We start from the raw sequence: 55,762 nt of genomic DNA, 5'->3' as shown, positions 1-55,762 counted from the left end.
AAGGAAAACGCAAGGTGCTCGATCTGCTGGCGATTGCCGGCGGCGCCAACGCAGAAGGAAGCGACATGGTCACCCTGGTGCGCACCCGTAACGGCACCACCACCCGCGAAACCATCGACATCGTCGACATGGTGCGCAAGGGCGAACTGAACCGCGACTACGAAGTGGCCGGCGGCGACATCATCTTTGTCGAGCGCGCCCCGCGTGCCTACATCACCGGCGAAGTCAACCGTCCGGGTCCGTTCCGCATCGAGCGTGCGATGACCGTGCAGCAGGCCCTGTCGGCCGGCGGCGGCCTGACCCCGCGCGGCACCCAGCGCGGCCTGCGCGTGACCCGCAAGGATGCGAGCGGCGCGGCGCATACGATCGACGTGAAGAACGACGATCTGGTCCAGACTGACGACGTCATCACCGTAAAAGAATCCTGGTTCTGATGATGTGGAGGGGCCTCGATAAACCTACTGCGCGGGCACATTTCCGGCCTGCGATGCTCCGCTACGGCGGACCGGCCGTACCGGATGTACGGCTGCGCTTCTCGGCCAGAACTGAGCCCTGCTCGCTACGGTTTCTCGAGGCCCCGATACGTAGTAAGTGTGCTGAGTATTAATTGATTCGCAGTTGGCATTTGAAGTTTTTTGGTAACCGCAATCCGGGTTTTTTGTCCCACCCTGTCTTAGAAGGTTCATCATGAACGTACATCAATTCCTGCTGATCTTGCTTGCACGGAAGAAGATCATCCTGACGACCCTGCTGGTGACGGTCGCGCTGGCCCTTGGGGTCAGCCTGATCCAGGCCAAGACCTACAAGGCGACAGCATCCGTTCTGTTGAACTACAAGGGTGTGGATCCGCTGACCGGCCTGACCATGCCGGGCCAGCTGCTGCCGGGCTACATGGCTACCCAGATCGACATCATCAGCAGCAAGAACGTGGCGCTGCGGGTGGTCGATGCGCTGCACCTGGCCAATAGCGCGGCCGTCGTCCAGCAGTTCAACGACGATACCGGCGGCCAGGGTTCGGTGCGCGACTGGCTGGCGGACCTGCTGCTGAAGAAGCTCGAGATCGTGCCTTCGCGCGAGTCTTCGGTGGTCGAGATCAGCTTCAAGGGCGCCGATCCCGCATTCGCGGCGGCGGTCGCCAATGCCTTCGCCGACGAGTACGAGAAGATCTCGGTCCAGCTCAAGACCCAGCCGGCCAAGAAAGCGTCCAACTACTTCAACGAACAGACCAAGCAGCTGCGTGACAACCTCGAAGCCGCCCAGGCCCGTCTGTCGAAATACCAGCAGGAGAAGGGCATCGTCAGCCTCGACAACAACCGCGTCGACGTCGAGCTGTCGCGCCTGAATGAACTGTCCGCCCAGCTGGTCCAGGCCCAGACCGCGGCCATGGAAGGCAATTCGCGCCAGTCCGCCGCCGGTTCCGCACTGAGCTCGCCGGACGTGGCCAACAATGCCCTGATCCAGCAGATGCGCGCCAACCTGGCGATCGCCGAAGGCAAGTTTGCCGACACCTCCCAGCGCTACGGCAAGAACCACCCGAGCTACATGGCCGCCCAGGCCGAGCTGAGCAAGGTGCGCGCCGAGCTGAACGCCGCCCTCGGCACTGTCTCGCGCAGTGTGGGCGCCAACGCCCAGGTGCTGCGCGCCCGCGAATCCGAACTGCGCGAAGCCGTGGCCCAGCAGAAGGCCAAGGTGCTGGAACTGAACCGCGCCCGCGACGAGCTCGGCGTGCTGCTGAAAGACCTCGACAGCGCCCAGCGCGCCTTCGACTCCGCTTCGCAGCGTTTCTCGCAGACCCGCATCGAAGCCCAGTCCGAGCAGTCCGATATCTCGCTGCTGAACCCGGCCGTGCCGCCAACCGAACCGGCTGGCCCGCGCGTGCTGCTGAACACCCTGATCGGCATCCTGGCCGGCACCATCCTGGGCGTCGGCCTGGCCCTGCTGCTGGAACTGCTGAACCGCCCGGTGCGCTCGCCGAGCGACGTCAAGGACATGCTGGGCATTCCGGTGCTCGGCACTATCGAATGGAAGCAGGCGGGCCCCCGCACCGGCGGCATCCGCGCCCTGATGACGCCGCGCCGCCTGCTGCGCCTGAATTGAAGCTCCAGAATTGACCGAGGACCGACCATGAATTCTCCGATGCTATCCGCCGTCCCCGCCGACCACGCCGCCGAAATGAGCATGGGCGCGCTCCTGCTCGATTCCGGCAAGCTGAATCCCGAAGACGCCGAACGCGTGCTGCGCATGCAGAAGGAAACCGGGATCCGCTTCGGCGAGGCTGCCGTGCGCCTGGGCCTGGTGAGCGAGGACGATATCCAGCAGATGCTGGCGCGCCAGTTCTCCTATCCCTATCTGCAGAAAGGGCAGGCCGGCCTGTCGCCGAAGCTGATCGCGGCCTACGAACCGTTCTCGCCGCAGGTGGAATCGCTGCGCGCGATCCGCAGCCAGCTGATGCTGCGCTGGTTCGCGCGTGGACGGCGCGCCCTGGCCATCGTCGGCGTCGATCAGGACGACGGCGCGGCGTTGTTCGCCGCCAACCTGGCGATCGTGTTCTCGCAACTGGGTGAACAGACCCTGCTGGTGGACGCCAACCTGCGCTCGCCGCGCCAGCAGGATGCGTTCGCGATCAAGCCGCGCGCCGGCCTGTCCGACCTGCTGGCCGGCCGCGCCGACCTCGACGTGATCGCCCGCGTGCCGGCCTTCGTCGACCTGTCCGTCATGCCGGCCGGGACTCTGCCGCCGAATCCGCAGGAACTGCTGGCGCGCGAAGGCTTCCGCAACCTCAACACCCAACTGGAAAGCCGCTACGACATCGTGCTGTACGACGTGCCGCCTTTCCAGGCCGGGGTCGACGCGGTGGCGGTGGCGAGCCGCGCCGGCGGCGCGCTGCTGGTCACGCGCAAGAACTACACCCGCATCTCGCACATCGGCCGCACCGCCGAGCAGCTGGTCGACGCCGGCTGCGAGATCCTCGGTTCGGTGGTGATGGAGTTCTGAGATGAACACGCTGGCCATGCGTTCGATGCAGCAGTTTCGCGCCGCAATGCCCGAATGGTGGCCGGTGCTGCTGGGCCTGGCCGTGCTGTTCGTGCCGACCTTCTACGACCTGTTCACCGGCGCCTGGGTCGGCGAAGAGCAGGGGCACGGTCCCATCATCTTCGGCCTGGCCCTGTGGCTGATCTACCGCAAGTGGCCGGAGATGCTGGCCGCCACCACGCCGCCGCGCGCCAGCTGGACCGGCTGGCCCATCCTCGTGGTTGGCCTGCTGTGCCACACCCTGGGCCGGTCGCAGAAGATCCTGATGCTGGAAGTCCTGTCCATCATCCTGGTGATGATGGCGGTGCTGCTGGTCAAGCGCGGCGGACGCGCGCTGGGCGTGCTGTGGTTTCCCTTCTTCTTCATGATCTTCATGGTGCCGCTGCCCAGCGAATTCGTGGCCGCGGTGACGATGCCGATGAAAATGGCTGTGTCCTGGGCTACCGAGCACATCCTGTTTGCCTTCGGCTACCCGATCAGCCGCTCCGGCGTGATCCTGCAGATCGGCCAGTACCAGCTGCTGGTGGCGGACGCCTGCGCCGGCCTGCAGACCCTGCTGACCCTGGAAGCGCTGGGCCTGTTCTACCTGAACCTGATGCGCCACCCCTCGGCCTTCCGTAACATCGGCCTGGCGCTGTTCATCATCCCGATTTCGTTCTCGGCCAATGTGATCCGCGTGATCGTGCTGACCCTGATCACCTATTACTATGGCGACGCGGCGGGGCAGGGCTTCCTGCATGGCTTTGCCGGCATGGTGCTGTTCGTCACGGCGCTGGTGCTGATCCTGTCGATTGACTCGGCCCTGCAGTGGTATATCCGCCGCAAGGAGTCATCCGCCGCCGCACCCATGCGCGCGAAGGAGGCAGCATGAACCGCAGATTCGCCGCCAGCATCGTGCTGGGCCTGGCGATGGCCGGGACCACGGCCCTGACGGCGGCCCTGACGCCCAAGCAGAAGATCGCCGACGCCAAGGCCAATTTCAGCCTCGACACCATGATCCCGACGCGCTTCGCCGGCTGGACCGTCGACGCCAGCGTGGTGCCGCTCGCGCCCGAGCCTTCGCAGAAGGAAATGATCGCGGCGCTGTACGACCAGACCCTGTCGCGCACCTATGTGAACGCCCAGGGCCAGCGGGTGATGCTGTCGATCGCCTACGGCGGCGACCAGAGCAAGCAACTGCAGCTGCACCTGCCCGAAGTCTGCTACGTGGCCCAGGGCTTCGACATGCTCAAGAACCACACCGACCAGCTGGCGACGCGTTTCGGCACGGTGCCGGTCAAGCGCCTGGTGGCGCGCCAGAACACGCGCAACGAGCCGATCACCTACTGGGTCACGATCGGCGACAAGGCCGTGATGTCGGGCGTCGAGCAGAAGATGTCGCGCCTCATGTACGGCCTGTCGGGCCGGATCCCGGACGGCATGCTGGTGCGGGTATCCACCATAGGAACGGACGAGGCCGGCGCATATGCGCTCCAGGACCGCTTCGTCAACGAGATGCTGGGCGCCCTCGACCGGAACGGCAGGGCCCGGCTGCTGGGTGCCGCCACCAATCACGGATAACGGCCTTCGATGCAGAACCTGACCCTCTACCTGTATACCTCGCTGCCCTTCGTCATCGTCGCACTGCTGTGCGTGCTGGCGGTGATCGGGGCCGGCGTCGGGATGGTGCGGCCGCGCTGGCTGGCCTACGGCTACATGCTGATCTTCTTCCTGATGAATTCGACCAGCTACGGCTCGCTGACGACCGTCTCCTCGCCCGGCATCTACACCCGCGGCTCGGGCATGCTGCTGTTCCCGCTGCTGTTCTGGATGATGCTGGCGTTCTGGTGCTGCGCCCGCGTGTCGGCCACCTTCCAGGGCTATCCCGCGCCGCCGTGCAACCTGCGCTCCTGGTTCCTGGCCTGGTTCCTGCTGCTGGCCGGCCACCTGGCGGTCGGCCTGTTCGCCGACGTCAAGCTGCAGGACATCCTGGCCGTGTCGGGCTTCTCCAACATCATCTGGATGGCGCCCCTGGTCTCGCTGCTGCTGCTGTGTTTCCGCACCCGCGAGGACGCGGTCGATCTGTCGCGCTTCATCATGCTGGCCGGTCTGGGCAGGGCGATGTTCGGCCTGCTGCGCTGGGCCGCTTTCGGTGGCGACCCGAACAACGTGTACGCCAACATGAACGCGATCAAGATCAAGCTGACCTTCTTCGACATCAACGACAGCCTGCTGTGCACGGTCGCCTTCGCAATCGCGGCGGTCAACCTGTTCCAGGTCGTGAAGACCCAGCGCTCGACGTTCTGGCGCTTGGTCGAGTGGGCGACGCTGGGCGCGACCGCCATCTGCGTGGTGCTGTCCTACCGCCGCAGCGCCTGGATCGGTTTCGTGCTGGCGTTCCTGATCATCATGATGCGCTTCCCGATGCGCCGCCGCATCCACCTGCTGGCGCTGGGCGCGCCGGTGGTCGGCGCCGGCCTGCTGTATGCGGCGCTCAAGCGCCTCGGCCAGACCAAGGGCGCGGGCCATGGCCTGTCCAGCCTGTTCTTCGACATGCAGTCGCAGCGCTTCGGCGCCGAGAGCGAGCGCGTGATGGAGCTGAAGTTCGCGCTGGCCGATTTCATTTCGCATCCCCTTACCGGCATCGGTACCTGGGGACGCTACACCGGCTACCAGCACATTTCGTGGCAGGCCAATCCGGACGGCGGCCTGTTCCTGCACAGCGGCGTGCTGCACATCGCCCTGAAAGCCGGCCTGCCGGGCCTGATCCTGCTGGGCGGCACCATCTGGGCCTTCTCCAGCTTCGCCCGCCGCGCGCTGCGCACGGCCTCGCCCGAAGTGCTGGGCCTGGCCACCGCCGGCGCCGCGGGCCTGGCTTTCATGCTGCCCGACCTGCTGGTCGGCACGCCTTTCCCGCAGGTGCGCACGACCCAGATGCTGGCGATCTGCCTGGCCCTGCCTTACGTGGCGATGGCCGTGTGCCGCGCGCAGTCGGCCGTGGAGGTGGCGGTGGAAAGGAAGAAGCGCCAGCACGTCAAGCTGGTGCCGACGCAGGTTGCGGTTCGAGGTTAGCCGAGGATGAACCTGAGCCTGCTACGTAACGCTTTCTCCAACCTGCTCGGCGCCATGATTCCGGCCCTGGTCGCCCTGGGGACGGTCCCGCTCGTGGTCAAGGGCCTCGGCGACGCCAGCTACGGCGTGTATTCGCTGGTCACCGCCATCGTCGGCTATTTTGCCGTCATCGACATCAACGTTACCGCCGGTTCCGTCAAGTTCATCGCCGGTTTCAATGCCAGGCGCGACAATATCGAGGACCGCGAGCGCATCAACGAGACCGTGTTCTTCGGGCTGTCCGTCTATACCCTGCTGGGCGTGGCGGGCGCTCTCGGCCTGTTCTTCGGCGCGCATTTCTTCGTGACCCGCGTGTTCACGGTCGCGCCCGGCCTGGTGCCGGAGGCGACCGCGACCCTGAAGCTGGCCGCGCTCGGCTTCTTCCTCGGCCAGCTGCAATCCTATCTGCAGAGCATTCCGCAGGCGCTGATGCGCTACGACATCGCCAGCCGCATCGAGATGTTGTTCGGCACCGGCGTGCCGCTGCTGACGGTGGCGGTGCTGATGCTGGGCTACGGCCTGTTCGAAGTGATCCTGGTGCGGGTGGTGGCCAGCGCCATCAATTGCGTGGTGCTGTGGCGCTGCATTCGCCGCCTGCTGCCCGACCTGGCCTGGCGCACGCCGGGACCGGCGATCCGGCGCGGCCTGCTGGGCTTTTCCGCCTATTCCTTCCTGAGCCGTTTCGCCACGCTCTCGTATGCCTATGCGGACAAGCTCATCATCGGCGCCCTGGTGGGCGTGACCGGCCTGGCCTACTTCACGGTGGCCTCGACCCTGGCCAACCGTGTGCTGGGCCTGACCTTCCGCCTGTCCGGCGTGTTCTTTCCCGCCACCAGCGCCCTGGCCGCGCGCGGCGAGCTGGAATCGCTGCGCACCCTGTACCTGAAGGCCAGCCGCTACGTCGTCTTCCTCAACGCCTCGGTGCTGGTGCTGGTGTCCGCGTTTTCCTACCAGATCCTGTTCTACTGGATGGGCCCGCAGTTCGCGCGCGCGGGGCAGGTGGTGCTCTCGGTAATGGCGCTGTCGCAATTCATCGACTCGCTCACCAGCCTGCCGTCGCTGGTCAATGACGGCATGGGGCATCCGCGTTACTCGGGCATGTTCGCGCTGGCACGGGCGCTGGTCGGCCTGGTGCTGGTCTACCTCGGCGTGGACGGCTGGGGCATCGTCGGCGCCGCCTGGGGCCACCTGATCGCCTCGATCCTGCTGACCAGCGCCTTCCTGGCCGCGGTGCACGGACGCACAGTGCCGGCGCGCCTGGCCGACCTGCTGCGCCAGGCCTACCTGCCGAGCGTGTTCGGGGTCGGGCTGGTGGCGCTCGTCGCCGGCGCCGGCAACCGCCTGTTCGACCGCGGCCCGCTCGACCTGGTGCTGCTGGTGCTGCTGACGATGGCGCTGCTGTTCACCTGGGGCGCCCTGTTCGTGATCGAGAAGGACGACAAGGACATGGCCTGGTCGCGTGTGAAAGGATTCTTATCGATGAGGAAACCGGTGTGAAGATCCTGATGGTTTCCGAAGACTTGCCGGGCACGCAGATCGGCGGCCTGGGCAAGCATGTGGTCACCCTGTCGAACGCCCTGCTGGAGCAGGGGCACGAAGTCGACATCATGGGACGCAGCGACCGTTTTCACGAAGGCAGCGCGAAGGAGATCGGTTTCAACGGCCGCCTGCTGCCGGGCTTCGACTTTTCCCGGCCCGGCTGGAAGGAATCGCAGCTGGGCTTCTTCAACCCGATCAAGCGTCCCTGGTTCGCGCGCAGCATCGCGCGGGCGCTGCTGCGCGAAGCGGCCAAGTACGATGTCGTGCACTACCACGGCCACCTGCCGATGGCGGGGCGCTATGTGCCCACCGGCGTGAACTTCGTGCAGACCCGCCACGACCAGGGTAGCGAATGCGTGATCCACCTGCGCTTCAAGCAGGAACATGTCTGCACGACCCTGGACGCGCGCGATTGCGCGGCCTGCATCCACCCGACCCCGAACGCGCTGCGGCGCTCCGTGTCGGGGATGGCGGTGCGACGCTACCGTTCGGAGACCTCGGATGCCTTCTCGCGCCACAAGACCATCTTCGTGTCGGATTTCCTGCGCCGCGCCTTCCTGCGCGCCGTGCCGGGCGCCGATTTGTCGCGCGCCCGCGTGATCCACAACTTCATCCGCTATCCCTACCTGCGCGAGCGCGCCGCCGCGCCGGCCGAAGTGGAGAAGGGCGAGGTGCTGCTGGTCGGGCGCATCGATTCCGGCAAGGGCTTCGGCGAGTTCCTGGCCCAGGTCCAGGGCTGGCTGCCGGCGCATGCGCGCGTGAGCATCATCGGCGACGGTCCCCTGCGGCCCCAGCTCGAGCAGAAATATGCGGGCAAGCAGATCCGCTTCCTCGGCTGGCGCGGCTACGACGAGGTGATCCGGATGTCGGCGCGCAGCCATGTGCTGGTGATTCCCTCGGTGTGGGAAGAACCCTGCGGCACCACAGTGCTGGAGGCGCTGGCCCTGGGCAAGCAGTGCCTGGCGCTGGCGCGCGGCGGCACCCCGGAGCTGGCGGCCTACCAATATTACGACGGCCAGCTGCAGCTGGCCGAAACCATGCCGCGGCTGGTGGAGCGGCTGGTCGAGCTGCTGGGACGTGCGCCAGTGACGGTGCCGCTCCCGGCTTCCTTCCCCATGGACGTGTCAAACGCCATCCCCCGGATACTGGACTTCTATGCAGAATAATATGAACAAGCCGACCTTCTCGATCGTCACCTGCACCTGGAACAGCGCCGCCACCCTGGCCGATACCCTCGCGTCGGTGCAGCGCCAGACCTGCCAGGATGTCGAACACATCTTCGTGGACGGCGGTTCCACCGACGGCACCCTGGACCTGATTGCCGCCTACCCGGGCCGCAAGCGCGTGCTGCGCGACGTCGGCGGCGGCATCAGCCGCGCCATGAACCAGGGGATCGAAGCGGCCACCGGCGAATACGTGGCCCACCTGCACTCGGACGACTACTACGCCACCGACGACGTGCTGGCCACGGTGGCCGAGCGCTTCGCCAAGGAGCGGGTCGACTGGGTGTTCGGCAGCGTGCAGGTGCTGAAGGACGGCGAACTGATCCCGCCGTATCCGGTGCTGCCGTTTACTTACCGTTCGTTTGCCGCCGGGCGCGCCTCGGTGCCGCACCCGGCCGTGTTCATCCGCCGCAGCGCCTTCGGGCGGGTCGGCATGTTCGACGAAAAACTGAAGTACGCGATGGACATCGATCTGTGGCTGCGCCTGGGCCGGATTGCCAGGCCGGCAATGGTCGACCGTCCGCTGACCGTGTTCCGCGACCACGCCGGCAGCGTGTCGTCGGCCAACAAGATCAAGGCGCGCCAGGAAGAATTCCAGGTAAGGCGCCGTTACATGAAGCAGGCGCCGCTGGCCTTCGGCATCTACTGCCTGCGCTACATGAAGCGGATGCGCGCCCTGCGGGCGGAGGCGGCGCATTGAGCGGCGCGCCAGCCAAGTGACTTGTGGCATTCGTGACAAGTTTGCCAAATCGCTCTCGGAGTTTCAAAACTGTCTTTTCAGTTAAAAAACTGCCTTAGTCTTTTTGAAAATATTTCTTCTGCAAAGTTGTCGGGACACGCGTTGGATTTTCGCGATGGCCGAGAAAAATCTTTGATTTACAAGGGAATTTTTCCGCAAATCAATTGATGTGCGGTACTATTATTCGTAACCAGACAGCGCTTTTCACTGACAAAAGCGCGCGTCGCCGAATATGCCTGGCGCCACGCCGACGGGCCATCTCTTGTAATTCTCAGTTAATATTCTCGGAGCTCCCACATGAAATTTCATCGGAAAGGAATCGTCCTCGCGGCCGGCCTTGTGTCGCTGTTCTGTTCGTTCAGCGCGCGTGCCGACTGGGCGCAATCCACCGATCCCCTCGTCGTTCAGCCAGCACCGGCCAATGGCCAGGTGCAGGCGCAGAACCCGCCTGGCTTTGCCTGGGCGCGCTACGCGACCGGCCCGGCCAGCTATGAAATCGAGATCACCCCCGTCGGCGGTTCGCCCGTGAAGGCCACCGTCGACCGTAACTGGTACCTGCCGACCAAGGCCCTGGCCCTCGGCAACTACACCTGGCGCGTGCGCCCGGCCGGTTCGACCGACTGGTCGAGCCCGCGTTCCTTCTCGATCACCAGCAAGTCGACCGTGTTCGAAGTGCCGGACAACGCCACCCTGCGTGCGCGCATCCTGGCCAAGGCCCGCCCGCGTTCGCTGCCGGCGAGCACCACCCCGTACTCGACCTGGAACACGGCCAAGAAGACCGAACTCGAGCCTTACCTGAGCCGCCTCACCAACGAAGTCAAGCTGCAGATGGGCGCGCTGCCCGACCTGAGCGATGCGCGCTGGCCGATCGTGATCGGCGCGCCGCTGACGGCGCAGATGGCCGCCCAGCAGACCGATGTCCGCAACAAGATCAACGAAGCGACCCGCCAGATGGAAGCCGCGGCCCTGCTGTGGCGCGTCAAGAAGGATCAGATCTACCTGACCGAGGCGCTCAAGCGCGGCGACCAGCTGGCATCCCTGACCCCGAGCGGCCCGACCAGCTACGCCAACCAGGACCAGGCAACCCGCCAGATCGCACTGTCGCTGATCAAGACCATCGACATGCTGCCGGGCGACATGGACGCGGCGCGCCGCAACCGCTGGCTGGACATCGTGCGCATCCGTACCAACGAGATGTACAACAACCTGGCCGGCGACAACGGCCGCCTGGACCAGTTCCCGTTCGACTCGCACGGCAACACGCTGATGATCTTCATGTCGCTGATCTCGAGCCTGTCACTGGGCGACATCCCGGACGCGCAGAAGTGGTTCGACTTCTGCTTCCGCTCCTACGTCAACACCCCGTCGCCCTGGGCCGGTCCGGAAGGCGGCTACGCCAACGGCACCGCCTACGCCGAGTATGCGGCCGCCTACATGGTCGCCTTGTGGGACTCGATCAACCAGGCGACCGGTGTGAACATGTACGCCAAGCCCTGGACCCTGGGCTTCCTCGACTTCGCGATGATGCTGACCCCGCCGGGCGCCAAGGTCCATGCCTTCGGCGACGGTTCCGAGACCAAGCCGGACCCGCGTGTGTTCCACGCCTTCGCCCAGCGCATGGTCAACCCGCGCGCCAACTGGTACCAGTCCAAGCTGGGCGGCCTCGAGGACGGCATGGCCGTGCTGGAAGCGCCGTACCCAATGCCGATCGCCGGCAACACCGTGTTCTCGCCGCCGTCGAACGAAGCCTATTACCCGAGCACCGGCTGGGTCGCGATCCACAGCGATATCGGCAATGTCAACCGCAGCTCGTTCTACTTCAAGTCGAGCCCCTACGGTTCCTTCAACCACAGCCACGGCGACCAGAACGGCCTGCTGCTGTCGGTGGCCGGCCAGCCGCTGCTGGTCAAGGCCGGCTGGTACGACTGGTACGGTTCGCCGCAATGGACCGACTGGTACCACCAGACGAAGTCGCAGAATGCCGTCACCTTCGACGGTGGCAAGGGCCAGCTGGTGGGCGGCTACCGCGAGCAGCTGCAGCGCAACGGCAAGATCACCGGCTGGTCGGTGAACGGCAACTACGACTACGCGGAAGGCGATGCGACCCCGGCCTATGGCGGCCAGTTGACGATGGCCAAGCGCCAGATCTGGTACATCAAGGGCCAGGACGCCATGCTGGTGCGCGACAAGATGTCGGCCGTGGTTCCGCACACCTACGAGTTCAACGTCCACGCCCCGGTGGCATTCACGGTGGAGAGCCCGTCGAGCGTGAAGATCGCGATCAACGGCCAGTCGGTGTGCCTGCGTGACCTGAACGGCGACGCACCGTTCGCCACCTGGACCGGTCCGGCTCCGAAGGCCGGCGTGACCGAAGCCCACGGCGCCTTCTACCTGAAGAACGACGGCAAGTCGGTGGGCGAGTTCCTGGTCCTGATGGACGTCGGCTGCAAGCGCCCGGCGGTCAAGATCGCGACCAGCGGCAGCTCCCGCGCCGTCACGATCGGCAGCCAGACCATCACCATCAACTAAATCCCGTTAGCGCGGCTGGACTTGTTCCAGCCGCGCGCGCATCCGGGCCGCCAGTTCTTCCTGCAGACGGTGTTCGGCCGCCGACGCCGCATCCATGCGTTCCCCCTGGCGCTCGGCCTCGATGAAGTCGGCTTCGTCGGCAAACAGCGAACGCTCCACCAGCGGATCCAGTTCCCGTGCACGCTGCGCCAGGCGGAAGATCGTGCGCGCCGCGTCCATCCACTCGCCGCGCGCCTGCAGGCTGAGGTGCTGGTGCTGCATCTGGGCCTGCAGCGCGGCCATCAGGCCATCCGAAATCTCCTTGCGCTGGTCTTCCGGATGCTCCTCGAGCACCGGCACCAGCTGGCGGGTCGCCTCGACCAGCCATTGCTGCACCAATACCCGGTGTTCTTCCACCAGCGCCTCCAGCGCGTCGATGACGGCCAGCGAGGTGTGCACGCCCGCCATCGACGACAGCCTTTCCACCGTGAGCACCTTTTCCAGTTCGAGTGCGGTCTGGCGCGCCGCGTAGGCCTGGGACAGGGCCAGGCCATTGTCCTGCAGCTGCAGCATCAGCTGGATCAGGGCTTGTTGGGGTGGGAGTTCCATGGCGTGTACGGTTGGCTTTTGCGTGGGCAGGGTGTGGCCACCCTACGTTAGAATCGGCTCCATGTCGAGTCAACAACCGAACTCTCCGCTGTCGATCGCCTTCATCGTCCGCGACCCGCTGCCGCCGATCCGCGCCGACGTCCTGACCCTGTTCGGCGCCGAGATGCCGCGCTACGGCGTGCACACCGAGCTGGTGGGGCAGGGCGGAACGGACGCGCCGGCATCGCCATGGCCGGCCGGCGGCATGCACGTGGTGGGCAGCCTGCGCTCGCGCTTCGCCAGCGTCTGCTCGCCGCTGTGGGACCTGGTCGGCCTGTGGCGCGCCTTGCGCAAGCAGCGCCCGCACTGCCTGCAGGTGCGCGACAAGATCGCCAGCGGCGTGCTGGGCCGGGTCATGGCGGCGCTGCTGCGCGTGCCTTTCGTGTACTGGATGTCCTTTCCCATCGTCGAAGGCTTCGAAGTGCGCCGCGACGACATCGCGCGCCAGGAGCGGGGCCTCAAGGGCCGCCTGAAATGGGCCGCGCACGCGCTGCGCGCCTGGGCTTCGCGCATCGCGGTCTATAAACTGGTGCTGCCGGGCGCGCGCCACATCTTCGTCCAGAGCGATGCGATGGCCGACTGGCTGGCCGCGAAAGGCTTCGAGCGCGCGCGCATGACGGCGGTGCCGATGGGCGTCGACGCCACCCTGTTCGACCGCGCCACCGTCGCCCCGGTCGAGGACGCGCGCCTGGACGGCCGCCGCGTGGTGCTTTACCTGGGCCGCATCGCGCAGTCGCGCAAGTCTGACTTCCTGCTGGACGTCGCGGCGCAGTTGCGCGAGGCCATGCCCGAGACCCTGCTGGTGATCGCCGGCGATGCCCCCTCGGATGACGAAATGGCCTGGATGCGCCGCGAGATCGTGAAGCGCGGGCTCGAAGACCACGTGCTGCTGACCGGCTGGCTGCCGCAGCGCACGGCGCTCGGCTATGCGGTGCGGGCCGAGGTCGGGCTGTCGCCGATCCCGCGCGGCACCCTGTTCGACGTTTCCTCGCCGACTAAGCTGGTCGAATACCTGGCGCTGGGCATTCCCAGCGTGGCCAACGACATTCCCGACCAGCAGCTCGTCATCGAGCAGAGCGGGGCGGGGCTGTGCGTGCCCATGGAAGCGCACGCGTTTGCCACTGCCACCCTGCAATTATTGAAGGATCCGGAACAAGCCCGGCAGTTCGGGATGCGTGGCCCAGCGTACGTAAAGAGCCATCGCACCTATGATATTCTCGGCCGAAATGTTGCAAGAACTTACAAGAAAATCCTGATGGAGTAAGCCTGCATGACGTGGACCCGGTCGCTCAAGTTCTCCCTGCGTTCGCTCGGGCGTGAGCTGGTCCGCAACATCTGGGGGCGCATCTTCGTCTACCCGGCCCTGGCCAGGAACGAACGCTCGCGCGAGCACCTGGCCCGCTACGTGGCGCAGCGCGCGAAAAAGGTGGGCGTGCCTCTCGACGGCGATCCTTTTACCCTGCCGCGCCTGGCGCCGGGCACGCCGCTGCTGACCAAGCAGGACGTGCGCCAGCATCCTGAAAGCCTGCTGCGCCCGCGCGGCATCGGCTCCCTGATCCGCACCACCATCAAGACCAGCGGCACCTCGGGCACGCCGCTCACCATCGTGCAATCGCTCGGGAACATGGTGCGCGAGGAAGGCTTCGTTTACCGCCAGCTGCGCTGGATAGGCTGGCGCCCCATGCAGCGGCGCGCCTGGATCCGCGGCGACATCGTCTGCGCCGACCATCCGCAGGATGGCCGCTACTGGTGCCGCGACTGGGTCGGCAACATGCTGATGATGTCCTCGTACCACTTGTCCAATGAGACGATCGGCGCCTACGTCGACGCCCTCGAAGCCTTCGAACCGGTCGTGATCCATGCCTACCCATCCTCGATCGCGGCGCTGGCCGCCTGGCTGAACGCGCGCGGACGGCGCTATGCCGGCCGCAAGCTGCGCGGCGTGATGACCTCGTCGGAAACCATGGAGCCGGAGGTGAGGGCGGCGGTCGAGCAAGCCTTCGGCGTGCGGGTGTTCGACTGGTACGGACAGTCCGAGCGGGTGGCTGCGATCGGCAGCTGCGAGCATGGCAGCTACCACGTGATCACCGACTACAGCGGCGTCGCCCTGCTGGAAACCGACCAGGCCGATGTCTGGGAGCTGGTCGGCACCGGCCTGAACAATTTGGCGATGCCGCTGATCCATTACCGTACCGGCGACACGGTCGTCCCGGATGAGCAGCCATGCCCCTGCGGCCGCGTGTTCCCGACCGTTAAGACCGTGCTGGGGCGCCAGGAAAAAGTCATCACCCTGCCGGACGGCCGCATGATCGGCCGTCTGGACCGCATCTTCCAGGGCCACGACCGCCACCTGGTCGAGGGGCAGGTGGCCTACCGCGGCCACGGCCGCTTCCTGTTGCGGGTGGTCGCGACCGAGGGCTGGAGCGAGGCCGACACCCAGGCGATGATCGCCAAATTCCTGCTGCGCGTCCCCGGCGTCGAGGTCAGCGTGCAAAAAGTCGACGCCATTCCGCGCGGCCGCAACGGCAAGTTCGCCTTCGTTGTTGTCGAGGAGGAAGGCGAACCGTGCGCACGCCAGGAAATTCATGATGTATGATCGAAACATTGCCCGTTTAATAATATCGACGAAGAGGATGGGAATGAGGAAGCGCGCTTGAAGCGTTCCGCACCACGCGTGCTGATGGTCGGCACCGCCCTGGAAGGGAAGGGCGGGGTGGCTGCCGTGGTGTCCGTGCTGCGCCGGCATGGCCTGTTCGAGCGCGAAGGTGTGCGCTATGTCGCCACTCACCGCGAAGGCTCGGCTGCCGTCAAGGCCAGGGGCGCGCTGTCGGGCTTCTGGCAGACCCTGCTGGCCTGTTTCAGCCAGCATCCGTCCGTCGTGCACGTGCATGCGGCCTCGCGCGCCAGCTTCGTGCGCAAGTCCATCGTGCTGCTGATCGCGCGGCTGGCGGGCTGCAAGACCATTTTTCATTTGCACGGCGGCGGCTTCCGCCAGTTTGCGACCGTCGAGGCCGGCGCCCTGATGCGGCGCTGGATCCGGCACACGCTGGAAGCGAGTTCCGTCGTGATCACGCTGTCGAACGGCTGGGCCGGCTTCGTGCGCGGCTTCGCGCCGAAGGCGAGGGTGGCGGTGGTGCCGAACTCGGTGCCGCTGCCGAGCGCATCGAGCCTGCCGCCCGAGCCGGGCCGCATCCTGTTCCTGGGCCGGCTGGAGGAAGCAAAAGGCGTGTTCGAGCTGCTGGGCGCCGGGGCACTGTTGGCTGCAAGGGTTCCTTCACTGCGGCTGGTGTTCGGCGGCGAAGGCGATGCCGACGCCCTGCGCAAGAAAGCGGCGGCACTGGGCATCGCCGAGCGCATCGAGCTATTGGGCTGGGTCGGACCGGAAGAGCGCGACGGGCAACTGGCGCGCGCCAGCGTGTTCTGCCTGCCCTCGCATGCGGAAGGGCTGCCGATGTCCATGCTCGAAGCCATGGCGGCGGGCAGGGCGGTGGTCGCCAGCAGCGTGGGTGGGATTCCGGAAACCATCGTCGACGGCGACAACGGCTTGCTGGTGCCGCCGCGCGACGAGGCGGCGCTGGCAAGGGCGCTGGAACAGGTATTGGGCAATGACGCCCTGCGCGCACGATTGGCAGGAAACGCGCGCGTCACAATCGAGCAGCACTATTCAACCGAGGTAGTGTGCGGCCAGCTGTCCGCTCTCTACCGTGAATTGGCGGGGACTCAATGATGAGCGAAGCAACAGGCGTGACCTGGCTGGTGAACCGTTTGCGTTGCATGTCGATGGCCGAGGTCGGCTATCGGATCCAACAGGCGGCGGTGAAGGGCGTGGCGAAACGGGTGCGTCCGCGCGCCGCGCCGCCGCTGCCGCGGGCCCGCACCTTCGGGGTGTCGTCCGCGCCCGCGATGTCCGCCGCCGAGAAGGAAAGCCTGCTGGCCGACGCCGACAGCATTTGCGCCGGCCACGTGGTCCTGTTCGCGAATCGCCGCTTCGACGTCGGCATGCCGCCGTTCTGGAACCGCGACCCGGAAAGCGGCGTCACCGGCCCCTCGGTCTATGCCGGCGACATCGCCATCACGAACCGCGAGCTGGTCGGCGACATCAAGCACGTCTGGGAACTGAACCGCCACCTGCACCTCGTGCGCCTGGCCCAGGCCTGGGCCGCCACCAATGACGTCGCCTGGCTGCATGCGCTGCACCACCAGCTGCGCAGCTGGCTCGACCAGTGTCCGCCGCTCCTGGGGCCCAACTGGACCAGCTCCTTAGAGTTAGGCATCCGCCTGATCAACTGGAGCCTGGTGTGGCAGCTGGTCGGCGGCGAGGGCAGCGGCCTGTTCGCCGGCGAGGATGGCGAACGCCTGCGCGCCGACTGGCTCGATTCCATCCACGCCCACTGCAGCTCGATCGCGCGCCACCTGTCGCGTCACTCCTCGGCCAACAACCACCTGATCGGCGAGCTGGCCGGTCTCTATGTCGGCGCCTCGATCTGGCCCTGCTGGAAATCGTCCGGCGCCTGGCTGGAGCAGGCGCGGCGCGAGCTGGAGCACGAGGCCCAGGCCCAATTCTCGCGCGACGGCGTGAATCGCGAGCAGGCCTTCGCCTATCACATCTTTTCGTCGGAATTCCTGTTCGTTGCCGGACTGGTGGGCCAGGCCTGCGGACATCCATTCTCGCGCGCCTACTGGACCAGCCTGCAGCGTGCGCTGCGCTTCCTGCGCTCGGTGCGCGACGTCGGCGGCAACGTGCCGATGGTGGGCGACGCCGACGACGGCATCGTGTTCCGCATGGACGCTCCGGGCAGCGACCGCGCGGCCCAGCTGCTGGCGCTGGGCGACGCCGTACTGCACAGGCATGACAACGGCTGGACCAGCGAGCACATCGGCGTACGCTGGCTGCTGCACACGCTGCCGGGCAAGCGCCCGGAAGCCGATCCGCACGAATCCGAGACCGGCTGGGCCTTCCCCGACGGCGGTTACCTGCTGTTCGGCTCCCACTTCGGCGAAGCGAACGAGATCAAGGGCATGGTCGACTGCGGCCCGCTGGGCTACCTGGGCATCGCCGCCCACGGCCATGCGGACGCGCTGTCCATGACCCTGTCGGTCGGCGGCGAGGAATGCCTGGTCGATCCGGGGACCTATTCCTACTGGCAAGAGCACAAGTGGCGCGATTATTTCCGCGGCACCTCGGCCCACAACACGGTGCGCATCGACGGCCTCGACCAGTCGGTATCCGGCGGGCGCTTCATGTGGCTGAAAAAGGCGAGGGCGAGCATCGAGCGCATGCCGCAGTCGCCGCACGAGTTCGATTTCCGCGGCTCGCACGACGGCTATGAGCGCCTGGCCGATCCGGTGCGCCACATGCGCAGCGTGCGCTTCGACGCCGCCACCTCGAGCCTGGTCGTGCGCGACGAGTTTGCCGCCAAGAAGCATCACCAAGTCGAGCTGTTCTGGCATTTCGCCCCAGGCCTGAGCGTGCGCCTGGACAGTTCCGGCCTGCACCTGCGCGGCAAGCGCTTCGCGCTGCAGATGCATGCGCATGGCGCCGACCTCAAGCTGGAGCTGGTGCGCGCCAACGAAAATCCGCCGCTGGGCTGGTATTCGCGCTGCTATGAATCCAAGCAGCCTTGCGATGTGCTCAAGATCAGCACCGTATCGTCCGCCGTCCCGGTCGAGTGCAGGTTTACAATAACGTTTTTTTAATACCCCGCAGTTCGCGGTGTTGTTCACATACTAATTATTACTAGGGAAAAGTTTCATGCTTATTTATCTGGTTGCCGGCGCCCGTCCCAATTTCATGAAGATCGCTCCGATCGTCCGCGCGCTGCAGGCTCAGAACCCGAAAACGCTGTCGTACAAGATCATCCACACCGGCCAGCACTACGACCGCGACATGAACGACGTGTTCTTCGAAGAACTCGGCATCCCGCAACCGGACGTCTTCATGGCCGCCGGCGGCGGCAGCCATGCCCAGCAGACCGCCAAGATCATGGTCGGCTTCGAAGAGCTGTGCCAGAACGAGCGCCCGGCCGCCGTGCTGGTAGTGGGCGACGTGAATTCCACGCTGGCCTGCTCGATCGTCGCCAAGAAGCTGAACATCCCGGTCGCCCACGTCGAGGCCGGCCTGCGCTCGGGCGACATGACCATGCCGGAAGAAATCAACCGCCTGGTCACCGACAGCATCTCGGACTGGTTCTTCGTCACCGAACCGGCCGCCCTGGAACACCTGCGCCGCGAAGGCAAGCCGGATGCCGCCGTGCACTACGTCGGCCACGTGATGGTCGACAACGTGCTGTACCAGGCCGACAAGCTGGCCCACACCGATACCTCGGCTTTCGAAACCAGCGCCTTCAAGCAGGCGCGCCAGGCCGCGGGCCAGCGCTACGGCGTGGTCACCATGCACCGCCCCAGCAACGTCGACGATGCCGAAACCTTTACCCGTATCGCCGGCGCGCTGAAGGAAATCGCGGCCGAGCTGCCGCTGATCTTCCCGGTGCATCCGCGCACCCGCGCCAACATCGAGAAATTCGGCATCGACCTGGGCCCGAACATCACCCTGGCCGGCCCGCAGGCCTACATGGCCTTCCTGAACCTGTGGAAGGACGCGGCGGTCGTGCTGACCGACAGCGGCGGCCTGCAGGAAGAGACCACGGCGCTGGGCGTGCCCTGCGTCACGATCCGCGAAAACACCGAGCGTCCCGTCACCGTCGACGAGGGCTCGAACGTACTGGCCGGCACCGATCCGGCAGTCATCATGCTTGAAGCGCGCAAGGTATTGCGTGGCGAAGGCAAGCAGGGCCGCCGGCCGCACCTGTGGGACGGCAAGGCGGCTGAACGTATCGTCGCCGTGTTGGCAAGCGAGCTGGCGAAAGTACCCGAATGAGTAGAAAAGGATGATCAGATGAGCGAACGCATCACACTGATGGGGTGCTCCATCGACAACCTGTCGATGGAGGAAACACTGCAGACCATCGAGGGTTTTATCCATACAGGAAAACCCCATCAGCATGTGGTGGTGAACGTGGACAAGCTGGTCAAGGCCAGCCGCGATCCCGAGCTCAGGCAGATCATCAACGACTGCGCCCTCATCAACGTCGACGGCATGCCGGTCGTGTGGGCTTCGCGCCTGCTCGGCAAGCCGCTCAAGGAAAGGGTCGCCGGCGTCGACCTGTTCGAAGCGCTGATGCGCCGGGCAGGGGAGAAGGGCTGGCGGGTGTTCCTGCTGGGCGCGAAAGAAGAAGTGGTGAGCAAGGTGGCCAGCACCTACCAGCAGAAGTATCCGCGGCTGGTATTGGCGGGCTACCGCAACGGCTACTGGAAGGGCGAGGCGGAAGAGGCGCAGGTAGTCGAGCAGATCCGCGACGCCAGGCCCGACCTGCTGTTCGTGGCGATCAGCTCGCCGAAAAAAGAGCAGTTCCTCGGCCGCTACCAGGCCGAGATGAAAATTCCGTTCGCGATGGGCGTGGGCGGCACCTTCGATGTGGCGATCGGCCATGTGAAGCGTGCACCGGTGTGGATGCAGAAGTCGGGCCTGGAATGGTTCTACCGCTTCCTGCAGGAACCGCGCCGGATGTTCCGCCGCTACTTCATCGAGGACATGGCGTTCCTGCGGCTGTTCCTGAAAGAGCTCAGGCAGGGAAGATAGCAATAGATATTTTTAAGAAAGAAGAGCACTCATGAAAATTCTCGTTACAGGCGGCATGGGCTATATCGGTTCGCACACGGTCGTCGAACTGCAGAACGCCGGCCACGACGTGGTGGTGTTCGACAACCTGTCCAACGCCGACCCTTCGGTACAGGCACGGGTGCAAAAGATCACGGGCAAACCCTTCGAGTTCGTCAACGGTGACATCCGCGACCGCGCGGCGCTGGAAGGCGCGTTCGGCGCGCACAAGATCGACGCCGTGATCCACTTCGCCGGCCTGAAGGCGGTCGGCGAATCGGTGGCGCAGCCGCTGCGCTACTACGACAACAACGTCACCGGCAGCGTGGCGCTGTTCGAGACCATGGCCAAGTTCGGCTGCAAGACCCTGGTGTTCTCGTCCTCGGCCACCGTGTACGGCGACCCGGCCTCGGTGCCGATCCGCGAAGACTTCCCGCTGTCGGCCACCAATCCCTACGGCCGCAGCAAGCTGATGATCGAAGACATCCTGCGCGACCTGTTCAAGGCCGAGCCGGACTGGCGCATTGCGCTGCTGCGCTATTTCAACCCGGTCGGCGCCCACGAAAGCGGCCTGATCGGCGAGGAGCCGAACGGCATCCCCAACAACCTGGTGCCCTACATCGCCCAGGTCGCCAACGGCCAGCGCGAAAAGCTGTCGGTGTACGGCGGCGATTACCCGACCCCGGACGGCACCGGCATGCGCGACTATATCCACGTGGTCGACCTGGCGATCGGCCACGTCAAGACCCTGGACAAGCTGGCCCAGGGCCAGGGACTGCATACCTATAACCTCGGCACCGGCAACGGCAACAGCGTGCTGGAAATGGTCCATGCCTTCGAAAAGGCCTGCGGCAAGCCGATTCCCTACCAGATCGTAGCCCGTCGCCCCGGCGACATCGCGAAATGCTACGCCGACCCGACCCACGCCCGCGAGGAACTCGGTTGGACGGCGCAGCGTGACATCGCGCAAATGTGCGCTGACTCCTGGCGCTACCAAACTACCCCAAAATAAGCATGAGGACCGAAACATGAAAGCGATGATTCTTGCAGCAGGCAAAGGCACCCGCGTACGTCCGCTGACCTATGACCTGCCGAAACCGATGATCCCCGTGCTGGGCAAGCCGGTCATGGCTTACCTGATCGAACACCTGCGCAAGCACGGTATTTCCGAGATCATGGTCAACGTCAGTCACCTGCACGAAAAGATCGAGGAATACTTCGGTGAGGGCGAACAGTTCGGCGTCCAGATCGGCTACTCCTTCGAGGGCTACACCAAGGAAGACGGCGAAGTGGTGGCCGTCCCGATCGGCTCGGCCGGCGGCATGAAGAAGATCCAGGAATTCGGCGGCTTCTTCGACGACACCACCGTCGTCCTGTGCGGCGACGCCTTGATCGACCTCGACCTGAAGGCGGCACTGCTGGAACACCGCCGCAAGGGTGCGATGGCCACCGTGATCACCAAGGAAGTGCCTTGGGACAAAGTGTCGAGCTATGGCGTGGTGGTGACCGACCAGAACGGCCGCATCACCCAGTTCCAGGAAAAGCCGAAGCAGGAAGAGGCGCTGTCGAATTTCATCAGCACCGGCATCTACATCTTCGAACCGGAAGTCATCGACCTGATCCCGTCGGGCGTCGAGTTCGACATCGGCTCCCAGCTGTTCCCGCTGCTGGCCGAGAAGGGCATGCCGTTCTACGCCCAGGGCCGCCCGTTCAACTGGCTGGACATCGGCAGCGTGTCGGACTACTGGGAAGTGCTGCAGAACGTGCTGACCGGCGAGGTCAACCACATGCACGTGCCGGGCATCGAGATCGAGCCGGGCCTGTGGACCGGCCTGAACACCAGCATCGACTGGCGCGGCACCACCATCAAGGGCCCGGTCTACATCGGCTCGGGGGTCAAGATCGAGGCCGGCGCCACCATCATCGGCCCGACCTGGATCGGCCATGGCAGCCACATCTGCGAGGGTGCGGAAATCGTCCGCAGCGTGCTTTTCGAATATACTCGCGTTCTTAATGATGTGACATTGCACGAAATGATAGTCTTCAAGGACTACAGCATCGACCGCGCCGGGGAGATGAAGCACTCGTCCGAATACAGCTCGGACGAATGGCTGAACGCCCGCGATCGCCGCCGCAGCCGCCGCAAAGAGGGCGCGGAAGAAACAGATTCCAATCTAGAGAAAATAAGCGCATGAAAATCTATCCAGTCATCCTCTCCGGCGGCGCCGGTACCCGCCTGTGGCCGCTTTCGCGCGCCCTGATGCCCAAGCAGCTCTTGCCGCTGGTCACTGACAAGACCATGCTGCAGGAAACCGCTTTGCGGGTCCGCGGCTGGCCGGGGTTGATGGCGCCGCTGGTCGTTTGCGGCAACGAACACCGTTTTCTGGTCGCCGAGCAGCTGCGCGAGGTGGGCATCACCCCGAGCGGCATCCTGCTCGAGCCGGTCGGCCGCAACACGGCCCCGGCCGTGACCGCGGCCGCGCGGCACCTAGCAGCCGAGGATCCCGACGCCATCATGCTGGTGCTGCCGGCCGACCATGTGATCGAAAAGAACGAGGCCTTCCGCCAGGCGGTCGAGCGCGCCTTCTGCCTCGTGCAGAACGGTTCGCTGGCCACCTTCGGCATCGTCCCGGCGGTGCCGGAAACCGGCTACGGCTACATCCGCCGCGGCGAACCGCTGCCGGGCTGCGACGATTGCTTCAAGATCGAGCGCTTCGTCGAGAAACCGGACCGCAACACCGCCGAAGGCTTCGTGGCCGACGGCGGCTTCTACTGGAACAGCGGCATGTTCATGTTCCGCGCCGACCGCTTCCTGGCCGAGATCGAGCAGCACGCGCCCGAGATCGCCAAGGCGGCCGAAGCCGCCATGCACAACGCCTACCGCGACCTCGACTTCTGCCGTCTGGACGAAGCGGCCTTCACGGCTTGCCCGTCGGACTCGATCGACTATGCGGTCATGGAACATACCCGTGACGGCGTGGTGGTCTCGAGCGACATCGGCTGGAGCGACGTCGGTTCCTGGTCGGCCCTGGCCGACGTCCAGCAGGCCGATGCCCACGGCAACGTGCAGCGCGGCGACGTCTACCTGGACGGCGTCAGCAACTCGCTGGTGCGCGCCGAGAGCCGCATCGTGGCCGTGGTCGGCGTCAAGGACCTGGTCGTGGTGGAGACCTCGGATGCGGTGCTGGTGGCGCACAAGGACCAGGTCCAGCGCGTCAAGAACATCGTCGACCACCTGAAGGTCCAGGAGCGCACCGAGCACCTGTACCACACGCGGGTCTACCGTCCGTGGGGCTTCTACGAAGGCATCGACGCCGGCGACCGCTTCCAGGTCAAGCGCATCTGCGTCAAGCCGGGTGAGAAGTTGTCGCTGCAGATGCACCATCACCGCGCCGAGCACTGGGTGGTGGTGTCGGGCACCGCGCGCGTCACCTGCGGCGACAGTGTCAAGCTGCTGGCCGAGAACGAGTCGACCTACATCCCGATCGGCATGACCCACCGCCTGGAAAACCCGGGCAAGCTGCCGCTGCACCTGATCGAGGTGCAGTCGGGCAGCTACCTGGGCGAAGACGATATCGTGCGTTTCGAGGACGTGTACCAGCGCGCCTGATCGGCGCCTGAGTCCGCCAAGCATCATCAAACGCCGCCTGCGTGAAAGCGCCGGCGGCGTTCTCTTTTCCACTGGTCTACAGTGCGTTCATCATCATGCGGTCGGCATACAATGCTTCGTCCAGAACCGGTTGGGAGAGAGCCATGAAGACGATCATTGCGGCGGGCGGCATGCTGCTCGCGCTGGCGGGCGGGACGGCATTGGCCGGCGATATCATCGGCGGCTCCAGCCTGTTGGACGACGGCCGCCACGCCCAGCTCGAACGCTGGCTCGGCGCCGGCGAGTTCAACCTGAACAATGTCTATACCTTGCGGCCCGGCGATACCTCGGTCAATTTCCACGATGCGGCGGACGGCAAAGGCGCGACCTTCACGCTGATCGAGGTGACCAACACGGCCGGCCAGACCTTCCTGGTGGGCGGCTACAACCCGCAGAGCTGGTCGTCCACCGACGGCTGGCACGAGACCGAGCGCGACTTCCAGCGCACCGCCTTCCTGTTCAATTTCACCACGCCGGCGGTCTATCGCCAGGTCCCGACCAGCTTCGAACTGCCCAGCCAGGGCATGCGCCAGACCTATAACGACATCCTATTCGGCCCGGTGTTCGGTTCTGGCCCGGATCTGCTGGTCAGCAACGACCTGACCCATGCGCTGTCCTGGCAGCTGAGTTACGGGAATCCGGACAACGAGGGCGTCAGCATCATCGACGGCAGCCTGCGCGGCCAGACGGTGAATGTGAACGCGATGGAGATCTTCGCGATCGCGCCGGTTCCCGAACCGGCCTCGGGCGCGATGCTGCTGGCGGGAATAGGGGTGGTCGGCGGGATGCTGCGCTGGCGCCAGCGCAAAGCTGCGCAGCGTCTAACGTAAATTGTCCGCGTTACAATTGTGGCATCATGAAAGGGAGCTGTTGTGCTCCCTTTTTTTAGGCCCTTCAATTGCCGATGACATCGATCCGACGCCTGTTCCTGACCTTCCTGCTGTTGGCGGCTGCCGCCGGCGCCCAAGCCCAGTTCACCAGCGCACCCAGCCTGCAACCGGCCCAGCTGGCCATCGTCATCAACGATGCCGAGCCGAACAGCGTCAAGATCGGCGAGTACTACCGCAAGCGGCGCGGCATTCCGGCAGCGAACGTGGTGCACGTCAGCATTCCGAACAAGCCGCACGAGATCAGCATCGAGCGCTTCCGGGAGCTGAAGGAAGAGATCGACAGCCATCTGGGCCCGGAGGTGCAGGCCGTGCTGATGGTCTGGACCGCGCCCTACAAGGTCGAGTGCAACTCCATCACGGGCGCCTACACCCTGGGCTTCGACGCCTCCCAGTGCGCCAAGACCTGCGCCAGCGGGCGTTCCAGTCCGTATTTCAATTCCAAGTCGGCGCGGCCATTTACCGATCTCAATCTGCGCCTGTCCATGCTGCTGCCGACCGAGTCGGTGGTGGACGCCAAGGCCCTGATCGACCGCGGCATGTCGGCGGGCTTCCGCACCGTGCCGGCGACCGCCTACTATCTCGTGACGTCCGAAAAGGCGCGCAACTCGCGCGCCGGTTTCTTCCCGCCGCCCGGCCGCATCGAGGCCAGGAAACTCAGCACCAAGACCATCCAGGGCGACGTGCTGGAAGGGGCGAAGGACGTGATGATCTACGAGACCGGCATGGCCCAGGTCGACAAGCTGGACACCCTGCATTTCGTCCCCGGCGCCCTGGCCGACCACCTGACCTCGCTCGGCGGCGACCTGCTGGGGGATGGACAGATGAGCAGCCTGCGCTGGCTGGAAGCGGGCGCCACCGCCAGCTATGGCTCGGTCAGCGAACCCTGCAATTACTGGCAGAAATTCCCCAATCCGACCGTGTTGCTCAAGCACTACGTGCAAGGCAATAGCGCGATCGAAGCCTACTGGAAGAGCGTCGCCTGGCCCACCCAGGGCCTGTTCATTGGCGAACCGCTGGCCGCGCCTTACCGCAAACGGCCGCGCTGAACGCGCGCCTTGCCAGGGCAGGGCGGCTTGTTTTGTATCCTTTTCACCACTTTCCCTCGCCGCTTCCGGCCTTACCCAAAATGGGTGGAAGCCGCTTCCCTCTAGGGCTCCCGCCCGCCGGCGATTTATTCGTTGAACATATCAATCCATAAGGCAAATCATATTGTTCAGTTGATCTTGCTTGGTGCATATTAAAATTGTCCCTGTCCCGCAGATAGACCAATGCTTACCTAGCCCATGGCTGCACATATTCTCGTGGTCGACCCCGATCCCGCCATCCGCCAGTTGCTCGAGCTGAACCTGACCAGCGCGGGCCACGAGGCCGCCAGCTGCCTCGACGCCGAGTCGGCGCTGGTGCTGATGGAATACAGCCTGCCCGAGATGATCCTGCTGGAGTGGGACCTGCCCGGACAAAGCGGGGAAGCGCTGATCCGCCGCCTGCGCGCACAGGCGAAGACGCGCGAGCTGCCGATCATCATGGTGTCCAGCCGGGCAGGGGAGCACGACAAGATCCTGGCGCTGGAATCCGGTGCCGACGACTACCTGACCAAGCCATTCAACCCGCGCGAACTGCTGGCGCGCATGGGCGCCGTATTGCGCCGGCGCGTGCCCCACGTGTCGAGCGAGACCGTGCAGATGGCCGGCCTGCGCCTCGATCCCGGCACCCAGCGCGTGATCGCCGGTTCGCGCCAGGTGGCGCTGGGCCCGGTCGAATTCCGCCTGCTGAACTTCCTGATGCACCATCCCGAGCGCGTGCACACCCGCTCGCAGTTGCTGGACAAGGTCTGGGGCTGCCACGCCGTGCTCGACGAGCGCACCGTCGACACCCACGTCGGCCGCCTGCGCAGCGCCCTGCAGCCCAGCGGCCACCAGGAGCACATCGAGACCGTGCGCGGCACCGGCTACCGCTTCGTGGCCTGGAACACGCGCGCCGACTGGTCCGGCGTCGCCTGAGTCCTGTCTTGGAACCGGTCGTCATCCTCAGCCGGCAGGAGCAGGAGTACCTGCTGCGCACCATCGAATCCGGCCTGCGGGTGGCGAGCGTGCGCCAGTTCTTCCTGTGGACCCAGGGCCAGCTGCAGACCCTGCTGCCGCACCAGGTGATGGTGGCGCTGCAGTTCGCGCCTTCGGGCGCGCTGCGCCGGCTGGAATGCCTGCATGCGACCGTGCTGGCGCCGCAGGCCGAGGCGCTGCTCAGCGACAGCCGCGACGGCCTGGCCCTGCGCATCGCCCGCCATTGCCTGCAGGGCGCGCGGCTGCCGGCGCTGGCCGATGTCGCCGGCGATGGCGATCGGCAGCGCGGGGTGTTGGGCGGTTTTTGCAAGGAACTGCGCGATGCCGGTTTCGACAGCGTGCTGGTGCATGGCACCGGGATGACGGCCGAGGGTGCGAGCGTGTTCGTGCTGTTCGGCCTGCCGATGCGGCCCGGGCCGCGGCATGCCTATTTCCTGGAGTTGTTGCTGGCGCATCTGCATCTGGCGCTGCTGCGCCTGCCGTCGCCGGAGACGCGCGGCGCCGGCGCACCGGCAAGGCCGCTGAGCGCGCGCGAAGCCGAGATCGTCGGCTGGCTGCGCGAGGGAAAGAGTAACGAGGAGATGGCGCGGCTACTGGGGATCAGCGCCCTGACTGTCAAGAACCACCTGCAGCGGATCTACCGCCTGCTGGGTGTCGGCAACCGCGCCCATGCTTTGGCGCGTTGCCTGGAACTGCGTCTTGTATAAGATCAGATATTGGTGTTGCCGGCTGCCGCTTCCAGCTCGGCGCGGCGCATCGCGTCGTAGCGGTAGGCTTCGGCATTGCCGTCGATGATGCGCAGGCTCTTGCAGCCCTCGGGGGCGCAATCGGGGGCCGGCATCGTGCTGACGACCTGGGCGGCGGCGCCCGACTGGCCGGATACCGTCACGGCGGCGGCGGTCTGGGTCAGCTGGTCGGCTTGTCCACCACCGCAGGCGGCGAGGATCACGGCGATGCAGAGGGCAGAGACGGAACGGATGGCGTGAAGTTTCATGGTGCGGAAGAGGTTGCGTTCAACAGATGAGCTATTGTAGGCAGGAAATTTTCCGCAACTCAACACTTTTTTAGTTATTCTCTTGCAAATATTGAAATTTCGAAATAGTTTTGCGTGGAAATAGGCGAAGTTCGCTCATGATTGTAGGAAATATCCCACGAGAAAGATTTGATGCTTTGGCGCAACGTCGTGTCGAAGCGACGTTATCACTCTGGATACGTAAAGATTTGTATAAACAATTTCACACAAGTGGAAATTTGTGCTAGTGCATCAGCATGCGGGAGGGCAACGGCGGGGAGGCGAGACGCCGGTGCAGCATGCGGATGGTTCCGCTGGCTGCGCCGGCAAAGCTGGGGCGGGGCTGGCGATCAGTGGCGGCGGCGTGCACGGGCGCTCAGGCCCAGCAGGCCGAAGGCCAGCAGCGACAAGGTCGCCGGTTCCGGCACCGGGTTCGTCGGCGGCAAATCGGACAAGACGATATTGTCGATGCCGATCTCGCCCGGGCTGTTGTCCAGGCCGCTACATTGGCCGGCAAAGTTGCAGCTGAGGCCAGCGATGCCGATCTCGACGAAGTCTTCCTGCGAGAATGCCAGTCCATTCATGACATCGGCAGCGTTGTAGGTCTGGAAGGCAAGCGTGTTCGGGATAGCGAACTCGATGAAGGTAGTGGTCCCATCCGGGCGCAGACCGATCACGCGCAGGGCAGCCGGAAAATCCGGATACTGAACATCGGCCGAGGCAATGAAGCTTGCGTCGAGTCCGCTGAAGCGGAAGGTCGAGCCGGTCGGGGCCGCGATGATGTCGATCAGGCCCGTATTGAACAGGTCGAAGTAAGTGGTCGGGTTGTTTGTCGGGCAGATGCTGGGGGCGCAGGTGGCCGCGTTCGTGACCGGCGTGCTGCCGTCGATGAAACGCCCGATCAGTACTGTTCCAGGATCCGCGTCGCCGCCGGCATCCACGAAGGAGACAGTATAGCCGGCCTCCTGGAAGCTTCTCCCGTTATACGCCGGGCCGGCTTGGCCTTCAAAGGTGATGACGGCCGCATGGGCTGCGCTCGCCGAAGCGAGGGCGAGTACAGCCGCGCCGAGCATGCGCTTGAAGACGCCGCCGCGAAGTGTGGTCCTGGTCATATTGGGTACCTTTGTCGTTGGAAGAAGCGTGGAGGCGCGGCTTGCAATACTGCTGATGCTGCGCAAAAGATTAGCACGAAGTATATCAATAAAGATAACTTTTGTTCGATAACGAACACGCAAATGAACATGTGGTCATGGATGAGTTAGGCAGAATAATGTTTGCATAAATAAATGCAGCGCAGTGTTTCCTATGCTCGGCTTCGATCCCTGTCTGATTTTCTTATGTGCACCGGGCGCGCGGTTGACGCTAGCATAACTTGAGGCGCATCATGACCGGATGCGAACATTGATCCTTTTACTACTGGCCGGCTGCACCGCCTGCACCACGGCCGCACCGCAAGCCCCCCGGGCAGCACAGGCGCCGCAATCCCGCATCGCGCCGAAGGAGGGGCAGGGCGACACCCTGGCCCGCATCCGCGCACTGGCCGGCACGGCTAGCTGCTCCAGCGATGCCCAATGCCATTCGCTGCCCCTGGGCGCACGCGCCTGCGGCGGTCCGGAGAGCTATCTCGCGTGGTCGTCGGCGACCACGTCGCAGGCCGACATCGAGGCCTTGGGCGAGCGCTACAAGGAAGAGCGGCGCGCCGCCAATACCGCAGCCGGGCGGGTGTCGACCTGCCAGTTCCTGATGGACCCGGGCGCCGTCTGCCGCGCCGGCACCTGTCAGCCCGGCTCGGGCGGCCTGCCGGAAGTCCGCTGACCCCTTTATTAGCGGGCATCGTTTTGGCAGCCGCATGTTGATTTAATTCATAAAAAGAAATTGTCTGTGCGTCTGGGCGCATGGTAGCCTTGCACGGCTAAGCTTTCCAAAGGCACAAAGGAGTAGGGATGGTTTCGAAGGTGTACCGCAGCGCAGGTTTCACGCTGCTCGAACTGCTGGTGGTGATCGTCATCATCGGTCTGCTGGCCGCCTATGTCGGTCCCAAGTATTTCTCGCAGCTCGGCAAGTCCGAAGTCACGGTGGCGCGCGCCCAGATCGACGCCTTCGAAAAATCGCTCGACACCTACCGGCTCGACGTCGGCCGCTATCCGACCACCGAGGAAGGCCTGAACGCCCTGATGGCCGCGCCGCCCACCGCGGCCGGCAAATGGAACGGTCCCTACCTGAAGAAAGGCGTGCCGGCCGACCCCTGGGGTCATGCCTACCAATACCGTGCCCCCGGCGCCAAGGGCGAGTACGAGATCGTCTCGCTGGGCAAGGACGGCCAGCCCGGCGGCGCCGGCGACGCTGCCGACATCAGCTCGCAGTAGAATTTTTCGTGCAGTTCGCAGTTCGCACTCTCGCTCCCGACATGACCATCGCCAGCGTGGTGGTCGATGCCTCGGATGAGGCGGACGCGCGCCGCCAGGTCGAGGCGCGCGGCCTGTACGTGAGCGCGATCGAACCGGCGCGCGCGGCCGGCTTCGGTTTCCAGCGGCGCGCAGGCGGCAAGCTGTCGCTGGTGCTGTTCAGCCAGGAGCTGCTGGCCCTGCTCACCGCGGGCCTGGGCATCGTCGAGGGCCTCGAAGCCCTGCTGGAAAAGGAATCCAGTCCTGCCACCCGCGCCGTGCTGGAACGCCTGCTGGCCGGCCTGCGCGAGGGCAAGCGCTTCTCCGGCGTGCTGGCCGAGCAGCCGGCCCTGTTCCCGCCGCTGTACGTCGGCATCGTGCGCGCCGCCGAAGGCACCAGCGACCTGCCGCGCGCGCTCGAACGCTATATCGAATACCAGCAGCGCATCGACATCGTGCGCGCGAAGATCGTCAGCGCCTCCATCTACCCCGTGATCCTGCTGGTGGTCGGCGGCGGCGTCTCGATCTTCCTGATGTCCTATGTGGTGCCGCGCTTCGCCGAGGTGTACCAGGGGGCAGGGCGCAACCTGCCGTGGATGTCGCGCCTGATGCTGGAGTGGGGCCAGTTCGCCGGCCGCCACGCGAGCGGCCTGCTGCTGTCCTTCGCCGCCGCGATCTTCCTGGCCGGCTGGGGCATCCGCCGCGTGCTGCGCCAGGGCGGCGCGGCGCGCCTGCTGGCCAAGCTGCCCGGCATCGGCGAGCGCGCCCGCGTGTACGAGCTGTCGCGGCTCTACCTGACCCTGGGCATGCTGAACGAAGGCGGCATCACGCTGGTGAGCGCGATCGAGACCGTGCAGGCCATGGTCTCGCCCGGCATCCGCGCCGGCCTGCGCGCGGCCAAGGGCGCGATCGAATCCGGGCGCCCGCTGTCGGACGCCTTCGAAGCCAACGGCCTGACCACGCCGATCTCGCTGCGCATGCTGCGCGTGGGCGAGCGCACCGGCGAGATGGGCCCGATGCTGACCCGCTCGGCCGCCTTCTACGACGGCGAGATCGGGCGCTGGATCGACCGCTTCACGCGCACTTTCGAGCCGCTGCTGATGGCCGCCATCGGCCTGGTGGTGGGCGCCATCGTGGTGCTGCTGTATATGCCGATTTTCGACCTTGCCGGAGACATGTCGTGAGCGTTTCAAGCATCGATATGTTCGACGCGGCGTTGCTGGCGCGTGCGCGTTCGCAGAGCCGGCAGTCGCAGCGCTCGCTGGTCGAGGAGCTGCAGGCCTTGTCCGGACTGGAGCCGCGCCAGATCGTGCGCCAGCTGGCCGAGCCCTTCGGCCTGACGGTCATGGAAACGCTCGAGATGTTCGGCCAGCAGCCGGCTTTCGACCTGCTGCCGCTGGCGCTCGCGCTGGCGCGCCACTGCGTGCTGCTGCGCGATGGGCAGGGCCTGCTGACCGGCGTGATCGCCGACCCGTTCGACCTGGATCTGCAGACCTGGCTGGCCGCGCAGGCCGGCTGCACGGCGGCGCGTCCGCTGCACCTGCGCCTGGCGCTGGCCGGCGACATCCAGGCCTACCTGGGCAAGCAGGAGGAATCGGCGCGCGCGGTCGACTCGCTGGTCGGCGACAGCGGGGAGGGCCGGCGCGACGGCAAGACCGCGGCCGTGCTGTCCTTCGCCTCGGTGTCCGAAGGCGCCAGCCCGGCCGTCAAGCTGGTCAACTCGACCCTGTACGATGCGCTGAAGGCCGGCGCTTCCGACATCCACCTCGAGAGCACGGCCGGCGGCCTGGCCGTCAAATACCGCGTCGACGGCGTGCTCGATCACGCGGCCTCGGTCGGCGGCATCGAGCTGGCCGAGCACATCATCTCGCGCCTGAAGGTGCTGGCCGAACTCGACATCGCCGAGCGCCGCGTCCCGCAGGACGGCAGCTTCCGCGTCGAATCCGGCGGGCGCGAGATCGACCTGCGCGTCTCCATCATGCCCAGCATCCACGGCGAGGACGCGGTCATCCGTATCCTCGACAAGCGCGCCATGATCGAGTCCTACGGCGCGCTGACGCTGGAAGCGCTGGGCTTCGATGCGCCTTCGCTGGCGACCCTGCGTTCGCTGGCGCAGGAAGCCTACGGCATGCTGCTGGTGACGGGGCCGACCGGTTCCGGCAAGACCACCACGCTGTACGCCGCGCTGACCGAGATCCACAACGGCCGCGAGAAGATCATCACCATCGAGGACCCGGTCGAATACCAGCTGCCCGGCATCCTGCAGATTCCGGTGAACGAAAAGAAGGGCCTGACCTTCGCCAAAGGCCTGCGCTCGATCCTGCGCCACGACCCGGACAAGATCATGGTCGGCGAGATCCGCGACCGCGAGACCGCGGAAATCGCGGTGCAGTCGGCGCTGACCGGACACCTGGTGCTGACCACCGTCCACGCCAACAACGTGTTCGATGTGTTCGGCCGCTTCACCCACATGGGCATCGATCCGTATGCCTTCGTGTCAGCGCTGAATGGGATCTGGGCCCAGCGCCTGATCCGCATGAACTGCCCGCACTGCGCCACGCCCTACGAACCTGACGCCGCGGAGCTGGCCTCGGCGCACCTGCATCCGGAAGAGGTGGGCGACTACCTGTTCATGCGCGGGAAGGGCTGCGGCGACTGCCGCGGCACCGGCTACAAGGGGCGCCGCTCGATTGCCGAGATCCTGACCCTGAACGACGAGATCCGCGAGCTGATCGTCGACAAGCAGCCGATCCGCCGCATCAAGGCCGCCGCCGCCGCGAACGGCACGCGCAGCCTGCGCCTTGCGGCGCTCGACCTGGTCAGGCGCGGCGCCACCACCATCGAAGAGATCAAACGGGTGACCCTGCATGCGTAAGTGGTTCGGACAGTCCCTGCGGCTGGGCGTCGCGCCCGACGGCCTGGCGCTGGTGCGCACCAGCATCTGGCCGCACGAGCGCACGCAGCTGCTCGGCCAGGCGCGCTTTGCCGCGAACGGCTTCGACGCCATCGCGCGCGAAGTGAGCGCGCTGCTGGCCGAATACCGGAATGAAGGCTGGGCCCTGCGCGTGGTGCTGTCGGACGAGCTGGTGCGCCTGTGGCAGGTGTCGCCGCCCGCCGGCGCGAGCCGCATGGCCGACCTGGAAGCCGCCTGCGCGCTGCGCTTCCAGTCCCTGTTCGGCGCCAGTCCGGCGGGCTGGCAGATCCGCGCCGACTGGAGCGTCACACAACCCTTCCTGGCCGCCGCCATGCCGCAGGCCTTGCTGGACCAGCTGCAGCAGGCCGCCGCCGATCACGGCTTCCGCGTGGTCGAGGTGGTGCCGCAACTGGTGGCCGCACTGAACCAGCACCGTTCGATGCGCCGGCCCGGCGCCTGGTTCGGACTGGTGCACGGCGGCGTGCTGAGCGTGGCCGCCTTCGACGGCAAGCAGCTGGCCGCGGTGCGCACCGCGCCGATTCCGGAAGGCGCCGACCGCGACTGGCTGGAAGGCCACGTCGCCCGCGAAGCCTTGCGCGTCGGCCTGGGCCGGCCGGAGCGCCTGCAAGTCAGCGGCCCGGCGCCGAAAGGCTGGGCCAGCAGCGCGGGACGTTTGAAATTCGCCTGCACCCTGTTCGAGGATGAGCTCGACCCGCTGTGGCCGGACATCGCGCGGCTGGCAATGACGGGGAGGGCGCCATGAAGAAGGTCCGCATCGATTTCGCGCCGCCCAGCCTGGCGCGCGAGCTGTTCCGCACCTCGCGTCCGGCATGGGCGGTGGCGCTGATGCTGGCCGTGGCCGGCGCCGCGCTGGCCTTCGCCCACGCCGGACTCCAGCGCCACCAGCGCGAACTCGCGCAGCTGCAGTCGCAATCGCGGGTGCGCGTGCAGGCGCCGGCGTCGAGCGCCGTGGCCGTGCGCACGCCCGTGCCCGAGGCCCAGGCGAGCGCGGTGAACGCCGCCGTGCTGCAGCTGAACCTGCCGTGGCGCGCGCTGCACGATGCGGTGCAGGCCGGCACCCCGGCCAACATCGCGCTGTTGTCGCTGGAGCCGGACGCGCGCAAGAACCGGGTCCGCATCACCGCCGAGGCGAAAAGCAGCGACGACATGATCGCCTACGTCGAGCAGCTGCAGAAGGGCGAGTGGTTCAGCGCCGTCAGCCTGGCGCGCCATGAGATCAACGAACAGGATCCGAACCGGCCGATCCGCTTCCAGCTCGATGCGCAGTGGAGGGGGGCGCAATGAAGTCCATCTCCTTCGGCGGCATGATGCTGCGCCTGCAGCTGGCGGTGCGCGCCAATCCGGTGCTGGCCGTGGCCGGTCTGGCCTACGTGGCCTGCCTGGCAGCGCTGGGCTGGACCCTGTATGCGAGCACGCAGGTGGAGCTCGAACGCGATGCCCTCAAGGCTGCGGCAGCGCGCAGTGCGAGCCTGCCGTCGCCGGTGCCCGCCCTTGCTGCGGCGCCGGCGGTGCCGGCCGCGCCGCCGCCCGACAACCTGGACGCCTTCTACGCCGCGCTCGGCCCGCGCCGCTACGCCGAGCAGCAGGTCAAGACCCTGTTCACGCTGGCCGCGAAGAACGGCCTGACGCTGAGCCAGGGCGAGTACAAGACCGGCTACGACCGCAATGCACGCGTGACCACCTACCAGGTCAACCTGCCGGTGAAGGGCAGCTATGGCGCGATCTGGCAGTTCGCCTTCGGCGCGCTGCGCGCCATCCCCTTCGCCTCGCTGGACGACGTCAGCTTCCGCCGCGACACCATCGGCGACCCCGCGGTGGAGGCGCGCCTGCGCCTGACCCTGTACCTGAAGGACGCACCGGGAGCCGCGCCATGAGGCCGCGCCATCTGGTGCTGGGCGCGGCCCTGGCGGGCGCCGCGCTGCTGGTGCTGTTCGGCGACCGCACGCCAGACACCGAAGTGGCGGAGGCGGTCGAACGCGCGCCCGGCCCGCGTGCGGCGGTGCTGGTTCCTGCCACTGCACCCGCTGCCACGCGTGCGCCCGCCGCCGGCGGCAATGCTGCCGGCGCGCCCATCCTGGCCCTGGTCCCGCGCGAAACCCTGATCGGCGACAGCGACACCCAGTTCCGCCAGGCCGAGAATGGCGTCTTCGGGCGCCAGGACTGGACGCCGCCCCCGCCGCCGCCGCAACCTGCGCCGCCGCCTCCGCCGCCGAGCGCGCCGCCGTTGCCGTTTACCTTCATCGGCAAGTTGGTGGCCGACGGCACCTGGGAGGTCTATCTGGCGCGCGGCGACCGCACCTACGTCGTGCGCGACAAGGCCCTGATCGACGGCACCTACCGCGTCGACGCCATTGCGCCGCCGGTGCTGACCCTGACTTACCTGCCGCTGAACACCGTTCAGCAGCTCAATATTGGAGTGTTCGAGTGATGCCTCGCCCGTCGTTTAACCTGGCCATCTGTGTGGCGGTGTCCGTGCTGCTGTCCGCTTGCGCCGGCCAGATGGCCTACCGCGAAGGCAATGCGCTGGTCGCCCAGGACAAGGTCGAAGCCGGCCTGCTGAAGTACCAGGAAGCGGTGGCCGCCGACCCGGCCAATGCCGGCTACAAGTCGGCCTACCTGCGCGCGCGCGACGGCGCCACCAACCGCCTGCTGACCCAGGCCGACCGCGAGATCGCCGACGGCAAGGTGCAGCTGGCCCTGGAAAACTACCAGCGCGTGCTGGCCATCGATCCGGTCAACGACCGCGCCCGCGCCGGCCTGCGCCAGGTCGAGGCCGACCGCCGCCATGCAGTGCTGTTCGAGGATGCGCGCGCCGCCATCGAACGCAAGGATTACGAGGCGGCGCGCCTGAAGCTGGGCGCGATCCTGAGCGAGCGTCCGAGCCATGAGCCGGCGCGCCAGCTGCTGGCGGAGGTGAACGAAAAGAACGCCGCCGCGCCGGCCGAAGCGGCGCTGGCGCAAGCCTTCCGGACCCCGATCAGCCTGGAATTCCGCGACGCCCCGATCAAGCAGATCTTCGAGGTCATCGCGCGCCACTCCGGCCTGAACTTCCTGTTCGACAAGGACGTCAAGACCGACCAGCGCGCCTCCATCTTCCTGAAGAACAGCACCGTCGAATCGGCCGTCTACTACCTCCTGATGACCAACCAGCTGGAGCGCCAGGTCATGGACGGCAACACCATCCTGATCTACCCGAACGTGGCGGCCAAGCAGAAGGAATATCAGGAGATGACGGTAAAAACCTTCTACCTGGCGAATGCGGAGGCGAAGAGCATCGCCAACACGCTCAAGACCATCCTGAAATCGCGCGACGTGGTGGTGGACGAGAAGCTGAACCTGGTGATCCTGCGCGACAGCCCGGAAGCGGTCAAGCTGGCCACCCAGCTGGTGCAACTGCAGGACGTGCCTGAGCCCGAGGTGGTGCTCGACGTCGAAGTGCTGGAAGTGCAGCGCAACCGCCTGCTTGACCTGGGCGTCGACTGGCCGACCGCGCTGTCGTTCGCGCCGCTGAAGAACGTCGGCGACGTGCCGCTGACGATCGACCAGCTGCGCGGCCTGAACTCGGGGAACATCGGCGTCTCCGGCGTCTCGGCGGTGATCTCGGCGAAGAAGACCGACGGCGACGCCAACACCCTGGCCGCGCCGCGCATCCGCGTGCGCAACAAGGAAAAGGCCAAGGTCGTCATCGGCGACAAGCTGCCGACCATCACCACCACCATCTCCTCGGGCGTGGGCGGCTTCGCCTCGGAATCGGTGAACTACGTCGACGTCGGCCTGACCCTGAACGTCGAGCCGACCATCTACCTGAACAACGAGATCGGCATCCGCATCTCGCTCGAGGCCAGCACCCTGGTCGACACCATCGAGACCAAGAGCGGCACCACCGCCTACCGCATCGGCACGCGCTCGGCCGCCACCATGCTGCAGCTGAAGGACGGCGAGAACCAGGTGCTGGCGGGCCTGATCAAGAACGACGAGCGCAGCAGCGCGACGCACCTGCCGGGCCTGGGCGACCTGCCGCTGGTCGGCCGCCTGTTCGGCAGCCGCCAGGATACCCGCGACAAGACCGAGGTGGTGCTGTCGATCACGCCCCACCTGGTGCGGAATATCCAGCGTCCGGCCGCCAACGCTGCGGAGTTCAACGCCGGCACCGAGGCCAGCTTCCGCCGCCGTCCGGACGTGGCCGTACGCCTGCCGGCCACGCCGCCTGGCCGCCCGCAGCCGGCAGCGCCGGCCGCAGCACAGCCACCGGCGCCGGCGCCGGCGATGGTCCCGGCCACCAGCGTCAACATGGGCGGGCAGCCGCCTTCCGCACCGCCCTCGAGTCCCGCGACCGCGCTGCCGCCGACGCCGGGCGTGCAGGCAGTGCCGCTCCCGCAACCGGATGTGACGCCGGTACCGGCCCGGCAATGATGCGTAGGGCGCGCGGCTTCACGCTGATCGAGCTACTGGTCACGCTCGCCATCCTGGCCCTGCTCGGGGCCATGGTGGTGCCAGCCGCCAGCATGGCCGTGCAGCGCCGCCACGAACAGGACCTGCGCCTGGCCCTGCGCGAGATCCGCCTCGCCATCGACGCATATAAAAAGGCCAGCGACGAGGGCCGCATCGCCAAGACGGTCGGCGCCACCGGTTATCCTCCCAAGCTGGAGCTGCTGGTGGACGGCGTGGTGGACCAGCGCAATCCGAAAAAGGCCAAGATCTACTTCCTGCGCCGTCTGCCGCGCGATCCCTTCGCCGCCGACGCGGCCCTCGAAGACGCCCAGACCTGGGGCAAGCGCAGCTACGCCAGCGAGGCCAAGGAACCGCGCGAGGGCGACGACGTGTACGACGTATATTCGCGCTCTGGCAGGGTCGGCCTGAACGGCATCGCCTACAGCAAATGGTGACGAGATGAAGCGCAATCGCGGATTTACCCTGATCGAACTGCTGATCGTGCTGGGCATCGTGGCCCTGCTGCTGACGCTTGCCGTACCGCGTTTCTTCCCCAGCGTCGACAAGACCAAAGAGACCATCCTGGCCGAGAACCTGCGCAACACGCGCGCCGTGATCGACCAGTTCTATGCCGACACCGGCCGCTATCCTGAATCGCTGGACCAGCTGGTCGAGAAAAAATACCTGCCCCACCTGCCCATGGACCCGATCGCGGAGACGGACGCCAACTGGGTGATCGTGCCGCCCGACGACCCGTCGCGCGGCAGCGTCTACGACCTGCACAGCAGCGCCGGGGGCAAGGGGCGCAACGGCAAGCCGTATTCGGAATGGTAGCTGCGCGGCCTTCGTTCAGGGCAGGCGGCGCGGGCGGCTTCACCTACGTCGGCCTGATCGTGCTGGTGGCGATCATCGGCCTGGTGGGCGCCGCCACCCTGAAGGCGGACGCCCTGCTGCGGCGCGCCGCCGCCGAGGAAGAGCTGCTGGAGATCGGCGCCGCCTTCAGCGCCGCGCTGACCAGCTATGCCGAGGCCACGCCGCGCGGCCAGCCGACCCAGCCGCCTTCGCTGGAGGAGCTGCTGAAGGACCCGCGCGTGCCCGGCGTCCGCCGCCACCTGCGCAAGATCTTCGTCGACCCGATCACCGGCAAGGCCGAGTGGGGCATCGTCTGGCTGAACAAGGGTAATGGCCTCAATGGCAGCGGCGGCAGCGGCGTGGTGGCCGTGTACAGCCTGTCGCAATCGAAGCCGCTGAAGCAGGCGAATTTCGACGCGCGCTTCCAGGGCCTGGAGAACCGCGAGCACATCGCGGACTGGAAGTTTGCGGCGACCGGGCAGGGCGTGGCGCAGGGGCAGCCGGGGCAGGTTCAGATCCCGCCAGGGCAGCCGGGCCAGCCGGGCCAGGTTCAGAATCCGCCTGGTCAGCCAGGCCAGCCGGGCCAACCGCCGTCCGAGCCGCCTTCGCTGTTCCCGGGGCGCGGCAACCCCGGCATCATGAAGCCCTCGCCGGCGGAACCGCCGCCACCGCCCGAACCCGTCCAGGCGCCGCCCGAGAAGGTGGAAGCGCCGGAAGCGCCGGAGCCGCCGCAGCCGGCCGAAGACTCGGGCACCGGCGACGACGAGAAGGACGACAAGGAAAACAAGGACAAGAACGCGCACGAGCCCAACCGCCGCTGACGCGCCTTGCCTTCGACGCCCTCGCGGGCGACTTGCTTACTTCGCCCGGCGCATGAAGTCGCGCGGACGGAAGCCCAGCACGAACAGCACCGCAAAGTAGACGGCCGCACTCAGGCCGATGATCAGCAGCAGGGCGCCGATGCGCAGAACCGGATGCGCGCGTAGCGCCGCCCAGTCGAGCTGCGCCTGGCTGAACCAGGCGGCCAGGCCCATCAGCGCGGTCGCGACCACCACTTTCAGGAAGAAGGGCAGCCAGCCGGCGTGCGGCGTGTAGATCTGGCGACGGCGCAGGCCCAGGTACAGGAACAGCGCGTTGAGGCAGGCGCCCATGCCGATCGACAGCGCCAGCCCGGCCACGCCCATGCCCATCAGCTGCACGAAAACCAGGTTCATGGCCTGGGTCGCGAACAGCACGCCGATGGCGATGCGCACCGGGGTGCGGATGTCCTGGCGCGCATAGAAGGCGGGCGCCAGGATCTTGACCAGGATGATGCCCAGCAGGCCGACGGCATAGGCCATCAGCGGCGCGGTGGCGGCGGCCACGTGGGCGGCCTTGAACTCACCGTAATTGAACAGGGCGGCGATCAGGGGCGTCGACAGAGCCGCCAGGCCGACCGCGGCGGGCAGGGCCAGCAGCAGGGTCAGGCGCAGGCCCCAGTCGAGCAGGGCCGAGTATTCGGCGATGTCGCCGTCGGTGTTGGCCTTGGACAGGCTGGGCAGCAGGATGGTGCCCAGCGCCACGCCCAGGATCCCGGTCGGGAATTCCATCAGGCGGTCGGCATATTGCAGCACCGAGACGGCGCCGCCGCCCATGTTCGAGGCATAGTTGGTGTTGATGAGCAGGCTGATCTGGGCAGCGGAAACAGCGAACACGGCCGGGCCCATCTTCTTGAGGATGCGGCGCACGCCCGGGTCGTTCAGGCCGGCCAGCGGATTGAGGGACAGGCGCGGCAGCATGCCGATACGCTTCAGGGCCGGGATCTGGATCGCGATCTGGGCGACGCCGCCGACCATCACGGCCACCGCCATCGAATAGATCGGCACCTCGAAGTACTTGACCAGAAACAGCGAGAAGAAGATCGAGGACAGATTCCACAGCACCGGCGTGAAGGCCGGGATCTTGAATTCGCGCCAGGTATTCAGCACGGCGCCGGACAGCACCACGAAGGACATGCAGGCGATGTAGGGGAACATCAGGCGGGTCATGACCACGCCCTTGTCGAAACCGTCACCGTCCAGACCGCTGGCGATGCCCATCAGGATCAGCGGCGCGCCGACGATGCCGACGATGCTGACCAGCACGGTCGCCCAGACCAGGGTATTGGCGACGTGGTCGACCAGGCTCTTGGTCGCCGCTTCGCCCTGCTGGGTCTTGTATTCGGCCAGGATGGGCACGAAGGCTTGCGAGAAAGCGCCTTCGCCGAACAGCCGGCGCAGCAGGTTGGGCAGGCGGAACGCGATATAGAAGGCGTCGGTGTAGGGGTTGGCGCCGAAAGCGCGGGCGAATAGGGTGTCGCGCAGCAGGCCGGTGAGGCGGGAAACCATCGTCATGCTCGAGATGGCCGCCAGGGTTCGGAGTAGGTTCATAGGCCGCGATTATAGCTGGGCAATAGCCCGCGAAAACTTGCGGGCGTCGCATTTTGCAGAGGAAAGCGGACAGGAGTATGAATTTGGAATTGCCCTGCGATGAAACCTTCGCTATAATCGAGGGCTGTATTGAATTCAGTTGGCAGACACTAATCGTTTGAGGTGTTTGCGGACGCAACTTACACCGATTAGGAAATTCCATGGCAAATACCGCACAGGCGCGTAAGCGCGCTCGTCAAGCAGTTAAGCAAAACGCTCACAACTCGGCTCAGCGCTCGACCCTGCGCACCGCAATCAAGGCTGTCAAGAAGGCCATCCAGGCTGGCGACAAGGCCGCTGCGACCACCATCTTCCAGCAGTCCGTGTCGACCATCGACAGCATCGCTGACAAGAAAATCATCCACAAGAACAAGGCCGCTCGCCACAAGAGCCGCCTGGCTGCCGCTATCAAGGCCCTGTCGGCCTAATTAGCGACACCGCCGCGCGGCCTCTGCCGCGCAGGTTCTGAAGGATGAAAAACCCGCCCGACCATTTGGTCCGGCGGGTTTTTTCGTTGATCAATTGCTCAAAACCGGACTCTGACCCCGGTTTTTGGCAATTACTTCGTGGCAGGATCGGTAGGCATCGCTTCGGCGCTGTGCGCTTTCTTCATCTTTTTCATCTTCTTCATTTTCTTCGGGGCCACGGCAGCCGGCTCGGCGGCGGCAGCGGCCGGTGCCGCGGCGGGAGCGGCCGGGGTGGCGGCGACGACGGAAACGGCGAACAGCGAAGCAAACAGCCCAGCGAGGAGTTTGGTCATTGCGATTCCTTTTCGTTAAGAAGTCGACCCACGGACGCGGATCTGGCTTGTTAACGGCAGGGGTCTGTCCTGCCTTAGCTTGTCAAACTTGAAGCAAATCAAGCGCCGCGTGCCTTGGCGGCGCCCACGGCCTCCGCCGGCACTTCCATCCACTCGCCCGGCATCAGCGGGTGGCTGGACAGCGAAAACGGTCCGATGCTCATGCGCACCAGGCGCAAGGTCGGCAAGCCGACCGCGGCCGTCATGCGCCGCACCTGGCGGTTCTTGCCCTCTTCGAGCGTGATCGCGATCCAGCTGGTCGGCTTGTCCTGGCGGGCCCGGATCGGCGGATTGCGCGGCCACAGCCATTCGGGTTCGGCGATCTGCACCGCGCGGCATGGCTTGGTCACGAAGTCGCCGAGGTCGAGCGGCGCCTGCAGGCGGGCGAGCAGGGCAGGCTCGAGCACGCCTTCTACCTGCACGATATACGTCTTGGCTTCCTTCTGGTCCGGATGGGCGATGCGGTGCTGCAGCTTGCCGTCGTCGGTGAGCAGCATCAGGCCTTCGCTGTCGGCGTCCAGGCGGCCGGCCGGGTAGATGTTGGGGATATCTATATAGTCGGCGAGCGAGGCGCGGCCCGGCTCGGCGCTGAACTGGCAGAGGACCTGGAATGGCTTATTAAATAAGATGAGGGACATGGAAGAGGTTTTTAGAGCAAAATAGCAATCCGTATTGTATTTCGGAGATCTCAATGTACGAACATATTCAAGTGCCCGCCGAAGGTAAAAAGATCACCGTCAACCAGGATGGCTCGCTGAACGTGCCGGACCAGCCGATCATCCCCTATATCGAGGGCGACGGCACGGGCGTGGACATTACCCCGGTGATGCGCAAGGTGGTCGACGCGGCGGTGGCGAAAGCCTACGGCGGCCAGCGCACGATCGTCTGGATGGAGATCTTCGCGGGCGAGAAGTCGACCCGGGTCTACGGTCCCGACGTCTGGCTGCCGCCCGAGACGCTGGACGCGGTGAAGGAATATGTGGTCTCGATCAAGGGCCCGCTGACGACCCCGGTCGGCGGCGGCATCCGTTCGCTGAACGTGGCGCTGCGCCAGGAGCTGGACCTGTACGTCTGTCTGCGCCCGGTGCGCTACTTTGCCGGCGTGCCTTCGCCGCTGAAGGAGCCGCAGAAGACCCAGATGGTGATCTTCCGCGAGAACTCCGAAGACATCTACGCCGGTATCGAATGGGCCGCCGAATCCGAAGGCGCGAAGAAGATCATCGACTTCCTCGTGAACGAAATGGGCGTCAGGAAGATCCGCTTCCCGGAGAGCTCGGGCATCGGCGTCAAGCCGGTCTCGCGCGAAGGCACCGAGCGCCTGGTGCGCAAGGCAATCCAGTATGCGATCGACAACGACAAGCCCTCGGTGACCCTGGTCCACAAGGGCAATATCATGAAGTACACGGAAGGCGGCTTCCGCGACTGGGGCTATGCGCTGGCCCAGCGCGAGTTCGGCGCCGAGCTGATCGATGGCGGCCCGTGGTGCAAGTTCAAGAATCCGAAGACCGGCCGCGACATCACGGTCAAGGATTCGATCGCCGACGCCTTCCTGCAACAGATCCTGCTGCGCCCGGCCGAATACAGCGTGATCGCCACCCTGAACCTGAACGGCGACTACATCTCGGATGCGCTGGCGGCCCAGGTGGGCGGCATCGGCATCGCACCGGGCGCCAACATGTCGGACTCGGTGGCGATGTTCGAGGCCACCCACGGCACCGCGCCCAAGTATGCGGGCAAGGACTATGTGAACCCGGGCTCGCTGATCCTGTCGGCCGAGATGATGCTGCGCCACATGGGCTGGACGGAGGCGGCCGATCTCCTGATCAGCTCGATGGAGAAAGCGATCACCTCGAAGCGGGTCACCTATGACTTCGCCCGCCTGATGGAAGGCGCGACCCAGGTGTCGTGCTCGGGCTTCGGCGAGGTGATGATCGAGTGCATGGGCTGAGGCGCGGATGTCGGACGCGCCCAAATATGAGCTGATCGGCCAGCTGCTCTACGGCGTGCAGCGCCTGGGCGGCGTCGATTATCTGCTGGGGCTGGAACGCGACCCGCGAGTGGCGCCGGCCCTGGCCGCCTGCGGCCGGGAACTGGCCGAGCGCCACCAGAGACTGATGAAGCCGATCGAGGAGAAGCGGGCGCTGGAAGATCCCGAAGTCGACGAGATCCTGCGCGATGTGCCGGCGCTGTATGCCACCCTGGTGGAAGGGCTCGGCCATGGAGGTATCGGACACCGCGGCTGAGGAAACGGCGTCCAAACAAAAAAAGCCCCGCCGGAGCGGGGCTTTTTGCTTCCGAGGGAAACTTACGCGCCCACGATGTTGGAAGCTTGCTTGCCTTTAGGGCCTTGCGTGACTTCGAATTGGACTTTTTGACCTTCTTTGAGGGTCTTAAAACCGTTCATATTGATTGCGGAGAAGTGCGCGAACAAATCTTCGCCGCCGTCATCTGGGGTGATGAAGCCAAAACCTTTGGAATCATTGAACCACTTCACAGTACCTGTTGCCATAAAATAACCTTCGATTAAAAACGAATCACACGAGCCATAAAAGCAAGAAGCTTCTTGCCCCCTCCTCAGCCTGCTCACTTCTTATCAACAAGTACATAAGTACATGTCAATAACTGCATTGTTGTTGCAATAATCTTGTAAGTCAAGCGGTTTTGAGCACGTGTTGCAAAAACTTTCACTACTGCTTTAGAACAAGCTCTTGATTTTTGCAATCGGGGCGCCATCTGCGCGCAGCAGGGAAAACGCGTAAGATGGAAAGCACATGGGATCGCACAGGAAACTACCTTGTTTGTCCCTGATTGTTAACGTACGCACGAACAGCGAAAGCATCTTAGAATACTCTTATGGCAACCAAGCACGATACCGAACAGCTGCTGGAGCGGCAGACCGTAAAGCCACCCCCCCTGTACCAGGTGGCGCTGCTGAATGACGACTACACACCCATGGAGTTCGTGGTCGCCATCATCCAGGAGTACTTCAATAAGGATCGCGAGACGGCCACGCAGATCATGCTTTCCGTACATCGCCATGGTAAAGGGGTGTGCGGCGTGTTTTCCAAAGATATAGCGTGTACCAAAGTGGAGTTTGTATTAACGCATGCGCGCAAGGCAGGTCATCCCCTGCAGTGCGTGATGGAGGAAGTATGATTGCGCAGGAATTGGAAGTCTCTTTACATATGGCCTTTGTCGAAGCGCGGCAGGCTCGACACGAGTTCATCACGGTCGAACACCTGCTTCTGGCGCTGCTCGACAACCCGTCGGCCGCTGAAGTCCTGCGTGCGTGCGCGGTCAACATCGAAGATTTGCGCAAGACCTTGACGAATTTCATCGGCGACAACACCCCGACCGTGCCCGGCACGGGCGAGGTCGATACCCAGCCGACCCTCGGTTTCCAGCGCGTGATCCAGCGTGCGATCATGCACGTGCAATCCGCCTCGAACGGCAAGAAGGAAGTTACCGGCGCCAACGTGCTGGTGGCGATCTTCGGCGAGAAGGATTCTCACGCGGTGTATTACCTGCACCAGCAGGGCGTGACCCGTCTCGACGTGGTCAATTTCATCTCGCACGGCGTGCGCAAGGACCAGCAGATCGACAGCCAGAAGGCGTCGGAAGGCGTGGAAGAAGCGCAGGTCGAAGGCCAGACCAAGGAAAGCCCGCTGGATCAGTTCACCCAGAACTTGAACAAGGCTGCCGCCGATGGCCGCATCGATCCGCTGATCGGCCGCGAAGAGGAAGTGGACCGCGTGATCCAGATCCTGTGCCGCCGCCGCAAGAACAACCCGCTGCTGGTCGGCGAGGCTGGTGTCGGCAAGACCGCGATCGCGGAAGGCCTGGCATGGCGCATCGTCCAGGAAGACGTGCCTGAAATCCTGCAGAATGCCGTCGTGTATTCGCTGGACATGGGCGCGCTGCTGGCCGGCACCAAGTACCGCGGCGACTTCGAGCAGCGTCTGAAAGCGGTGCTGAAGCAGCTGAAGGACACGCCGAACGGCATCCTGTTCATCGACGAGATCCACACGATCATCGGCGCCGGTTCGGCTTCGGGCGGCACGCTGGATGCGTCCAACCTGCTGAAGCCGGCCCTGGCGAACGGCCAGCTGAAGTGCATCGGCGCGACCACGTTCACGGAATTCCGCGGCGTGTTCGAGAAGGACCACGCGCTGAGCCGCCGCTTCCAGAAGGTCGACGTCAACGAGCCGTCGGTCGAGCAGACCGTGCAGATCCTGCGTGGCCTGAAGTCGCGCTTCGAAGAGCACCACGGCGTGAAGTACTCGTCGTCGGCGCTGTCCACCGCGGCGGAACTGGCGGCGCGCTTCATCAACGACCGTCACCTGCCCGACAAGGCGATCGACGTGATCGATGAAGCCGGTGCTGCCCAGCGCATCCTGCCGAAGTCGAAGCAGAAGAAGACCATCGGCAAGACCGAGATCGAGGACATCATCGCGAAGATCGCGCGGATTCCCCCGCAAACGGTCAACCAGGACGACCGCAGCAAGCTGCAGACCATCGACCGCGACCTGCGCAACGTGGTGTTCGGGCAGGACCCGGCCATCGAAGCGCTGTCGGCCGCGATCAAGATGGCCCGTGCCGGCCTGGGCAAGCAGGACAAGCCGATCGGCTCCTTCCTGTTCTCCGGTCCGACCGGCGTCGGCAAGACCGAGGTGGCCAAGCAGCTGGCCTTCATCCTCGGCATCGAGCTGGTGCGCTTCGACATGTCGGAGTACATGGAACGCCATGCGGTGTCGCGCCTGATCGGTGCGCCGCCGGGCTACGTCGGCTTCGACCAGGGCGGCCTGCTGACCGAGGCCATCACCAAGAAGCCGCACGCGGTGCTGCTGCTGGACGAAATTGAAAAAGCCCACCCGGACATTTTCAATATCCTGCTGCAGGTGATGGACCATGGCACGCTGACCGACAACAACGGCCGCAAGGCGGACTTCCGCAACGTGATCATCATCATGACCACGAACGCGGGCGCCGAAAGCCTGACCAAGCGCTCCGTGGGCTTCGTGGATTCGAAGGCGGCAGGCGACGAGATGGCCGACATCAAGCGCATGTTCACGCCGGAGTTCCGCAACCGCCTGGATGCGATCATCAGCTTCCGCGCGCTGGACGAGGAAATCATCCTGCGCGTCGTGGACAAGTTCCTGATGCAGCTGGAAGAACAGCTGCACGAGAAGAAGGTGGAAGCCGTCTTCAGCGAGAAGCTGCGCAAGTTCCTCGCCAAGAAGGGCTTCGATCCGCAGATGGGCGCCCGTCCGATGTCGCGCCTGATCCAGGACATGATCCGCAAGGCGCTGGCCGACGAGCTGCTGTTCGGCCGCCTGGTCAACGGCGGACGCGTGACGGTGGAACTGAACGACAAGGACGATGTGGTCCTCGAGTTCCCGGAAGGCGACGTCCCGCCGCCGCCAGAGCCGGTCGAAACGGTCGAGATCGAGTAATTGGAATTGTCGGCCTCGCGCCGGTCACAGAAAACCCCGCCCAGTGCGGGGTTTTTTTTCGCCTGTCATATTGGGCCGGCCCGCGGTCATGAAGTTGTCATAAGGCAAGCACATACTCGTGATATGCGCTTATCCAACATCCAGACCGGTACCAAGATCATCGGCGCCTTCGCCGCCGTTTCCGCCGCCATCGCCGTCATCTGCGGCGTCGCCCTGTGGCGCATGCAGGCTGCGGACACGCTGACGAACGACCTGGTCAACAACAAGCTGGCCAGCCAGCAGCTGACCGCCGAGCTGCTCGGCATGGCGCGCCTGAACGGCGTGCGCGCCGGCGCCATCGCGCGCAGCGACAGCCTGGAGGCCGGCGACTATTTCCAGGCCCAGCTGACCGAGGGCGACAAGGAAGAAGCCGCGCTCGAAGCGCGCCTGAAGTCCCTGCCTTCGAGCCAGGACGAGCGCCGGCTGGCCGGCCAGGCAGCGCAGCGCAAGGCCGCTTATGTGGCGGTGCGCAGGCAGGTGTTCCAGGCCAAGGACCTCGGCAAGACCCAGGAAGTCGAACAGCTGGCATCGACCACCATGGCCACCAGCTTCGACGCTTATACGAAAGCGCTGGATGCCTTGCTGGCCTACCAGACCCGCCAGGCGCGCGAAATGGCCGCCGCTTCCGGCAATGCCTCGCTGTTCAGCCGCATGCTGCTGCTGGCAGTGGGCGGCGCCGCGCTGCTGCTGGGCGGCCTGGCCGGCTGGCTGCTCACGCGCAGCATCGTCGCGCCGCTGCAGGATGCCGTGCAGCTGGCCGAACGCGTCGCCCGCGGTGACCTCAGCGCCACCATCCGCCACGCGCGCGGCGACGAGATCGGCCGTCTGTTCGACGCCCTCAACCACATGACCGGCGGCGTCTCGGCCACCGTGGTCAAGGTGCTGGACAGCGCGCGCCTGATCGACGATGCCTCGGCCGACATCGCCGCCGGCAACCGCGACCTCTCGCAGCGCACCGAGCACCAGGCCAGCAGCCTGCACGCCACCGTGCAGTCCATGGTCGAGCTGACCGAAGCCGTCCAGCAGAACCACGTGAACGCCCACGACGCCAGCGAGCTGGCCCTGGCGGCATCCGGGGTGGCGCGTGAAGGGGCGGGCGCGGTCGGGCAGATGGTCGAGCGCATGGCCACGATCCGCCAGTCGGCCGCCAAGATCGGCGACATCACGGCGATGATCGACGGGATCGCCTTCCAGACCAATATCCTGGCCCTGAATGCGGCGGTGGAAGCGGCGCGCGCCGGCGCCGAAGGACGCGGCTTTGCCGTGGTCGCGAACGAGGTGCGCAGCCTGGCCCAGCACTCGGCCTCGGCGGCCAAGGAGATCAAGACCCTGATCGCGGAATCGCTGGGCGCCATCGAATCCGGCGCGGGCATCGCCGGCGCGGCCGGCACCACCATGCGCCAGATCCTCGAGCGCGTGCAGCAGGTGGCCGATCTGCTGGGGGCCATCGATGCCGCCAGCTCCGAGCAGGCCGAGGGCATCGCCCAGGTCCGCCGCACCATCGCCGAGATCGACGAGGCCACCCGCCAGAATGCCGCGATGGTCGAGCAGGCCGCCGCCGCGGCCGAGACCATGCGCGCCCAGGCCGAGCGGCTGACCGGCGTGGTGGCGACCTTCAAGGTTGGGGAAGCACGCAGGCCGGCGCTGTCGCTGCCGGCCTGAGGCACTAAACCGCGGCCAGCGCCCGCGCCAGGTCGGCGCGCTGGTCGTCGACATGCTCGATGCCGACCGACAGCCGGATCAGCCCATCGCCGATGCCCAATGCAGCGCGCTGCTCCGGCGGGATGGTCGCATGGGTCATGATGGCCGGGTGCTCGATCAGGCTTTCCACGCCGCCAAGGCTTTCGGCCAGGGTGAAGACTTCGCAATGCTCGAGGAAGCGCCGCGCGCCGGCCAGGTCGGTATCGAGGTCGATCGAAATGATGCCGCCGTAGCCGTGCATCTGGCGCCGCGCCAGATCGTGCTGGGGGTGCGAAGCCAGGCCGGGGTAGTACACGCGGCTGACCTTGCGCTGGTCTTCCAGCCAGTGCGCCAGCTCCATCGCATTCGACGAGCTGCGTTCCACGCGCAGGGCCAGGGTCTTGATCCCGCGGAGCACCAGGAAGCTGTCGAAGGGCCCCTGGATGGCGCCGACGGCATTCTGGATGAAGCCGAGGCGCTCGCGCAGCGGCTGGTGACGCGCTTCCGCGCCGACCACGGCCACGCCGCCGATGACATCTGAATGGCCATTCATATATTTGGTGGTCGAGTGCACCACGATGTCGATGCCTTGCTCCAGCGGGCGCTGTACGATGGGGCTGGCGAAGGTGTTGTCGCACACGCTGAGGATGCCGCGCTCGCGGCACAGCGCGCCGATGGCGTGCAGGTCGGCCAGCTTCAGCATCGGATTCGTGGGCGTCTCGACCCACACCATCTTCGTTTCCGGACGCAGCGCATTGGCCAGGGCCAGTGGGTCGGTCAGGTCGACGTAGGTGAATTCGTGGCCGGCGCTGTGGCGGCGCACGCGCTCGAACAGGCGGTAGGTGCCGCCGTACATGTCGTCGCCGGCGACGATGTGCGAACCGGCCGGCAGCAGCTCCAGCACCGCGGAGATGGCCGCCAGGCCGGAGGCGAAGGCGAAGGCCGCGCCGCCGCTCTCGATGTCGGCCACGCAGCGCTCCAGCGCCCAGCGGGTCGGGTTGTGCGAGCGGCCGTAGTCCAGGCCCTTGTGCACGCCCGGGCTTTCTTGGGCAAAGGTGGAGGTCGCGTAGATCGGCGGCATCACCGCGCCGGTGGCCGGGTCCGGGGACTGGCCGCCGTGGATGACGCGGGTCGCCAGGTGGCGCTTGGTATCGCTGGTGCTCATTTAAGGGTCCTGCGCAAATGGTTGAGGAGGTCGAAGCGCGTGATCAGCCCGTAGAAGCGGTCGCCTTCCGCGATCACGACGGTCAGGCCGCGGTCGAGGATCTCGCGCAGCTGCTGCATGCTGCCGGATGGCGGCAGGGTCTGCAAGTCCGCGGTCATGGTGCCCGCCACCGGCGCCTGGAAGTGTTCGCGCTCGTCGGTCACGTGCTTCAGGATGTCCGATTCGTCCACCAGCCCGACCAGGCGGCCGCGGTCGATCACGGGCAGCTGGGCCAGGTCGGCGCTGCGCATGCGGTTGAAGGCCGTCAGCAGGGTGTCGGTGGGGGCCACGGTGACGACGTCGCCATCGTCGTAGCGGCGGCCGATCAGGTCGCGCAGGTCGCCCGTGCGCGGACGCTGCAGCAGGCCCTGGTCGACCATCCAGCCATCGCTGTATACCTTGGTCAGGTAGCGCGTGCCGGTGTCGCAGACGAAGGTGACCACGCGCTTGGGCGTACTCTGTTCGCGGCAATAGCGCAGGGCGGCGGCCAGCAGGGTGCCGGTGGAGGAGCCGGCCAGCAGGCCTTCCTGGCGCAGCAGGGTGCGCGCGGTGTTGAAGCTTTCCTCGTCGCCGATGGTGTAGGCGCGGCGCACGCGCGACAGGTCGGCAATCGAGGGAATGAAATCCTCGCCGATGCCCTCGACCGCCCACGAGCCCGTGACCGACGACACCTGCCCGGTGCGCACGTACTCCGCCAGAATCGAGCCCTGCGGATCGGCCAGTACGAATTCCACGTCCGGCTGCACCTTCGCGAAATAGCGCGACAGTCCGGTCAGGGTGCCGGACGAGCCGACGCCGACGACGATGGCGTCCACCTCGTGCTTCATCTGCTCCCAGATCTCGGGGCCGGTGGTGGTCTCGTGGGCCAGCGGGTTGGCCGGGTTGTTGAACTGGTCGGCGAACCAGGCGCCGGGAATCTCGCGCGCCAGCCGCGCCGCATAGTCCTGGTAGTACTCGGGATGGCCCTTGCCGACGTCCGAGCGGGTCAGGTGGATTTCGGCGCCGAGGGCCTTCAGGTGCAGCACCTTTTCGGCCGCCATCTTGTCCGGCACCACCAGCACCACGCGGTAGCCCTTGATACGGGCGACCAGGGCCAGGCCCAGGCCGGTATTGCCGGCGGTGGCTTCGACCACGGTGCCGCCGGGCTTCAGGCGGCCATCCAGCTCCGCCGCTTCGATCATGGCGCGGCCGATGCGGTCCTTGATGGAGCCGCCGGGATTCTGGGATTCGAGTTTGAGAAACAACTGGCAGGGACCGGTATCCATCCGGGTCACCTCGACCAGCGGGGTATTGCCGATCAGCGAAAAAATTGCCGCCGCCGACGCGGGCTGTGGAGCAGGCTGCGAAGCTTTCATGAATGCCTCCGATAGGGCGCAAGGCGGGTGCCGGGCCGTCGATAAAAGGGTGATCTTAGGACGGATTCCGGGCGCCCGGCTTGGGCCATATTAAGCCTTTCGACGCCGCAGCGTCGCAGGATTAGTTGCCGGCTTTCAGGCGCCGCCACAGGGTAGTGCGGCTGATGCCCAGGTGGCGCGCGGCGGCCTCGCGCTGGCCGCCGAAGCGCGCCAGGACTTCGGCCACGCTCGCCTGCGATGACTCTTGCGGTGATGCAAGCATGGCCGGGGCGGGCAGGGCGCCGGCCGGTGCAGTCACGGCCTGGCCCAGCTCCGGCGCCACCCCCAGTAAAAAGGCCGGGGTCAGGGCCTGCAGCGGCTCGGCGGCCAGGAACAGCGCCAGCCGCTCCATCAGGTTGCGCAGCTCGCGCACGTTGCCGGGCCACGCATATGCCTGCAGGATGGGCGCGCAGGCCGCGATCTCGGCGGCGAGATTCGGGTGCGGGCGCGCGTCCAGCGCCGCCATCGCATTCTTCAGCGACCATTCGGCCAGCTGTGGAATATCCGCGCGGCGCTCGCGCAGAGGCGGCAGCACCAGGCGCAGCACCGCCAGGCGGTAGAACAGGTCGGCCCGGAAGCGTCCTTCGCGCACGCGCGCGTCGAGGTTGCAGTGGGTGGCGCTGATCACGCGCACCTCGATCGGCACCGGGCGCGTGCCGCCCACCCGCATCACTTCGCGCTCTTCCAGTACCCGCAAGAGCCGCGTCTGCAAGGCCAGCGGCATTTCGCCGATCTCGTCGAGGAAGAGGGTGCCGCCATTCGCCGCTTCGAATAATCCGGCATGGCCGCCGCGGCGCGCGCCCGTGAACGCGCCTTCCTCGTGCCCGAACAGTTCCGATTCCAGCAGCGATTCGGCGATCGCGCCGCAGTTCACGGCCACGAAGGGCCGGTTGGCGCCCCGGTGCGGGCCCTCGCGATGAATGGCCTGGGCCACCAGCTCCTTGCCGCTGCCGGTTTCGCCCTGGATCAGCACCGTGGCCTTCGAGCGCGCATACAGCACCACGGTCTGGCGCAGCTTTTCCATGGCCGCCGACTCGCCGCGCAGGTCGTTCAGGCCGCGTCGTGCGCGCCGCGGGTCCGGACTGCCGCGCCGTCCGCGCCCCGATTCCAGCCGCGTCAGGCGCGCCATCTCGAGGGCATCGTCGAAGGCCTGGCGGATCGAGGCCGCCGAGTACACGAACACCGCCTTCAGGCCCGCTTCCTCGGCCAGGTCGGTAATCAATCCCGCGCCGACGATCACCTCGATCCCGCCCGCCTTCAGTTCGTCGATGGCGGCGCGCGCATCCTCCTCGGTCACATAGGTGCGCTGGGCGATGGACAGGCCGAAGGTGGCGGTGAATTCGGCCAGCTCCGGCATCGGCTGCTGGTAGCTGATCACCGCGACCCGCGGCGACAGGCGGCGCGCCCGCGCCAGCGCCTGCATCACGTCGCTGCCGCTGGCCTTGGCCACCACCACCGGCACCGACACCCGTCCCTTCAGATAGGCGGCATTCGAACCGGCGGCGATGACGACGTCGCAGTGGTCGGTCGCCATGCGCTCGCGGATGTGGCGCGCGGCCTCGTCGAAGCCCAGGTGCAGGGGCTCGATCTGGGCCAGATGGTCGTATTCGAGGGTGATGTCGCGGAACAGGTCGGACAGGCGGGACACGGAAACGGTCCAGATCACGGGCTTGTCGACGGCGTCGTGCACAGTGCGGGTGGGATGACTCATGTTGCAAGTGTAATGCAGTTTGCACCGCGATGTTTCAGCGTGAAACATCCGAATGGCCGGCAGATTATGTGCCAGCCGTAAGAATCGGGTAAGCACCGGCCCGTAGGATCGCAAGCAGCCTGTACCAAAAAGGCATTATTAGAACTATTGGAGACAACAAAGTGGACCAAGACGTCGTACAACGGGTCAAGAGCGACCCGAATTACCAGAAGCTGGTCAGGACCCGCTCCCGCTACGGCTGGATGCTGACCTGGGCCGTGATGATCGTGTATTACGGCTTCACCTGCCTGAACGCCTTCGACAAGGAATTCATGGGTTCGCGCATCGGCGCGGGCGTGATGTCCTGGGGCGTGCCCCTGGGCCTGTTCGTGATCCTGTTCACGGTGGTCGTCACCGGCATCTACGTGCGCCGCGCCAACAGCGAGTTCGATGCGCTGACCGACGCCATCCAGCGTAACGCCGCCGCCGGCGATTCCGGCACCGGCGCCGCTCCGATCAAACAGAAGGTGCGCGCATGAAGACCACGATTCGTAATATCTCCGCGCTGGCGCTGCTGGCCGCGACCAACGCCGCCATCGCCGCGCCCGACCTGGGCCAGGCCACCAAGCAGGCCACCAACTGGACCGCGATCACGATGTTCGCGGTGTTCGTCATCCTGACCCTGTTCATCACCAAGTGGGCCGCCAAGCGCACCCGCTCGGCCTCCGACTTCTACACCGCGGGCGGCGGCATTACCGGCTTCCAGAACGGTCTCGCCATCGCCGGCGACTTCATGTCGGCCGCATCCTTCCTCGGCATCTCCGCCGCGGTCTTCGCCAACGGCTTCGATGGCCTGATCTACGCGATCGGCTTCCTGGTCGGCTGGCCCGTCATCACCTTCCTGATGGCCGAGCGCCTGCGCAACCTGGGCCGCTTCACTTTCGCCGACGTCGCCGCCTACCGCTTCGCGCAGAAGCCGGTGCGCATGTTCGCCGCTTCCGGCACCCTGGTCACCGTGCTGTTCTACCTGATCGCGCAGATGGTCGGCGCCGGCCAGCTGATCAAGCTGCTGTTCGGCCTGGACTACGGTGTCGCCGTGGTGCTGGTCGGTATCCTGATGATGGTCTACGTGCTGTTCGGCGGCATGACCGCTACCACCTGGGTCCAGATCATCAAGGCCGTGATGCTGCTGGCGGGCGCCTCCTTCATGGCCTTCTCGGTGCTGGCCATGTACAACTTCAGCCCGGAGCAGCTGTTCGCCAAGGCCGTCGAAGTGCACAGCAAGAAGGACTCCATCATGGGCCCGGGTAACTTCATCAAGGACCCGATCTCCGGCATCTCCTTCGGCATGGCGCTGATGTTCGGCACCGCCGGCCTGCCGCACATCCTGATGCGCTTCTTCACCGTCCCGAGCGCCAAGGAAGCGCGCAAGTCGGTGCTGTGGGCCACCACCTGGATCGGCTACTTCTACATCCTGACCTTCATCATCGGCTTCGGCGCGATCGTGCTGGTCGGTACCAACCCGGCCTTCAAGGATGCAGCCGGCAAGCTCCTGGGCGGTAACAATATGGCGGCCGTGCACCTGGCCAGCGCCGTCGGCGGCGACGTCTTCCTCGGCTTCATCTCGGCCGTGGCCTTCGCGACCATCCTGGCGGTGGTGGCCGGCCTGACCCTGTCGGGCGCCTCGGCGGTCTCGCACGACCTCTACGCCACCGTCATCAAGAAGGGCCAGCCGGCCCCGGGCAGCGAACTGCGCGTCTCGAAGATCACTACCATCATCCTCGGCATCATCGCCGTGGCGCTGGGTTATGTGTTCGAGACCGTGAACGTCGCCTTCATGGTGTCGCTGGCCTTCGCCATCGCCGCCTCGGCCAACTTCCCGGTGCTGTTCATGTCCGTCCTGTGGAGCAAGTGCACCACCCGCGGCGCGACCATCGGCGGCTTCCTGGGCCTGATCACGGCGGTTGGCCTGACCGTGCTGTCGAAGTCCGTGTGGGTCGACGTCTTCCACAACAAGACCGAGATCTTCCCCTACACCTCGCCGGCCCTGTTCTCGATGATCGTCGGCTTCGTCGGCGTGTGGCTGTTCTCGGTCACCGACAAGAGCCCGCGCGCTGCGATCGACAAGGCAGGCTTCGAGGCGCAGGAAGTGCGTTCGGAGACCGGTATCGGCGCCGCTGCCGCTTCGGCCCACTGAACCGGTAAATAGCCGTACACTGAACCCGGAGGCCGCAGCGGCCTCCGGGTTTTTTTATTTTTCAGGAGGAGCTTCAGGTGCTGATACCGATACTGGTGGTGCGCGACGTGTCGGAAGCGATCGCGTTCTACACGCGCGTGCTCGACTTCGCGCTCGCGTTTACCTGGCCCGAAGACCAGCCCTTCTATGCGGGGATGCGGCGCGGCGGG

The 55,762-nt window shown here is 65.8% G+C and carries 54 protein-coding genes (2 of these 54 running past the window's edge); 44 read left to right on the top strand and 10 right to left on the bottom strand.

From position 1 onward, the window contains the following. From epsE to AC07PE_RS19850, 10 genes are all read left to right on the top strand, one after another. Positions 1 to 434: the 3' portion of a polysaccharide export protein EpsE gene (gene epsE / locus AC07PE_RS19895; RefSeq protein WP_498767636.1), read on the top strand. It extends 355 nt beyond the left edge of the window; the window shows 434 of its 789 coding nt (coding positions 356-789); its start codon lies beyond the left edge, outside the window; the stop codon is at positions 432 to 434. Positions 435 to 687: 253 nt separating this feature from the next. Then, complete coding sequence (gene epsF, locus AC07PE_RS19890; protein ID WP_498767634.1) at positions 688 to 2,097, top strand: chain length determinant protein EpsF; 1,410 nt, start codon at positions 688 to 690, stop codon at positions 2,095 to 2,097. A gap of 27 nt (positions 2,098 to 2,124) precedes the next feature. Beyond that, entirely contained in the window at positions 2,125 to 2,994 is an 870-nt protein-coding gene (gene epsG, locus AC07PE_RS19885) for a chain length determinant protein tyrosine kinase EpsG (protein WP_498767632.1), read from the top strand. 1 nt (position 2,995) lies between these two features. After that, complete coding sequence (xrtB, locus tag AC07PE_RS19880; protein WP_498767630.1) at positions 2,996 to 3,904, top strand: exosortase B; 909 nt, start codon at positions 2,996 to 2,998, stop codon at positions 3,902 to 3,904. Beyond that, the gene (gene epsI, locus AC07PE_RS19875) at positions 3,901 to 4,593 is read left to right on the top strand and encodes an exosortase-associated protein EpsI, B-type (RefSeq protein ID WP_498767628.1); all 693 of its coding nucleotides are present in this window, start codon (positions 3,901 to 3,903) and stop codon (positions 4,591 to 4,593) included. The genes xrtB and epsI overlap by 4 nt, the downstream gene beginning before the upstream one ends. A gap of 9 nt (positions 4,594 to 4,602) precedes the next feature. Continuing rightward, positions 4,603 to 6,084 carry an O-antigen ligase family protein gene (locus AC07PE_RS19870; RefSeq protein ID WP_498767626.1) on the top strand — a complete coding sequence of 494 codons (1,482 nt, stop codon included), beginning with the start codon at positions 4,603 to 4,605 and terminating at the stop codon, positions 6,082 to 6,084. Positions 6,085 to 6,090: 6 nt separating this feature from the next. Further along, positions 6,091 to 7,620 (top strand): flippase, encoded by a 1,530-nt coding sequence (locus AC07PE_RS19865; protein WP_498767624.1) that lies wholly within the window; start codon positions 6,091 to 6,093, stop codon positions 7,618 to 7,620. Next, complete coding sequence (locus tag AC07PE_RS19860; protein ID WP_498767622.1) at positions 7,617 to 8,828, top strand: glycosyltransferase family 4 protein; 1,212 nt, start codon at positions 7,617 to 7,619, stop codon at positions 8,826 to 8,828. Before AC07PE_RS19865 ends, AC07PE_RS19860 begins: the two co-directional genes overlap by 4 nt. A 1-nt stretch (position 8,829) precedes the next feature. After that, positions 8,830 to 9,585, top strand: a complete 756-nt coding sequence (locus AC07PE_RS19855) for a glycosyltransferase family 2 protein (RefSeq protein ID WP_498767620.1) — start codon at positions 8,830 to 8,832, stop codon at positions 9,583 to 9,585. Between the two features lie 336 nt (positions 9,586 to 9,921). Next, positions 9,922 to 12,153: a heparinase II/III domain-containing protein gene (locus tag AC07PE_RS19850; protein WP_498767618.1), complete on the top strand. Its 2,232-nt coding sequence runs from the start codon at positions 9,922 to 9,924 to the stop codon at positions 12,151 to 12,153. Positions 12,154 to 12,159: 6 nt separating this feature from the next. Here the strand turns inward: AC07PE_RS19850 and AC07PE_RS19845 are convergent, their stop codons facing one another. Next, the gene (locus AC07PE_RS19845) at positions 12,160 to 12,741 is read right to left on the bottom strand and encodes a hypothetical protein (protein ID WP_498767616.1); all 582 of its coding nucleotides are present in this window, start codon (positions 12,739 to 12,741) and stop codon (positions 12,160 to 12,162) included. A gap of 61 nt (positions 12,742 to 12,802) precedes the next feature. On the opposite strand from AC07PE_RS19845, the gene AC07PE_RS19840 reads away from it, so the two are divergent. From AC07PE_RS19840 to AC07PE_RS19780, 13 genes are all read left to right on the top strand, one after another. Further along, the gene (locus tag AC07PE_RS19840; RefSeq protein WP_498767614.1) at positions 12,803 to 14,044 is read left to right on the top strand and encodes a glycosyltransferase; all 1,242 of its coding nucleotides are present in this window, start codon (positions 12,803 to 12,805) and stop codon (positions 14,042 to 14,044) included. Between the two features lie 6 nt (positions 14,045 to 14,050). After that, positions 14,051 to 15,376 (top strand): phenylacetate--CoA ligase family protein, encoded by a 1,326-nt coding sequence (locus tag AC07PE_RS19835; RefSeq protein ID WP_498767612.1) that lies wholly within the window; start codon positions 14,051 to 14,053, stop codon positions 15,374 to 15,376. Positions 15,377 to 15,433: 57 nt separating this feature from the next. Then, positions 15,434 to 16,507 (top strand): glycosyltransferase family 4 protein, encoded by a 1,074-nt coding sequence (locus AC07PE_RS19830; RefSeq protein ID WP_498767610.1) that lies wholly within the window; start codon positions 15,434 to 15,436, stop codon positions 16,505 to 16,507. Further along, positions 16,507 to 18,477, top strand: a complete 1,971-nt coding sequence (locus AC07PE_RS19825) for a heparinase II/III family protein (protein WP_498767608.1) — start codon at positions 16,507 to 16,509, stop codon at positions 18,475 to 18,477. Before AC07PE_RS19830 ends, AC07PE_RS19825 begins: the two co-directional genes overlap by 1 nt. Positions 18,478 to 18,532: 55 nt before the next feature. Beyond that, positions 18,533 to 19,657: a non-hydrolyzing UDP-N-acetylglucosamine 2-epimerase gene (gene wecB / locus AC07PE_RS19820; protein ID WP_498767606.1), complete on the top strand. Its 1,125-nt coding sequence runs from the start codon at positions 18,533 to 18,535 to the stop codon at positions 19,655 to 19,657. An 18-nt stretch (positions 19,658 to 19,675) separates the two neighbouring features. Continuing rightward, positions 19,676 to 20,419: a WecB/TagA/CpsF family glycosyltransferase gene (locus AC07PE_RS19815; RefSeq protein WP_498767604.1), complete on the top strand. Its 744-nt coding sequence runs from the start codon at positions 19,676 to 19,678 to the stop codon at positions 20,417 to 20,419. A gap of 31 nt (positions 20,420 to 20,450) precedes the next feature. Beyond that, positions 20,451 to 21,449 carry a UDP-glucose 4-epimerase GalE gene (gene galE, locus AC07PE_RS19810; protein WP_498767602.1) on the top strand — a complete coding sequence of 333 codons (999 nt, stop codon included), beginning with the start codon at positions 20,451 to 20,453 and terminating at the stop codon, positions 21,447 to 21,449. A 16-nt stretch (positions 21,450 to 21,465) separates the two neighbouring features. Then, on the top strand, positions 21,466 to 22,632 hold the full coding sequence (locus AC07PE_RS19805; protein WP_498767600.1) for a nucleotidyltransferase family protein: 1,167 nt from the start codon (positions 21,466 to 21,468) through the stop codon (positions 22,630 to 22,632). Further along, entirely contained in the window at positions 22,629 to 24,047 is a 1,419-nt protein-coding gene (locus tag AC07PE_RS19800; protein WP_498767598.1) for a mannose-1-phosphate guanylyltransferase/mannose-6-phosphate isomerase, read from the top strand. The genes AC07PE_RS19805 and AC07PE_RS19800 overlap by 4 nt, the downstream gene beginning before the upstream one ends. Before the next feature lie 143 nt (positions 24,048 to 24,190). Then, a complete protein-coding gene (locus tag AC07PE_RS19795; protein ID WP_498767596.1) occupies positions 24,191 to 24,916 on the top strand; it encodes a PEP_CTERM-anchored TLD domain-containing protein in 726 nt (241 codons plus the stop codon). A gap of 74 nt (positions 24,917 to 24,990) precedes the next feature. After that, positions 24,991 to 26,022, top strand: coding sequence for a TIGR03790 family protein (locus tag AC07PE_RS19790; protein ID WP_498767594.1), 1,032 nt, complete (start codon positions 24,991 to 24,993; stop codon positions 26,020 to 26,022). 237 nt (positions 26,023 to 26,259) lie between these two features. Beyond that, entirely contained in the window at positions 26,260 to 26,976 is a 717-nt protein-coding gene (locus AC07PE_RS19785; protein WP_498767592.1) for a winged helix-turn-helix domain-containing protein, read from the top strand. An 8-nt stretch (positions 26,977 to 26,984) separates the two neighbouring features. Beyond that, a complete protein-coding gene (locus AC07PE_RS19780; protein WP_498767590.1) occupies positions 26,985 to 27,743 on the top strand; it encodes a LuxR C-terminal-related transcriptional regulator in 759 nt (252 codons plus the stop codon). Between the two features lie 2 nt (positions 27,744 to 27,745). Here AC07PE_RS19780 and AC07PE_RS19775 read toward each other — a convergent pair whose 3' ends face one another. Beyond that, positions 27,746 to 28,030: a hypothetical protein gene (locus AC07PE_RS19775; protein WP_498767588.1), complete on the bottom strand. Its 285-nt coding sequence runs from the start codon at positions 28,028 to 28,030 to the stop codon at positions 27,746 to 27,748. Between the two features lie 368 nt (positions 28,031 to 28,398). Further along, positions 28,399 to 29,160 (bottom strand): NF038120 family PEP-CTERM protein, encoded by a 762-nt coding sequence (locus tag AC07PE_RS19770; protein ID WP_498767586.1) that lies wholly within the window; start codon positions 29,158 to 29,160, stop codon positions 28,399 to 28,401. 280 nt (positions 29,161 to 29,440) lie between these two features. Between AC07PE_RS19770 and AC07PE_RS19765 the strand changes: the two genes are divergently transcribed. The 12 genes from AC07PE_RS19765 (at position 29,441) to AC07PE_RS19710 (ending at position 39,471) form a co-directional block, all read left to right on the top strand. Then, positions 29,441 to 29,863, top strand: coding sequence for a hypothetical protein (locus tag AC07PE_RS19765; RefSeq protein ID WP_498767584.1), 423 nt, complete (start codon positions 29,441 to 29,443; stop codon positions 29,861 to 29,863). Between the two features lie 128 nt (positions 29,864 to 29,991). Beyond that, complete coding sequence (gene gspG / locus AC07PE_RS19760; protein WP_498767582.1) at positions 29,992 to 30,414, top strand: type II secretion system major pseudopilin GspG; 423 nt, start codon at positions 29,992 to 29,994, stop codon at positions 30,412 to 30,414. Between the two features lie 8 nt (positions 30,415 to 30,422). Further along, positions 30,423 to 31,616 carry a type II secretion system F family protein gene (locus tag AC07PE_RS19755; RefSeq protein WP_498767580.1) on the top strand — a complete coding sequence of 398 codons (1,194 nt, stop codon included), beginning with the start codon at positions 30,423 to 30,425 and terminating at the stop codon, positions 31,614 to 31,616. A 17-nt stretch (positions 31,617 to 31,633) separates the two neighbouring features. Next, on the top strand, positions 31,634 to 33,307 hold the full coding sequence (locus AC07PE_RS19750; protein ID WP_498767988.1) for a GspE/PulE family protein: 1,674 nt from the start codon (positions 31,634 to 31,636) through the stop codon (positions 33,305 to 33,307). Next, positions 33,300 to 34,109 carry a hypothetical protein gene (locus tag AC07PE_RS19745; RefSeq protein WP_498767578.1) on the top strand — a complete coding sequence of 270 codons (810 nt, stop codon included), beginning with the start codon at positions 33,300 to 33,302 and terminating at the stop codon, positions 34,107 to 34,109. The genes AC07PE_RS19750 and AC07PE_RS19745 overlap by 8 nt, the downstream gene beginning before the upstream one ends. Continuing rightward, positions 34,106 to 34,651 carry a PilN domain-containing protein gene (locus AC07PE_RS19740; protein ID WP_498767576.1) on the top strand — a complete coding sequence of 182 codons (546 nt, stop codon included), beginning with the start codon at positions 34,106 to 34,108 and terminating at the stop codon, positions 34,649 to 34,651. The genes AC07PE_RS19745 and AC07PE_RS19740 overlap by 4 nt, the downstream gene beginning before the upstream one ends. Next, the gene (locus AC07PE_RS19735) at positions 34,648 to 35,241 is read left to right on the top strand and encodes a hypothetical protein (protein ID WP_498767574.1); all 594 of its coding nucleotides are present in this window, start codon (positions 34,648 to 34,650) and stop codon (positions 35,239 to 35,241) included. Before AC07PE_RS19740 ends, AC07PE_RS19735 begins: the two co-directional genes overlap by 4 nt. Next, complete coding sequence (locus tag AC07PE_RS19730; RefSeq protein WP_498767573.1) at positions 35,238 to 35,795, top strand: hypothetical protein; 558 nt, start codon at positions 35,238 to 35,240, stop codon at positions 35,793 to 35,795. Before AC07PE_RS19735 ends, AC07PE_RS19730 begins: the two co-directional genes overlap by 4 nt. Continuing rightward, positions 35,795 to 37,780: a secretin GspD/PilQ domain-containing protein gene (locus AC07PE_RS19725; RefSeq protein ID WP_498767986.1), complete on the top strand. Its 1,986-nt coding sequence runs from the start codon at positions 35,795 to 35,797 to the stop codon at positions 37,778 to 37,780. The genes AC07PE_RS19730 and AC07PE_RS19725 overlap by 1 nt, the downstream gene beginning before the upstream one ends. Beyond that, the gene (locus AC07PE_RS19720) at positions 37,777 to 38,253 is read left to right on the top strand and encodes a type II secretion system protein (RefSeq protein WP_498767571.1); all 477 of its coding nucleotides are present in this window, start codon (positions 37,777 to 37,779) and stop codon (positions 38,251 to 38,253) included. The genes AC07PE_RS19725 and AC07PE_RS19720 overlap by 4 nt, the downstream gene beginning before the upstream one ends. A gap of 4 nt (positions 38,254 to 38,257) precedes the next feature. After that, positions 38,258 to 38,632, top strand: coding sequence for a type II secretion system protein (locus tag AC07PE_RS19715; protein WP_498767569.1), 375 nt, complete (start codon positions 38,258 to 38,260; stop codon positions 38,630 to 38,632). Next, positions 38,626 to 39,471, top strand: coding sequence for a type II secretion system protein (locus AC07PE_RS19710; RefSeq protein ID WP_498767567.1), 846 nt, complete (start codon positions 38,626 to 38,628; stop codon positions 39,469 to 39,471). The genes AC07PE_RS19715 and AC07PE_RS19710 overlap by 7 nt, the downstream gene beginning before the upstream one ends. Before the next feature lie 36 nt (positions 39,472 to 39,507). Here the strand turns inward: AC07PE_RS19710 and murJ are convergent, their stop codons facing one another. Continuing rightward, positions 39,508 to 41,058: a murein biosynthesis integral membrane protein MurJ gene (gene murJ, locus AC07PE_RS19705; RefSeq protein WP_498767565.1), complete on the bottom strand. Its 1,551-nt coding sequence runs from the start codon at positions 41,056 to 41,058 to the stop codon at positions 39,508 to 39,510. Positions 41,059 to 41,258: 200 nt separating this feature from the next. Between murJ and rpsT the strand changes: the two genes are divergently transcribed. After that, positions 41,259 to 41,525 carry a 30S ribosomal protein S20 gene (gene rpsT / locus AC07PE_RS19700; protein ID WP_047823157.1) on the top strand — a complete coding sequence of 89 codons (267 nt, stop codon included), beginning with the start codon at positions 41,259 to 41,261 and terminating at the stop codon, positions 41,523 to 41,525. A gap of 131 nt (positions 41,526 to 41,656) precedes the next feature. On the opposite strand, the gene AC07PE_RS19695 is transcribed toward rpsT, so the two are convergent. Next, positions 41,657 to 41,857, bottom strand: coding sequence for a hypothetical protein (locus AC07PE_RS19695; protein ID WP_498767563.1), 201 nt, complete (start codon positions 41,855 to 41,857; stop codon positions 41,657 to 41,659). 98 nt (positions 41,858 to 41,955) lie between these two features. After that, entirely contained in the window at positions 41,956 to 42,534 is a 579-nt protein-coding gene (locus tag AC07PE_RS19690; RefSeq protein ID WP_498767561.1) for a pseudouridine synthase, read from the bottom strand. A 53-nt stretch (positions 42,535 to 42,587) separates the two neighbouring features. Here AC07PE_RS19690 and icd point away from each other — a divergent pair, with 53 nt between their 5' ends. Next, positions 42,588 to 43,844, top strand: a complete 1,257-nt coding sequence (gene icd, locus AC07PE_RS19685; RefSeq protein ID WP_498767559.1) for an NADP-dependent isocitrate dehydrogenase — start codon at positions 42,588 to 42,590, stop codon at positions 43,842 to 43,844. A 7-nt stretch (positions 43,845 to 43,851) separates the two neighbouring features. Next, positions 43,852 to 44,139, top strand: coding sequence for a hypothetical protein (locus tag AC07PE_RS19680; protein WP_498767557.1), 288 nt, complete (start codon positions 43,852 to 43,854; stop codon positions 44,137 to 44,139). A 62-nt stretch (positions 44,140 to 44,201) separates the two neighbouring features. Here the strand turns inward: AC07PE_RS19680 and cspE are convergent, their stop codons facing one another. Beyond that, positions 44,202 to 44,405, bottom strand: a complete 204-nt coding sequence (gene cspE, locus AC07PE_RS19675) for a transcription antiterminator/RNA stability regulator CspE (protein WP_036165387.1) — start codon at positions 44,403 to 44,405, stop codon at positions 44,202 to 44,204. Between the two features lie 344 nt (positions 44,406 to 44,749). Between cspE and clpS the strand changes: the two genes are divergently transcribed. From clpS to AC07PE_RS19660, 3 genes are all read left to right on the top strand, one after another. Then, a complete protein-coding gene (clpS, locus tag AC07PE_RS19670; RefSeq protein ID WP_027864722.1) occupies positions 44,750 to 45,052 on the top strand; it encodes an ATP-dependent Clp protease adapter ClpS in 303 nt (100 codons plus the stop codon). Further along, a complete protein-coding gene (clpA, locus tag AC07PE_RS19665; protein ID WP_498767553.1) occupies positions 45,049 to 47,349 on the top strand; it encodes an ATP-dependent Clp protease ATP-binding subunit ClpA in 2,301 nt (766 codons plus the stop codon). The genes clpS and clpA overlap by 4 nt, the downstream gene beginning before the upstream one ends. Before the next feature lie 123 nt (positions 47,350 to 47,472). After that, the gene (locus AC07PE_RS19660) at positions 47,473 to 49,050 is read left to right on the top strand and encodes a methyl-accepting chemotaxis protein (protein ID WP_498767551.1); all 1,578 of its coding nucleotides are present in this window, start codon (positions 47,473 to 47,475) and stop codon (positions 49,048 to 49,050) included. A 4-nt stretch (positions 49,051 to 49,054) separates the two neighbouring features. Here the strand turns inward: AC07PE_RS19660 and AC07PE_RS19655 are convergent, their stop codons facing one another. The 3 genes from AC07PE_RS19655 to prpR form a co-directional block, all read right to left on the bottom strand. Further along, positions 49,055 to 50,233: a trans-sulfuration enzyme family protein gene (locus AC07PE_RS19655; RefSeq protein WP_498767549.1), complete on the bottom strand. Its 1,179-nt coding sequence runs from the start codon at positions 50,231 to 50,233 to the stop codon at positions 49,055 to 49,057. Beyond that, positions 50,230 to 51,627 carry a pyridoxal-phosphate dependent enzyme gene (locus AC07PE_RS19650; RefSeq protein WP_498767547.1) on the bottom strand — a complete coding sequence of 466 codons (1,398 nt, stop codon included), beginning with the start codon at positions 51,625 to 51,627 and terminating at the stop codon, positions 50,230 to 50,232. The genes AC07PE_RS19655 and AC07PE_RS19650 overlap by 4 nt, the downstream gene beginning before the upstream one ends. A 121-nt stretch (positions 51,628 to 51,748) precedes the next feature. After that, positions 51,749 to 53,377, bottom strand: coding sequence for a propionate catabolism operon regulatory protein PrpR (gene prpR / locus AC07PE_RS19645; protein WP_498767545.1), 1,629 nt, complete (start codon positions 53,375 to 53,377; stop codon positions 51,749 to 51,751). A 161-nt stretch (positions 53,378 to 53,538) separates the two neighbouring features. Here prpR and AC07PE_RS19640 point away from each other — a divergent pair, with 161 nt between their 5' ends. From AC07PE_RS19640 to AC07PE_RS19630, 3 genes are all read left to right on the top strand, one after another. Beyond that, positions 53,539 to 53,895 (top strand): DUF485 domain-containing protein, encoded by a 357-nt coding sequence (locus AC07PE_RS19640; RefSeq protein ID WP_498767543.1) that lies wholly within the window; start codon positions 53,539 to 53,541, stop codon positions 53,893 to 53,895. After that, on the top strand, positions 53,892 to 55,553 hold the full coding sequence (locus AC07PE_RS19635) for a cation acetate symporter (RefSeq protein WP_498767541.1): 1,662 nt from the start codon (positions 53,892 to 53,894) through the stop codon (positions 55,551 to 55,553). The genes AC07PE_RS19640 and AC07PE_RS19635 overlap by 4 nt, the downstream gene beginning before the upstream one ends. A 77-nt stretch (positions 55,554 to 55,630) precedes the next feature. After that, positions 55,631 to 55,762 carry the 5' portion of a VOC family protein gene (locus tag AC07PE_RS19630; protein ID WP_498767539.1) on the top strand. Its footprint extends 237 nt past the window's final position, so 132 of the gene's 369 nt are visible here — the first part of the coding sequence; its start codon is at positions 55,631 to 55,633; the stop codon falls past the right edge of the window.

Source organism: Telluria sp. GW821-FHT07G12 (genome assembly GCF_059418525.1).
Note: the sequence above shows the minus strand (reverse complement) of the source record. Positions and strands in the feature narration are given on the sequence as shown.

Bases quoted from the DNA above. Each gene is read 5' to 3' on its own strand.
- AC07PE_RS19690 (WP_498767561.1), bottom strand. From the start codon at position 42,534: ATGTCCCTCATCTTATTTAATAAGCCATTCCAGGTCCTCTGCCAGTTC.
- AC07PE_RS19655 (WP_498767549.1), bottom strand. From the start codon at position 50,233: ATGAGCACCAGCGATACCAAGCGCCACCTGGCGACCCGCGTCATCCAC.
- AC07PE_RS19815 (WP_498767604.1), top strand. From the start codon at position 19,676: ATGAGCGAACGCATCACACTGATGGGGTGCTCCATCGACAACCTGTCG.
- AC07PE_RS19635 (WP_498767541.1), top strand. From the start codon at position 53,892: ATGAAGACCACGATTCGTAATATCTCCGCGCTGGCGCTGCTGGCCGCG.
- AC07PE_RS19740 (WP_498767576.1), top strand. From the start codon at position 34,106: ATGAAGAAGGTCCGCATCGATTTCGCGCCGCCCAGCCTGGCGCGCGAG.
- murJ (WP_498767565.1), bottom strand. From the start codon at position 41,058: ATGAACCTACTCCGAACCCTGGCGGCCATCTCGAGCATGACGATGGTT.
- galE (WP_498767602.1), top strand. From the start codon at position 20,451: ATGAAAATTCTCGTTACAGGCGGCATGGGCTATATCGGTTCGCACACG.
- AC07PE_RS19800 (WP_498767598.1), top strand. From the start codon at position 22,629: ATGAAAATCTATCCAGTCATCCTCTCCGGCGGCGCCGGTACCCGCCTG.
- AC07PE_RS19715 (WP_498767569.1), top strand. From the start codon at position 38,258: ATGAAGCGCAATCGCGGATTTACCCTGATCGAACTGCTGATCGTGCTG.
- AC07PE_RS19695 (WP_498767563.1), bottom strand. From the start codon at position 41,857: ATGACCAAACTCCTCGCTGGGCTGTTTGCTTCGCTGTTCGCCGTTTCC.
- AC07PE_RS19825 (WP_498767608.1), top strand. From the start codon at position 16,507: ATGAGCGAAGCAACAGGCGTGACCTGGCTGGTGAACCGTTTGCGTTGC.
- AC07PE_RS19650 (WP_498767547.1), bottom strand. From the start codon at position 51,627: ATGAAAGCTTCGCAGCCTGCTCCACAGCCCGCGTCGGCGGCGGCAATT.
- AC07PE_RS19730 (WP_498767573.1), top strand. From the start codon at position 35,238: ATGAGGCCGCGCCATCTGGTGCTGGGCGCGGCCCTGGCGGGCGCCGCG.
- prpR (WP_498767545.1), bottom strand. From the start codon at position 53,377: ATGAGTCATCCCACCCGCACTGTGCACGACGCCGTCGACAAGCCCGTG.
- AC07PE_RS19870 (WP_498767626.1), top strand. From the start codon at position 4,603: ATGCAGAACCTGACCCTCTACCTGTATACCTCGCTGCCCTTCGTCATC.
- AC07PE_RS19845 (WP_498767616.1), bottom strand. From the start codon at position 12,741: ATGGAACTCCCACCCCAACAAGCCCTGATCCAGCTGATGCTGCAGCTG.
- AC07PE_RS19660 (WP_498767551.1), top strand. From the start codon at position 47,473: ATGCGCTTATCCAACATCCAGACCGGTACCAAGATCATCGGCGCCTTC.
- epsF (WP_498767634.1), top strand. From the start codon at position 688: ATGAACGTACATCAATTCCTGCTGATCTTGCTTGCACGGAAGAAGATC.
- AC07PE_RS19720 (WP_498767571.1), top strand. From the start codon at position 37,777: ATGATGCGTAGGGCGCGCGGCTTCACGCTGATCGAGCTACTGGTCACG.
- wecB (WP_498767606.1), top strand. From the start codon at position 18,533: ATGCTTATTTATCTGGTTGCCGGCGCCCGTCCCAATTTCATGAAGATC.
- xrtB (WP_498767630.1), top strand. From the start codon at position 2,996: ATGAACACGCTGGCCATGCGTTCGATGCAGCAGTTTCGCGCCGCAATG.
- AC07PE_RS19835 (WP_498767612.1), top strand. From the start codon at position 14,051: ATGACGTGGACCCGGTCGCTCAAGTTCTCCCTGCGTTCGCTCGGGCGT.
- clpA (WP_498767553.1), top strand. From the start codon at position 45,049: ATGATTGCGCAGGAATTGGAAGTCTCTTTACATATGGCCTTTGTCGAA.
- AC07PE_RS19680 (WP_498767557.1), top strand. From the start codon at position 43,852: ATGTCGGACGCGCCCAAATATGAGCTGATCGGCCAGCTGCTCTACGGC.
- AC07PE_RS19855 (WP_498767620.1), top strand. From the start codon at position 8,830: ATGAACAAGCCGACCTTCTCGATCGTCACCTGCACCTGGAACAGCGCC.
- AC07PE_RS19850 (WP_498767618.1), top strand. From the start codon at position 9,922: ATGAAATTTCATCGGAAAGGAATCGTCCTCGCGGCCGGCCTTGTGTCG.
- cspE (WP_036165387.1), bottom strand. From the start codon at position 44,405: ATGGCAACAGGTACTGTGAAGTGGTTCAATGATTCCAAAGGTTTTGGC.
- rpsT (WP_047823157.1), top strand. From the start codon at position 41,259: ATGGCAAATACCGCACAGGCGCGTAAGCGCGCTCGTCAAGCAGTTAAG.
- AC07PE_RS19765 (WP_498767584.1), top strand. From the start codon at position 29,441: ATGCGAACATTGATCCTTTTACTACTGGCCGGCTGCACCGCCTGCACC.
- icd (WP_498767559.1), top strand. From the start codon at position 42,588: ATGTACGAACATATTCAAGTGCCCGCCGAAGGTAAAAAGATCACCGTC.
- epsI (WP_498767628.1), top strand. From the start codon at position 3,901: ATGAACCGCAGATTCGCCGCCAGCATCGTGCTGGGCCTGGCGATGGCC.
- epsG (WP_498767632.1), top strand. From the start codon at position 2,125: ATGAATTCTCCGATGCTATCCGCCGTCCCCGCCGACCACGCCGCCGAA.
- clpS (WP_027864722.1), top strand. From the start codon at position 44,750: ATGGCAACCAAGCACGATACCGAACAGCTGCTGGAGCGGCAGACCGTA.
- AC07PE_RS19795 (WP_498767596.1), top strand. From the start codon at position 24,191: ATGAAGACGATCATTGCGGCGGGCGGCATGCTGCTCGCGCTGGCGGGC.
- AC07PE_RS19750 (WP_498767988.1), top strand. From the start codon at position 31,634: ATGTTCGACGCGGCGTTGCTGGCGCGTGCGCGTTCGCAGAGCCGGCAG.
- AC07PE_RS19805 (WP_498767600.1), top strand. From the start codon at position 21,466: ATGAAAGCGATGATTCTTGCAGCAGGCAAAGGCACCCGCGTACGTCCG.
- AC07PE_RS19775 (WP_498767588.1), bottom strand. From the start codon at position 28,030: ATGAAACTTCACGCCATCCGTTCCGTCTCTGCCCTCTGCATCGCCGTG.
- AC07PE_RS19745 (WP_498767578.1), top strand. From the start codon at position 33,300: ATGCGTAAGTGGTTCGGACAGTCCCTGCGGCTGGGCGTCGCGCCCGAC.
- gspG (WP_498767582.1), top strand. From the start codon at position 29,992: ATGGTTTCGAAGGTGTACCGCAGCGCAGGTTTCACGCTGCTCGAACTG.
- AC07PE_RS19735 (WP_498767574.1), top strand. From the start codon at position 34,648: ATGAAGTCCATCTCCTTCGGCGGCATGATGCTGCGCCTGCAGCTGGCG.
- AC07PE_RS19770 (WP_498767586.1), bottom strand. From the start codon at position 29,160: ATGACCAGGACCACACTTCGCGGCGGCGTCTTCAAGCGCATGCTCGGC.
- AC07PE_RS19710 (WP_498767567.1), top strand. From the start codon at position 38,626: ATGGTAGCTGCGCGGCCTTCGTTCAGGGCAGGCGGCGCGGGCGGCTTC.
- AC07PE_RS19725 (WP_498767986.1), top strand. From the start codon at position 35,795: ATGCCTCGCCCGTCGTTTAACCTGGCCATCTGTGTGGCGGTGTCCGTG.
- AC07PE_RS19840 (WP_498767614.1), top strand. From the start codon at position 12,803: ATGTCGAGTCAACAACCGAACTCTCCGCTGTCGATCGCCTTCATCGTC.
- AC07PE_RS19865 (WP_498767624.1), top strand. From the start codon at position 6,091: ATGAACCTGAGCCTGCTACGTAACGCTTTCTCCAACCTGCTCGGCGCC.
- AC07PE_RS19790 (WP_498767594.1), top strand. From the start codon at position 24,991: ATGACATCGATCCGACGCCTGTTCCTGACCTTCCTGCTGTTGGCGGCT.
- AC07PE_RS19785 (WP_498767592.1), top strand. From the start codon at position 26,260: ATGGCTGCACATATTCTCGTGGTCGACCCCGATCCCGCCATCCGCCAG.